This is a genomic window from Gudongella sp. DL1XJH-153 (assembly GCF_049310905.1).
GTDB lineage: Bacteria > Bacillota > Clostridia > Tissierellales > Tissierellaceae > Gudongella.
Genome location: NZ_JBMEMN010000005.1, coordinates 1 through 57,671, shown reverse-complemented (window position 1 = coordinate 57,671; position 57,671 = coordinate 1). Strand labels below are relative to the sequence as shown.

51 protein-coding genes and 1 other annotated feature (1 of these 52 running past the window's edge) are annotated in these 57,671 nt (G+C 40.3%); of the genes, 9 read left to right on the top strand and 42 right to left on the bottom strand.

Features of this window, described 5'->3' with window-relative positions:
* The 18 genes from ACOEN1_RS03880 to ACOEN1_RS03795 all read right to left on the bottom strand — a co-directional run.
* Positions 1 to 33, bottom strand: the start of a protein-coding gene (locus tag ACOEN1_RS03880; protein WP_422485120.1) for a rod shape-determining protein. Its footprint begins 993 nt before the window's first position; 33 of the gene's 1,026 nt are visible here — the first part of the coding sequence; it begins with the start codon at positions 31 to 33; the stop codon falls past the left edge of the window.
* Between the two features lie 105 nt (positions 34 to 138).
* A complete protein-coding gene (gene murA, locus ACOEN1_RS03875) occupies positions 139 to 1,395 on the bottom strand; it encodes a UDP-N-acetylglucosamine 1-carboxyvinyltransferase (RefSeq protein WP_422485119.1) in 1,257 nt (418 codons plus the stop codon).
* 449 nt (positions 1,396 to 1,844) lie between these two features.
* A complete protein-coding gene (gene wecB / locus ACOEN1_RS03870; RefSeq protein WP_422485118.1) occupies positions 1,845 to 2,954 on the bottom strand; it encodes a non-hydrolyzing UDP-N-acetylglucosamine 2-epimerase in 1,110 nt (369 codons plus the stop codon).
* A complete protein-coding gene (locus tag ACOEN1_RS03865) occupies positions 2,951 to 3,997 on the bottom strand; it encodes an MraY family glycosyltransferase (RefSeq protein WP_422485117.1) in 1,047 nt (348 codons plus the stop codon). The genes wecB and ACOEN1_RS03865 overlap by 4 nt, the downstream gene beginning before the upstream one ends.
* Positions 3,998 to 4,133: 136 nt before the next feature.
* A complete protein-coding gene (upp, locus tag ACOEN1_RS03860; RefSeq protein ID WP_422485116.1) occupies positions 4,134 to 4,763 on the bottom strand; it encodes a uracil phosphoribosyltransferase in 630 nt (209 codons plus the stop codon).
* 42 nt (positions 4,764 to 4,805) lie between these two features.
* Positions 4,806 to 5,243 carry a ribose 5-phosphate isomerase B gene (gene rpiB / locus ACOEN1_RS03855; RefSeq protein ID WP_422485115.1) on the bottom strand — a complete coding sequence of 146 codons (438 nt, stop codon included), beginning with the start codon at positions 5,241 to 5,243 and terminating at the stop codon, positions 4,806 to 4,808.
* Positions 5,244 to 5,259: 16 nt separating this feature from the next.
* Positions 5,260 to 5,700 (bottom strand): low molecular weight protein arginine phosphatase, encoded by a 441-nt coding sequence (locus ACOEN1_RS03850; protein WP_422485114.1) that lies wholly within the window; start codon positions 5,698 to 5,700, stop codon positions 5,260 to 5,262.
* An 8-nt stretch (positions 5,701 to 5,708) separates the two neighbouring features.
* On the bottom strand, positions 5,709 to 6,761 hold the full coding sequence (locus ACOEN1_RS03845) for an L-threonylcarbamoyladenylate synthase (RefSeq protein WP_422485113.1): 1,053 nt from the start codon (positions 6,759 to 6,761) through the stop codon (positions 5,709 to 5,711).
* A gap of 50 nt (positions 6,762 to 6,811) precedes the next feature.
* Positions 6,812 to 7,882: a peptide chain release factor 1 gene (gene prfA / locus ACOEN1_RS03840; protein WP_422485112.1), complete on the bottom strand. Its 1,071-nt coding sequence runs from the start codon at positions 7,880 to 7,882 to the stop codon at positions 6,812 to 6,814.
* An 89-nt stretch (positions 7,883 to 7,971) separates the two neighbouring features.
* A complete protein-coding gene (locus ACOEN1_RS03835; protein ID WP_422485111.1) occupies positions 7,972 to 8,523 on the bottom strand; it encodes a chromate transporter in 552 nt (183 codons plus the stop codon).
* Positions 8,524 to 8,534: 11 nt separating this feature from the next.
* The gene (locus tag ACOEN1_RS03830) at positions 8,535 to 9,053 is read right to left on the bottom strand and encodes a chromate transporter (RefSeq protein WP_422485146.1); all 519 of its coding nucleotides are present in this window, start codon (positions 9,051 to 9,053) and stop codon (positions 8,535 to 8,537) included.
* 17 nt (positions 9,054 to 9,070) lie between these two features.
* Complete coding sequence (gene prmC, locus ACOEN1_RS03825; RefSeq protein WP_422485110.1) at positions 9,071 to 9,931, bottom strand: peptide chain release factor N(5)-glutamine methyltransferase; 861 nt, start codon at positions 9,929 to 9,931, stop codon at positions 9,071 to 9,073.
* Positions 9,925 to 10,890 carry a DUF1385 domain-containing protein gene (locus ACOEN1_RS03820; RefSeq protein WP_422485109.1) on the bottom strand — a complete coding sequence of 322 codons (966 nt, stop codon included), beginning with the start codon at positions 10,888 to 10,890 and terminating at the stop codon, positions 9,925 to 9,927. Before ACOEN1_RS03820 ends, prmC begins: the two co-directional genes overlap by 7 nt.
* A gap of 64 nt (positions 10,891 to 10,954) precedes the next feature.
* Positions 10,955 to 11,158 carry a 50S ribosomal protein L31 gene (gene rpmE / locus ACOEN1_RS03815; protein WP_422485108.1) on the bottom strand — a complete coding sequence of 68 codons (204 nt, stop codon included), beginning with the start codon at positions 11,156 to 11,158 and terminating at the stop codon, positions 10,955 to 10,957.
* 133 nt (positions 11,159 to 11,291) lie between these two features.
* A complete protein-coding gene (gene rho, locus ACOEN1_RS03810) occupies positions 11,292 to 12,629 on the bottom strand; it encodes a transcription termination factor Rho (protein ID WP_422485107.1) in 1,338 nt (445 codons plus the stop codon).
* A 222-nt stretch (positions 12,630 to 12,851) separates the two neighbouring features.
* Entirely contained in the window at positions 12,852 to 14,459 is a 1,608-nt protein-coding gene (locus ACOEN1_RS03805; RefSeq protein WP_422485106.1) for a gamma-glutamyltransferase family protein, read from the bottom strand.
* A 67-nt stretch (positions 14,460 to 14,526) separates the two neighbouring features.
* On the bottom strand, positions 14,527 to 15,354 hold the full coding sequence (locus ACOEN1_RS03800) for a 3-keto-5-aminohexanoate cleavage protein (RefSeq protein ID WP_422485105.1): 828 nt from the start codon (positions 15,352 to 15,354) through the stop codon (positions 14,527 to 14,529).
* A gap of 305 nt (positions 15,355 to 15,659) precedes the next feature.
* Positions 15,660 to 16,043, bottom strand: coding sequence for a hotdog fold domain-containing protein (locus tag ACOEN1_RS03795; protein WP_422485104.1), 384 nt, complete (start codon positions 16,041 to 16,043; stop codon positions 15,660 to 15,662).
* Between the two features lie 196 nt (positions 16,044 to 16,239).
* On the opposite strand from ACOEN1_RS03795, the gene ACOEN1_RS03790 reads away from it, so the two are divergent.
* The 4 genes from ACOEN1_RS03790 to ACOEN1_RS03775 all read left to right on the top strand — a co-directional run bounded on the left by ACOEN1_RS03790 (position 16,240) and on the right by ACOEN1_RS03775 (position 21,649).
* A complete protein-coding gene (locus tag ACOEN1_RS03790) occupies positions 16,240 to 17,457 on the top strand; it encodes a 6-phosphofructokinase (RefSeq protein WP_422485103.1) in 1,218 nt (405 codons plus the stop codon).
* A 168-nt stretch (positions 17,458 to 17,625) separates the two neighbouring features.
* Entirely contained in the window at positions 17,626 to 18,291 is a 666-nt protein-coding gene (locus ACOEN1_RS03785; RefSeq protein ID WP_422485102.1) for an ABC transporter ATP-binding protein, read from the top strand.
* Positions 18,292 to 20,334, top strand: coding sequence for a COG1361 S-layer family protein (locus ACOEN1_RS03780; protein WP_422485101.1), 2,043 nt, complete (start codon positions 18,292 to 18,294; stop codon positions 20,332 to 20,334).
* The gene (locus ACOEN1_RS03775; RefSeq protein WP_422485100.1) at positions 20,327 to 21,649 is read left to right on the top strand and encodes an ABC transporter permease; all 1,323 of its coding nucleotides are present in this window, start codon (positions 20,327 to 20,329) and stop codon (positions 21,647 to 21,649) included. The genes ACOEN1_RS03780 and ACOEN1_RS03775 overlap by 8 nt, the downstream gene beginning before the upstream one ends.
* A gap of 25 nt (positions 21,650 to 21,674) precedes the next feature.
* Here ACOEN1_RS03775 and ACOEN1_RS03770 read toward each other — a convergent pair whose 3' ends face one another.
* Positions 21,675 to 23,279: a CTP synthase gene (locus ACOEN1_RS03770; protein ID WP_422485098.1), complete on the bottom strand. Its 1,605-nt coding sequence runs from the start codon at positions 23,277 to 23,279 to the stop codon at positions 21,675 to 21,677.
* Positions 23,280 to 23,436: 157 nt separating this feature from the next.
* On the opposite strand from ACOEN1_RS03770, the gene ACOEN1_RS03765 reads away from it, so the two are divergent.
* Positions 23,437 to 24,063 (top strand): S-layer homology domain-containing protein, encoded by a 627-nt coding sequence (locus ACOEN1_RS03765; protein WP_422485097.1) that lies wholly within the window; start codon positions 23,437 to 23,439, stop codon positions 24,061 to 24,063.
* 508 nt (positions 24,064 to 24,571) lie between these two features.
* Here ACOEN1_RS03765 and ACOEN1_RS03760 read toward each other — a convergent pair.
* The 9 genes from ACOEN1_RS03760 to ACOEN1_RS03720 form a co-directional block, all read right to left on the bottom strand.
* A complete protein-coding gene (locus tag ACOEN1_RS03760; RefSeq protein ID WP_422485096.1) occupies positions 24,572 to 25,762 on the bottom strand; it encodes a MalY/PatB family protein in 1,191 nt (396 codons plus the stop codon).
* A gap of 49 nt (positions 25,763 to 25,811) precedes the next feature.
* Positions 25,812 to 28,151 carry a Lon protease family protein gene (locus ACOEN1_RS03755; RefSeq protein ID WP_422485095.1) on the bottom strand — a complete coding sequence of 780 codons (2,340 nt, stop codon included), beginning with the start codon at positions 28,149 to 28,151 and terminating at the stop codon, positions 25,812 to 25,814.
* Between the two features lie 288 nt (positions 28,152 to 28,439).
* Positions 28,440 to 29,642 (bottom strand): MFS transporter, encoded by a 1,203-nt coding sequence (locus tag ACOEN1_RS03750; protein WP_422485093.1) that lies wholly within the window; start codon positions 29,640 to 29,642, stop codon positions 28,440 to 28,442.
* A gap of 151 nt (positions 29,643 to 29,793) precedes the next feature.
* Positions 29,794 to 31,458, bottom strand: coding sequence for a peptide ABC transporter substrate-binding protein (locus ACOEN1_RS03745; protein ID WP_422485092.1), 1,665 nt, complete (start codon positions 31,456 to 31,458; stop codon positions 29,794 to 29,796).
* Positions 31,459 to 31,597: 139 nt separating this feature from the next.
* A complete protein-coding gene (locus ACOEN1_RS03740) occupies positions 31,598 to 32,578 on the bottom strand; it encodes an ABC transporter ATP-binding protein (RefSeq protein ID WP_422485091.1) in 981 nt (326 codons plus the stop codon).
* The gene (locus ACOEN1_RS03735) at positions 32,579 to 33,598 is read right to left on the bottom strand and encodes an ABC transporter ATP-binding protein (protein WP_422485090.1); all 1,020 of its coding nucleotides are present in this window, start codon (positions 33,596 to 33,598) and stop codon (positions 32,579 to 32,581) included.
* 12 nt (positions 33,599 to 33,610) lie between these two features.
* Positions 33,611 to 34,798, bottom strand: coding sequence for an ABC transporter permease (locus ACOEN1_RS03730; protein WP_422485089.1), 1,188 nt, complete (start codon positions 34,796 to 34,798; stop codon positions 33,611 to 33,613).
* Between the two features lie 3 nt (positions 34,799 to 34,801).
* Complete coding sequence (locus ACOEN1_RS03725) at positions 34,802 to 35,728, bottom strand: ABC transporter permease (RefSeq protein WP_422485088.1); 927 nt, start codon at positions 35,726 to 35,728, stop codon at positions 34,802 to 34,804.
* Positions 35,729 to 36,068: 340 nt separating this feature from the next.
* Positions 36,069 to 38,198, bottom strand: coding sequence for an adenosylcobalamin-dependent ribonucleoside-diphosphate reductase (locus tag ACOEN1_RS03720; RefSeq protein WP_422485087.1), 2,130 nt, complete (start codon positions 38,196 to 38,198; stop codon positions 36,069 to 36,071).
* Positions 38,199 to 38,489: 291 nt separating this feature from the next.
* On the opposite strand from ACOEN1_RS03720, the gene ACOEN1_RS03715 reads away from it, so the two are divergent.
* Positions 38,490 to 39,092, top strand: a complete 603-nt coding sequence (locus tag ACOEN1_RS03715) for a cyclodeaminase/cyclohydrolase family protein (RefSeq protein ID WP_422485086.1) — start codon at positions 38,490 to 38,492, stop codon at positions 39,090 to 39,092.
* A 301-nt stretch (positions 39,093 to 39,393) separates the two neighbouring features.
* On the opposite strand, the gene ACOEN1_RS03710 is transcribed toward ACOEN1_RS03715, so the two are convergent.
* The gene (locus ACOEN1_RS03710; RefSeq protein ID WP_422485084.1) at positions 39,394 to 40,344 is read right to left on the bottom strand and encodes a nucleoside hydrolase; all 951 of its coding nucleotides are present in this window, start codon (positions 40,342 to 40,344) and stop codon (positions 39,394 to 39,396) included.
* Between the two features lie 64 nt (positions 40,345 to 40,408).
* Positions 40,409 to 41,113, bottom strand: coding sequence for a purine-nucleoside phosphorylase (gene deoD / locus ACOEN1_RS03705; RefSeq protein WP_422485083.1), 705 nt, complete (start codon positions 41,111 to 41,113; stop codon positions 40,409 to 40,411).
* Positions 41,114 to 41,360: 247 nt separating this feature from the next.
* Here deoD and ACOEN1_RS03700 point away from each other — a divergent pair, with 247 nt between their 5' ends.
* Positions 41,361 to 41,777 carry a universal stress protein gene (locus ACOEN1_RS03700; RefSeq protein WP_422485081.1) on the top strand — a complete coding sequence of 139 codons (417 nt, stop codon included), beginning with the start codon at positions 41,361 to 41,363 and terminating at the stop codon, positions 41,775 to 41,777.
* 53 nt (positions 41,778 to 41,830) lie between these two features.
* Here the strand turns inward: ACOEN1_RS03700 and ACOEN1_RS03695 are convergent, their stop codons facing one another.
* Entirely contained in the window at positions 41,831 to 42,976 is a 1,146-nt protein-coding gene (locus ACOEN1_RS03695; protein WP_422485080.1) for a M20 family metallopeptidase, read from the bottom strand.
* 189 nt (positions 42,977 to 43,165) lie between these two features.
* On the opposite strand from ACOEN1_RS03695, the gene ACOEN1_RS03690 reads away from it, so the two are divergent.
* Both ACOEN1_RS03690 and nhaC read left to right on the top strand, forming a co-directional pair.
* Positions 43,166 to 43,600, top strand: coding sequence for a universal stress protein (locus ACOEN1_RS03690; protein WP_422485079.1), 435 nt, complete (start codon positions 43,166 to 43,168; stop codon positions 43,598 to 43,600).
* A gap of 156 nt (positions 43,601 to 43,756) precedes the next feature.
* Complete coding sequence (gene nhaC / locus ACOEN1_RS03685; protein ID WP_422485078.1) at positions 43,757 to 45,148, top strand: Na+/H+ antiporter NhaC; 1,392 nt, start codon at positions 43,757 to 43,759, stop codon at positions 45,146 to 45,148.
* 39 nt (positions 45,149 to 45,187) lie between these two features.
* Here nhaC and ACOEN1_RS03680 read toward each other — a convergent pair whose 3' ends face one another.
* The 11 genes from ACOEN1_RS03680 to ACOEN1_RS03630 form a co-directional block, all read right to left on the bottom strand.
* Complete coding sequence (locus ACOEN1_RS03680) at positions 45,188 to 46,162, bottom strand: 2-hydroxyacid dehydrogenase (RefSeq protein ID WP_422485077.1); 975 nt, start codon at positions 46,160 to 46,162, stop codon at positions 45,188 to 45,190.
* 3 nt (positions 46,163 to 46,165) lie between these two features.
* The gene (locus ACOEN1_RS03675) at positions 46,166 to 47,152 is read right to left on the bottom strand and encodes a 2-hydroxyacid dehydrogenase (protein WP_422485076.1); all 987 of its coding nucleotides are present in this window, start codon (positions 47,150 to 47,152) and stop codon (positions 46,166 to 46,168) included.
* A 15-nt stretch (positions 47,153 to 47,167) separates the two neighbouring features.
* On the bottom strand, positions 47,168 to 48,394 hold the full coding sequence (locus ACOEN1_RS03670; RefSeq protein WP_422485075.1) for a DUF401 family protein: 1,227 nt from the start codon (positions 48,392 to 48,394) through the stop codon (positions 47,168 to 47,170).
* 172 nt (positions 48,395 to 48,566) lie between these two features.
* On the bottom strand, positions 48,567 to 49,487 hold the full coding sequence (locus ACOEN1_RS03665) for a branched-chain amino acid transaminase (RefSeq protein ID WP_422485074.1): 921 nt from the start codon (positions 49,485 to 49,487) through the stop codon (positions 48,567 to 48,569).
* Entirely contained in the window at positions 49,488 to 51,191 is a 1,704-nt protein-coding gene (gene ilvB, locus ACOEN1_RS03660; RefSeq protein ID WP_422485073.1) for a biosynthetic-type acetolactate synthase large subunit, read from the bottom strand.
* A 14-nt stretch (positions 51,192 to 51,205) separates the two neighbouring features.
* Positions 51,206 to 52,198 carry a ketol-acid reductoisomerase gene (gene ilvC / locus ACOEN1_RS03655; protein WP_422485145.1) on the bottom strand — a complete coding sequence of 331 codons (993 nt, stop codon included), beginning with the start codon at positions 52,196 to 52,198 and terminating at the stop codon, positions 51,206 to 51,208.
* Positions 52,199 to 52,226: 28 nt separating this feature from the next.
* Entirely contained in the window at positions 52,227 to 52,457 is a 231-nt protein-coding gene (locus ACOEN1_RS03650) for an ACT domain-containing protein (protein WP_422485071.1), read from the bottom strand.
* A 426-nt stretch (positions 52,458 to 52,883) separates the two neighbouring features.
* Entirely contained in the window at positions 52,884 to 53,969 is a 1,086-nt protein-coding gene (leuB, locus tag ACOEN1_RS03645; protein ID WP_422485070.1) for a 3-isopropylmalate dehydrogenase, read from the bottom strand.
* A gap of 1 nt (position 53,970) precedes the next feature.
* Positions 53,971 to 54,465: a 3-isopropylmalate dehydratase small subunit gene (locus tag ACOEN1_RS03640; protein ID WP_422485069.1), complete on the bottom strand. Its 495-nt coding sequence runs from the start codon at positions 54,463 to 54,465 to the stop codon at positions 53,971 to 53,973.
* On the bottom strand, positions 54,466 to 55,734 hold the full coding sequence (gene leuC / locus ACOEN1_RS03635; RefSeq protein WP_422485068.1) for a 3-isopropylmalate dehydratase large subunit: 1,269 nt from the start codon (positions 55,732 to 55,734) through the stop codon (positions 54,466 to 54,468). It abuts the gene before it with no gap.
* Between the two features lie 14 nt (positions 55,735 to 55,748).
* A complete protein-coding gene (locus ACOEN1_RS03630) occupies positions 55,749 to 57,290 on the bottom strand; it encodes a 2-isopropylmalate synthase (protein ID WP_422485067.1) in 1,542 nt (513 codons plus the stop codon).
* A 54-nt stretch (positions 57,291 to 57,344) separates the two neighbouring features.
* Positions 57,345 to 57,580, bottom strand: a binding site (T-box leader).
* Positions 57,581 to 57,671 lie beyond the last annotated feature (91 nt).

Genomic DNA, 57,671 nt, shown 5'->3' with positions numbered 1-57,671 from the left:
GTCAATCCCAACGTCAGATCTTAATGCAAACATACGCTTCCTCCTTTACTATTTTTTCAAACAAAAACAGAGGGTCCCCAAATAACGGTTATATTTTGTCTTCATAGCAACCCACTGTTGTATACTGTTTATTATCATCTAAAAGGTCTTTCTATAGATTATTGCTCCTAGATTACTGAACTTCTCCTCAATTCCATCATATCCTCTATCAATATGATAAATGTTTCCAATTTCAGTTGTACCATCTGCAACCAGCCCTGCCAATACAAGTGCTGCTCCTGCTCTAAGGTCTGAAGCTTCTGCCTTGGCACCTTTTATCTCGTCGACTCCCTGGATTATTGCTGATCTTCCTTCTATTCTTATCTGAGCCCCCATCTTTCTAAGCTCTTCAACATGCATAAATCTGTTTTCAAATACAGTCTCCATTACGGAGCTTGTACCTTCCAAAATTGTCATCAAGGCCATAAATTGAGCCTGCATATCAGTAGGAAATCCTGGATAAGGAAGTGTTTTAATGTCAATTGCTTTCAAGTTATTATTTGCAATCACCCTTATGCTGTCTTCTCCTTCTTCAACTGTGCAGCCTGCTTCCCTAAGTTTTGCTATTACAGGTTTTAAGTGGGAATTTATTACATTGTCAACCAAAACATTTCCACCACTTATTGCAGCAGCTACCATAAATGTACCTGCTTCTATTCTATCAGGGATTATTTGATGATGTGCTCCTCCCAGCTTCTTGACTCCCTTTATTTTTATTGTTGATGTACCCGCACCTTTTATGTCTGCCCCAAGTTTGTTGAGGAAGTTTGAAAGGTCTACGATTTCTGGTTCCATGGCAGCATTATCTATTACTGTTTCACCTTCTGCCATTGTTGCAGCCATCATAATGTTCTCAGTTGCTCCCACTGAAGGGAAATCAAGATATATTATATCTCCAACCAACTTGTCTGCATAAGCTCCAATATCTCCATGGTCAACACTTATCTCTGCTCCGAGGGCCTTGAATCCTTTTAGGTGAAGATCTATTGGTCTCGATCCTATTGCACAACCACCTGGCATGGAATTCTTGGTTTTTCCAAGTCTTGCAAGGAGTGGACCCATTACAAGGAATGATGCCCTCATCTTGCTCATTAGTTCGTATTTGGTTTCATAACTGTTGATATTTGAAGAATTAATCTTAAGTACGTTGTCCTCCAGATACTCAACCTTGCTTCCAAGGGACTCCAGCACTTCACACATAAGCTGTACATCTTTCAAATTTGGAACATCCTCAAGAACAATGTCCTCTGTTCCTAAAAGTGTTGCAGCCAGTATGGGTAATGCTGCATTTTTTGCTCCACTTATTCTTACTGTGCCCTTTAAAGGTGGGCTCTTCTCTACCAATATCTTTTCCAAAAAATCTCCCCCTATACGATGCGAGAATCAACTTCAGTGCTATCTATCTAAATACAAATTTTAAATTGTCTGAATTTACACAATTCCACTAACTTCTACATTATATCATTTATATTAAAAAAATGCATCATAAAACACTCCATTTTCAATGTTTTGGAGTGTTTTATTCTTATTGTCCATTTCCTGGCCTATTTTACTCTGATGTCAAAACTAATGTGACAAAACATCCAATGTTATTATTAAAAGCCGAGCATCTAAAGAAAATCTACTTTAATTATCTGAGAAATCCTCGGAAACGATTTTTATCGGACCGCTCACGGCCGCTTGGCCAGGTAATGTCCTCAAAAATGTTTCCTTCAGCTTTCTTTTAAAACTAATGCTACTAACATCCTAATTAAATCTTTTAATTGTGAATTGTGAATTTAGAACTGTGAACTGTGAACTGTGACTTATCTTACCATTTTCTGCAATACATCCACTATCTTCTCAGACGCTGTACCGTCTCCATAAGGATTGACTGCCTTAGCCATCCTATGGTATTCTTCCTCGTCCTGAAGCAGCTTTAAGAGGTTATTATACACTCCTAGATAGCTTGTTCCCACAAGCTTCGCCGTACCCGCCTCTACTCCTTCAGGTCTTTCTGTTTCCTCCCTGATTACAAGAACGGGTTTGCCCAAGGCAGGAGCCTCTTCCTGAAGTCCTCCTGAGTCTGTTACAACAAGAGCTACCCTTGCCATTAGATTTGTAAAAGGTGCATAATCAAGTGGTTCTGTAAGTGAAACCTTGGGATTGTTTCCAAGGATTCTATCCGCTATTTCCCTTACCTTTGGATTCAGGTGAACTGGAAATACAACATGCACATCATCGAAGCCTTCTATGGCATCTCTTACAGCCGTAAATATGTTTTCCATCGGCTCTCCAAGATTTTCTCTTCTGTGGCTGGTCATAAGTATTACTCTCTTATTTTGGAAATCTATTCTATTCAGTCTCTCATCCTCAAATTCATAGTCATCCTTGACTGCATATTTAAGGGCATCGATAACAGTATTTCCAGTAATAAATATTTTTTCATCAGAGTAGTCTTCCTTTAGAAGATTTTCCCTGTTCTTTTCAGTAGGTGCAAAATGAAAGTCTGCCATTACACCGGTAAGCTTTCTATTTGCCTCTTCGGGGTAGGGCGAGTATAGATTACCACTTCTTAGTCCTGCTTCAACGTGTCCAATTCTTACTTTCTGATAAAATGCAGCAAGCGCTCCTGCAAATACCGTTGTAGTATCACCCTGAACCAAAAGCACATCTGGTTTTTCCTTCTTGATTACATCCTCAAGGCCTTTTAGGGCATTGGTTGTAATATCAGTCAGGGACTGTCCTGGTTTGAATATATTAAGATCGTAATCAGGCTTAATTCCGAACAGGTCAATTACCTGGTCCAGCATTTCCCTATGCTGAGCCGTTATGCAGATCACCTGTTCAACGCCTTCTCTTTTTTCCAAAGCCTTAATTACAGGTGCCATCTTGACACCTTCGGGTCTAGTTCCAAATACTGTCATCACTTTCATCTATCCAAATCCTCCTTACGTGCCTTTGAAGAAAACAATCCAAGTTTTTTTGCAAATATAATTGCGATCACAAACATAACTGCAGACAAATAAACAGCCTGACTACTGTTTGCTTTTGAGACCAGTACTGCGAAAAGCCCAAATACTCCTGATATGCCATAGAGTATCAATACTGTTTTTTTCTGTGAAAAACCTCTTTCAAGAAGTCTGTGGTGAAGATGGCTCTTATCTGCTGCCATGATAGACTGGCCGCTTAAGAGTCTTCTGAATATGGCAAAGGTAGTGTCAAAAATTGGTACTCCAAGAATTATGATAGGTACAAGCATCGCAATTGTTGCAACGCTTTTCATTACACCCTCGATGGATATAATTGCCAGCATAAATCCAAGGAACAAGGCTCCCGTATCACCCATAAATATTTTTGCTGGGTTAAAGTTAAATGGAAGAAAACCTAAGCAAGCTCCTGATACAAGTGCAGCCAGTATTGCTATTTCATTCATTTCCAGCTTTAATGCCACAAATGTAAAGGACAGAGCTGAAATAAGTGCGACTCCTCCTGCAAGTCCATCCAAACCATCTATGAGGTTCAGTGTATTTGTTATGCCTACAATCCAGAACAGGGTAAGAGGTATTCCAATCCAGCTGAGATAAAGAATTGGATTCCCATCTGTGAAGGGATTTGTTATAAAATCAACCTGAACTCCCCCCCATATAACTATTCCTGCTGCCAGCAGCTGATAGAAAAGTTTTTCCTTTGGAGTGGTCCCCTCAATATCATCTTTAAGTCCTGATATCAGAATGATTGTAGCCCCAACAAAAATTGACATAAAATCCTTGGTTTTTGGTAAAAATACAAACATTCCCACAACAATAGCAAGATACATTGCGACTCCGCCGATCAAGGGCATGGGGTCCTTATGTACTCTTCTATCATCCTTGGGAATATCAATCGCTCCTATTTTAGGAGCTAATCTTATTACAAATGGTGTGGCCGCAAATGCTATTACAGCTGCGACCACAAAAGGTATCCATATTGTTTCCATGGTGTAATTCTCCTAATCTGGTATTATCTAGATTCTATCCAACTGTTATATATAAGTCAAACAATAAAGGGTGACAATAGTGTTACAACGATTCTGCAAAAATCAGTAAAAGGCAGTTTAGAACTGCCTTTTCACATTATTTTGTACCAAACAGTCTGTCTCCCGCATCTCCAAGACCGGGAACAATATATGCGTGATCATTAAGCTTCTCATCTAATGAAGCTAGATATATATCAACATCTGGTGCTGATTTTTGAACTGCTTTTACTCCCTCGGGAGCAGCTATAAGACAAACCAGTTTGATATTCTTGGCTCCGCTCTTTTCCAAAAACTTAATTGCAGAAATCGCTGATACTCCCGTTGCAAGCATTGGGTCCAGAACAATAAGATCTCTTTCAGCAACATCCTGTGGAAGCTTGCAGTAATATTCAACAGCCTGAAGTGTTTCAGGGTCTCTATATAATCCTACGTGTCCCACTTTTGCAGCAGGTATCAAGCTCAACATTCCATCAACCATTCCCAGCCCTGCTCTTAGAATTGGAATCAATCCCACTTTCTTTCCTGCAATAATTGGGGACATCATAGTTGTAATTGGCGTTTCAATCTCTATGTCCTGAAGAGGAAAATCCCTCGTTACCTCATATGCCATCAGGGTTGATATTTCAGTTACAAGCTCCCTGAAATCCTTTGACCCCGTATTTTTGTCTCTTAACATTGTCAATTTGTGCTTTATCAATGGGTGATCCATTACCACTACTTTCGACATAACATCGCTCCCTTCATTTTCATCCTAGTAATTATATCACAATCAACCTTCGATTTCAGCAATTTTGTTAACTCTTCTTTCGTGTCTTCCTCCTTGGAATTCACTTTTCAAGTAAGTTAAAAGTATCTCTTTTGCCAAGTCTACTCCAAGAACTCTCCCGCCCATGGCAATAACATTTGCATCGTTGTGCTCTCTGCTCATTCTTGCTGAGAAGACATCTCCACAAAGAGCAGCTCTTACTCCCTTGACCTTGTTCGCTGATATGGATATTCCTATCCCTGTTCCACAGATAACAACTCCCTTGTCGATTTCTCCAGCCGCTACAGCTTCACCAACTGATCTTCCGAAATCAGGGTAATCCACAGATTCTTTATTGTTTGTTCCAAAGTCTCTAACCTCATATCCGTTTTCTTCCATAAACTTTTTCATTTCTTCCTTAAGATCAAATCCAGCATGATCACTTCCAATTCCAATAATCATATTTTAAATCCTCCTATTAATCCATTCTATCCAAAATCTTTTCAATAGCTTCCTCAAGCTGACTTCTTACGACTTCATACACTTCTGCAGGTCCACCAAAGGGGTCATCTACATCAATATCCTCTCCAGAGGCATAATCATATAGAAGATAGACTTTATCATTCATCTGGGGATACCTTGTGAGAAGATTCCTCTTATGTGATCTGGTCATAACCAGAATCAGGTCTGCCCAATCCATCAACTCCTTACTCAAAAATCTGGATTTGTGGTTGGATAATCCTCCTCTGCTTTTCATTGCTTTTCTGGCTTCCTCACTTGCCCTATCTCCATCAATTGCAAATATTCCAGCTGAAGAAACCTCTATATCCTTGTTTTTCTTTTTTGCCTCATCCCTTAGAATCGACTCTGCCATTGGGCTTCGGCAAGTGTTTCCAGTACATACGAATAATACTTTCATAGCTCCTCCTAAAGGTAAATTCTGTTTCCTCCGGCTGCTTTAAAAAGACGGTTCATAATTGCCATTCCAATTTGATCCTCTTCCACTGATTCACAAAGAATTATGTCAACATCCATCTCATCAAGTTTTCTAATTGCATCAAACAGACCATGGGCGATGGTATTTTTATCCATTGATGATCCCATTACCACAATGTTTTTTTCTGGATATCTATGTTGATTCTCCTCTGTTACAAGCAGCCCAACTTTTTTTCCTTCAGCTTCATCTTTTCTTGCTCTTTCAAGAATTTCTCCAACTACCTTGTCTCCATCGCCAGAAAATAAAATCATTAAGGCTTTTGGAGCGTAGTGCCTGTATTTCTGTCCTGGTGACTTGGGAGTGACATGATCCCCGGTTCCTTCGAGCAACCCTGGATCAATTATTACCTGAGGAAGAAACTCTCTTAGATCTTCAAGAGTTACTCCTCCTGGTCTCAGTATCATAGGCACATCCTCTGTAAGGTCCAATACTGTTGACTCAAGCCCTACCCCGGTTTCTCCACCATCAATTATCATGGCTATCTTCCCATCCATATCCTGGATCACATGGGAAGCTCTTGTTGGACTTGGTCGCCCTGATGTATTCGCTGAAGGCGCAGCTATTGGAGTATTTGATTTCTTTATTAGTTCCAGTGCGATTGGATGACTGGGCATCCTTATTGCTACTGTATCCAGTCCTGCAGTTATTATACCCGGTACAATATGAGTCCTCTTAAACAGTATCGTCAAAGGGCCCGGCCAGAATTTGTCCATACAAAGATATGCATCTTTTGGAATTTCAACGATGAGTCTTTTTAGCATCTCCAATGAATCCACATGAAGTATCAGTGGATTATCCTGGGGTCTTCCCTTGGCTTGAAAGATTTTTTTAACTGCCTCTTCGTTAAGGCCGTCAGCTCCCAGACCATAAACTGTTTCTGTTGGAAATGCAACCACTTCCCCTGATCTTATAAGATCCGCTGCATCTTCCATATCGCTGGCCTGACTAATAAGATCCTTTATTTTGATATGTTTTGTCTCCATTACTCTTCCTCATTTCAATAATCTCAAAAATAAAAGAGGGTTTCCCCTCTTTAGCTGATTTCCTGCATTTTTTCTGCCTGGTCTGATGTTATCAAAGCATCTATCATTTCATCCAGATCTCCATCCACAAAATTGTTCAGCTTATACAGAGTCAGATTAATTCTATGATCACTCACTCTTCCCTGAGGGAAGTTGTAAGTTCTGATCCTCTCAGACCTGTCTCCGGTTCCTACCTGTCCCTTCTTCATCTGTGCAAGCTCTGCATTTTGTTCTGACAACTCACGATCATACAGTTTTGTCTTAAGGATTTTAAGTGCCTTGTCCTTATTTTTCAGCTGGCTTTTTTCATCCTGACAGGATACAACTATTCCCGTTGGAATATGTGTCATCCTTACAGCGGAGTCAGTTGTATTAACAGACTGCCCGCCGTTTCCTGAGGATCGGAATACATCAATTTTTAAATCTCCCTGATTTACTTCTATATCAATATCTTCAGCTTCGGGAAGAACTGCCACAGTTACTGTGGATGTGTGAATCCTTCCACTTGACTCTGTCTCTGGAACCCTTTGAACCCTGTGAACACCTGATTCATACTTTAGTCTTGAATAAGCTCCCTTTCCCTTGATCATAAAGATTACTTCCTTGTATCCACCAATTCCAATTTCATTGGTGTTCATTATTTCAACCTTCCAGTTGTTTCTTTCAGCAAATCTCAAATACATTCTAAAGAGAACACCTGCAAACAAGGCAGCCTCATCTCCACCAGCTCCGCCTCTGATTTCTACGATTACATTCTTGTGGTCATTGGGGTCCTTGGGAATAAGCATAATCCTGATATCTTCTTGAATTTTTTCAAGTTTCTCCTCTTGTTCCCAAACTTCTTCCTTAACCATATCTCGCATTTCATCATCCATCTTGTCATGAAGCATGGCTTTCGCTTCTTCAAGCTCTTGCTTTATCTTTACGTACTCTTTGTACTTATTGACAATAGGCTCAATATCAGACTGTTCCTTCATAACCCTTTGCCATTCTTCCCTGTCATTATTGATAAGTTCAGGGTCCATTGTCTTTTGCACCAGTTCCTTATATTTATCTTCCAAAAAATTCAGTTTGTCAAACACATTAAAAACCTCTCTTCATTTTAATCATTTACACATGTATCCATATTACTATTATATAATTATTTTATCCATTTTACAAGTCGGCTACGCTAACGCTCCTTGTTCTCCTCAAAAGGCCAGTATAATCTATGATAAATCACAGAGGACAAGGCTCCGATAACAATAATCCATATTGGATTCAGACCGGTAAATACAACCAGCAATACCGTTGCAATTGATGAAAAAAGCTTTATATAGGTCTTTCTGGAATTGATCCACATCTTATATACTGCCGATAATATCAAAGCTACAATTGCAGGTCTTATTCCCATAAATATGCTGTCCACAAATGCATTGTTTCTAAACCTGAAAAAATATACGGCAATAAGCAAGATAATGATAAAGGAGGGAAGAATTGACCCCAAGGCAGAGGCAACAGCACCACCAAAACCTTTTATCCTGTATCCTACATATATGCTTGTATTAAGTGCTACTGAACCCGGAGATGCCTGTGCAAGGGCTATGGCATCCATGTACTCCTCTTCACTTATAAGCTCCTTTGTCTCGACCAGCTCCCTCTGAATAATTGGAAGCATTGCATATCCTCCCCCAAAGGTAAAGGCGCCGATTTTGAAAAATGTTGCAAATAGATTGAAAAACATGCCTTCACCCCCTAAAACAAAATTGCTCCCAAAGCACCTGCAAGAATAATCCCAAATATTGGGTTGAAATCCCTGAAGGCAACCAGAACAAACAGTAAAATAGCAATAAGTACGGATTTTAGATCAACAAATGTATTCCCACCCACACTAACTGCAGCAGATGCAATAAGTCCAAGTACAACCGGTCTGATCCCTTTGAATATCCAGTTTACATAAGGTGATTTTTTAAATCTCTGTACAAAGACAAATATCAAACTCATTATGATAAATGATGGTAGAACCACTCCTATTGTAGCTACAGCGGATCCAACAAATCCAGCTACCTTGTACCCAAGAAAGGTGGCTGAGTTGATTGCTATTGGTCCTGGTGTCATTTCTGCTATGGCGAGGATATCAATATATTCAGGCGTTGTTATCCAACCGTGAACCTCCACAACCTCCTCTTCAATAAGAGGCAGCATGGCGTATCCACCTCCAAAGCTAAATGCACCGATCTTTATAAACGATATGAATAATTGCAATAAAGTCATCAAACCTAACACATCCTTTATGCCTTGCCAGCCACGACCCTGTTTCTGCTCTCCAGGTCATCCTTGACAATGACATCTCCAAATCCTTCTTTCCTCATTATCTCTGAAACTGCATCTCCCTGATCATGACCAATTTCATAGGCAAGGAGTCCCCTCTTTTTTAAGTATCCTTTGGATTCTTGGGTAATCCTTCTATAGAAGTCAAGACCATCCTTTCCTCCAAAAAGAGCTGTTTCAGGCTCAAATCCCCCAACCTCAGATTGCAGTTCTTTTTTATCCCCCTCAGGGATATATGGTGGATTTGAAACTACAATATTGAAATACTCACTCCAATGCTCACCTTCAAAAGGAGAAAAAAGGTCTCCTTTAAAATAAGTTGCATTATGGAGTCCGAGTCGTTCCATATTTCTTTTGGCAAGTGCAAGAGGCTTGTCGTAAAAATCAACTCCGTACACTTTTGATTTTGGACATAATTTAGCTATGGCAAGGGATATTGCCCCACTGCCGATGCCAATATCAAGAAGCGTGAACTCATCGTCTCCAAAGTTCTCTCTTATATAATCAAGAAGATACTCTACAAGAATTTCCGTATCTCCTCTTGGAATCAATACCCCTTCAGACACTTCCAGTTCCATTCCCATAAACTCCTGGGTTCCAAGAAGGTATTGAAGAGGATACCCAGCAACTCTCTTTTGAATCCAGCTTCTGAACTCCTGGATGATTTGCTCAGAAACCTCTCTATCCCCATAAGCATACAGATAAGACTTATCCACCTCCAGTAATCTGGATAGAATAAGTCTCACCTCTAGCTGTGGGTTTGAATATTGTATATTGCGAAGGTTTTCGATACCTTCATTAAGAAGCTGGTCTATTACCACCTGTCTGCCTCCTTGTCCTCCGGTATAACGGCCAAGAGGGACTGGATTGCAACCTCAATCTGTGATTCATCCGGCTCTTTTACAGTTGCATACTTCTGAATCATAAGGCCAGGATAACTTAATGCATAACACAGTCTTGAATCGCTTCTTCCAATAAATCTATTTATTTCATATGATATCCCAGCTATAACTGGGAACATTAAAACTCTGGTCAAAACTCTCATAACTGGATTTGGCCAGCCAAAGAAAGAAAGGACTACAATACTTACCGCCATAACCATAAAAAGGAAACTTGTACCACATCTTGCGTGAAGAATTGGAAACCTCTTAACATTCTCAACGGTCAGTTCCATTTCATTTTCATAGCAGTGAATGCTTTTATGCTCAGCACCATGGTACTGGAAAACCCTCTTTACATCATCCAGTTTTGAAACCCAGACTACATAAAGCAGGAATATTGATATTCTGATTATACCTTCAATCAGATTCAATACTATCGTATTCTGGATGCTGCCTTTAAGGAAATTGGTAATTATATTTGGCAATACCATAAATATACCAATTGTCAATGTTATTGATAGTACAACTGCCAATGCCATTTCTACATCCTGAGCCTTGTCCTTGAATATCTTCTGGGTGATGGTCTTTTTGGGATTTCCATCCTTGTCCAGAGTCTGTTCGTCCTCGAAAAACTCAGCAGAATACAAAAGAGCACCTGTACCGATCTTTAAAGCTTCAATAAGACCGACCATCCCCCTAATAAAAGGAAGGCCTAATATCTTGTACTTCTTGGCAACTGATTTTATTGGGTTCACCTTAAGCTCAATTTCCTTGTTAGGCTTTCTTACTGCAATGGCAATTTTTTCAGGACCCCTCATCATAACGCCCTCGATTATTGCCTGGCCTCCGATTGAAGTCTTGTGCTTAACATTTATTTGGTCAATTTTTGTCTTTGACATAAGTTCACTTCCTCAAAAAAATAAAGGTTAGGTGCACATGCAACTAACCCAGTTGGTAAAGAAATTAATCCTCGATTTGATATTTCTTCTTGAATTTCTCTACACGTCCACCACGTTCCATGAACTTTTGCTTACCAGTAAAGAATGGATGGCACTCTGAACAGATTTCTACCCTTAGTTCGTCCTTTGTTGAGCCAGTTGTGAATGTGTTTCCACAAGCACAGGTTACTGTCACCTCTTTATATTCTGGATGGATATCTTTTTTCATCTCATTTCACCTCACTTCGATTTCGAGTATCTATAATTTTAGTCACTCTGCGATATAACCACTAAATTATAGCATATGATGATACAAATTTCAACTTTAAAGATTACTTCATTTAAACTTTTTTTGAGTTATCCTATAGCTTGTTTCTCATCTGATCAATAAATTCCATATTGTTTTTTGTCTGTACCAGATTCGCTATGAAAGCCTCTGTTACATCCTGTGTACTGCTGTTGCCAAGTGCTTTTCTCAATGCCCAAACTGTCTCAAGCTCCTTCTGGGTCATTATAAGGTCTTCTCTTCTGGTTCCCGACTTGTAGATATCTATTGCAGGGAAGATCCTCTTCTCTGAAAGTTTTCTGTCCAAATGCACTTCCATATTTCCTGTACCCTTGAATTCCTCAAAAATAACATCATCCATACGGCTGCCTGTCTCCACAAGTGCTGTTGCAAGTATTGTAAGGCTCCCGCCTTCCTCCATCTTTCTGGCTGCACCAAAAAATCTCTTGGGCTTGTGAAGAGCTCCCGGGTCAAGCCCTCCTGAGAGAGTTCTTCCCGTTGCCGGGATTGAAAGGTTATATGCTCTTGCCAGTCTTGTGATACTGTCAAGAAGAATTACAACGTCCTTGCCATGCTCAACAAGTCTCTTGGCTCTTTCAAGTACAATTTCAGCTACTTTTGTATGGTTCTTTGGGAGCTCGTCAAAGGTTGAATACACAACATCTCCTTTGACAGACCTTTTCATGTCAGTAACCTCTTCAGGCCTTTCATCTATTAATAGTATTATTATCTCCACTTCAGGATGATTTTTTGCAATACCGTTTGCAATCATCTTCAACAGGGTTGTCTTTCCTGCCTTGGGGGGTGCAACTATCATACCTCTCTGACCCTTTCCGATTGGAGCTACAAGGTCAATCATCCTTGTTGCATATTCTCTGCCCTCGGTCTCCAGCTGAAGCCTTTCTATTGGATAAATGGGTGTCAGGCTGTCAAAGTCTGGTCTGTTTATTGCAGTTGCAGGAGGCAAATCATTGACTGCCTTTATAAATAGCAAGGCATTGAATTTCTCATTTGATTTTGGAGGTCTGGTAATTCCAGTTACCTTGTCACCTGTCTGAAGCCTGAACCTTCTAATCTGGGAAGGCGATATGTAAATATCATCATCCCCTGAAAGGTAGTTGTCCCTTCTTAAGAAGCCATAGCCATCCATGTGCATCTCGAGGATTCCTTCAGCAATATCCTTTTCGTCCAGGCTTTCCATTTCCTCTGAAGCATTGTCTGAAAGGTCACCAGTAACCGCAATGTCATCCGCAACCAATTCTTTTTCAACATCCTTCGCCTTTTCTGGTTCTTTGTTGCTTATGGCCTGGATCAGTTCATCCTTTTTCATTTTGTAGTATCCCGGGATGCCGTAAGCTTTTGCGATTTCCTTTAATTCTGATAATTTTTTCCCATCAAGTATCTCCTGACTCAAAATTACACCTCACCTCATGATTAATAGTACAACCTTATGTATTATACAATTCAACCACACACAAAACCTTGCTGAACAAGGTTAGCTTGGTTGATATGTTTTTTTAAATAATCTCGGGAATATTTTCTGTAAGTGATTCGAGAAATGATTGTACGAAGATTGTTCAAGAATAATTATATCATATTTTTAGCTAAAACAGAAGAAGTAAAACAAGCATTATAGCTACCATGCTGCAATGGAACTGTCCGCTCTTTTTTCTGTAGCTCCACACAATGGTCCTTTCTGGTCCCTGATAATAATCTGGCCCCTTCCAAAAAAGGATCTATCTTCATCAATCACTATCCTGTGTCCCTTCTTCTCAAGTCCCTCTCTGATGTCCTTAGGAAAGTCCTTCTCAACGTGTACGTCTTTTCCTCCTGTCCACTGCCATCTAGGTGAATCCAAGGCACTTTGTGGGTTCATTCCATGATCAATCATGTTCGTGACAAGTTGCACATGGCCCTGTGGCTGCATATATCCACCCATAAGTCCAAATGGTCCAACCGGTCTTCCATCTCTTGTTATAAAACCAGGGATTATTGTGTTGTATGGTCGTTTTCTTCCCGCCAATACATTTGGGCTGTTTCTGTCCATAGAAAAATCATATCCCCTATTGTTAAGGGATATTCCAGTTCCTGGAACAACAAGTCCTGACCCAAAGCCCCTGTAGTTGCTTTGAATAAATGAAATCATGTTGCCATTCCCATCAGCAGCGGCCAAATATACGGTCCCTCCCTGCCCAGGATTGTGGCATTCCGGCAATCTGGCCACCTTACCTATTCTATCTGCACATTTCTGTCCATAGTTGCCTTCAATAATCTGCTTCCAGTCATCAGTGCAATATCTGGGATCACCTACAAGAGACATTCCATCTTCAAATCCAATTTTCATTGCTTCTATTGTATTGTGTATTGAATCTGTATTGTAGGTTGAATCCGATTTTATGTTCTCAAGTATATCCAAGGCTAAAAGTACCGTTACCCCCTGTCCGTTGGGTGGAAGCTCCCATATATCGTATCCTCCATAGCTTTTGCTCAATGGTTTGACCCATTCCGGACTGAATTCCACCATATCCTCCAAGGTCATTACTCCACCAGCATTTATTATAAATGAAGTGATTTTCTCGGCGAGCGCACCTTTGTAAAAGTCATTTCCATTGGTTTCTGAAATTATTTTTAGTGTATTTGCCAAGTCCTGGTTTTTCGACAGCTCCCCCGGCAAAGGAGCTCTTTCATCTTTTCCGAAGCTTTTAAACCAGTGGGAAAAACAGTCCTCAGTATTTATTTTTTTCTGGAGTTCATACGCCTTTTTCCAGCTCATTGATATCACAGGTTGGATGCAGTGTCCTTCTTCTGCAAGGATAATCGAAGGCTGCAATACCTCCTCAAGGGTAAGATTTCCAAATCGTTCGATGATGGCCTTCCATGAAGCTACAACGCCTGGAACCATTACAGGCAATGGTCCATATTTAGGGACATTTTGTAGTCCAAGATTCTCGATATAATCAATTGTAAGGTCTTTAGGCGAATACCCACTTCCATTTAAGCCATATATCTCTCCATCAGAATATAGTATGGCAAAGGCATCCGAACCTAAACCACAACCAGTTGGTTCAACAACAACAAGAGCGGCAGCTGCTGCAACGGCTGCATCAAAAGCGTTCCCTCCGGATTTCATTATATCCAGACCGGCCTGGGAAGAGTAGGGATTGGTGGTTGCTACCATTCCCCTTCCACTATACACCAAACTTCTCTGGGAATTAGAATTATATTCAAGAGGATCGAATTTCATTTGTGACACTCCCTTTTTCAAATCTGAAAAATAGATACCCAATCGGATACCTATTCTACAGATCTATCTATTTTACCTCAAGTGGCTTAAGTCCAAGAATCTCTCTGGCTTCTGCCGGAGTAGCGATTTCTCTTCCAAGCTCATTTGCGATTCTAACTACTTTTTCTACCATTTCGCCGTTTGATTTTGCAAGAACTCCCTTGGAAATATATGTGTTGTCCTCAAATCCAACTCTTACATTTCCTCCCATTGCTATTGTGATTGCTGCAATTTGAAACTGGTTTCTTCCTATTCCTGCAGCTGTCCATGTTGATCCCTGTGGAATGCTGTCTACCATAAACGCGAGGTCTCTTGCAGTTGCAGCCATCTGAACTCCAAGTACAAAATCAAAGTGCATCGGTGCCTTAATAAAACCTTGCTTGTGGAACTTGATTGCGTAGTCGATCATTCCCTTGTCAAATACTTCGATTTCAGGTTTGATGTCTCTTTCAATCATTAGCTTTCCAAAGTTCTTAATTGTATTTTCAGTGTTGACAAATATTTCATCCCCACCAAAATTAAGTGTTCCACAGTCAAGAGTTGCCATTTCAGGATGCAGCTCTGTTGGTTGAAGTCTTTCTTGATCAGTCATCCCAACAGCTCCACCTGTGGAAGGCTGGATGATAACATCCGGACATCTTCTTCTGACTTCATCCATGCATTCCTTGAATCGTTCCTTGTCTTGAGTTGGAGTTCCATCATCCTCCCTTACATGAAGATGGATTATACTTGCACCAGCCTTGTATGCCGATTCAGCTTCCCTTCCTATTTCTTCCACCGTATATGGTATGTTGGGATTGTGCTCCTTGGTAACCTCCGCTCCGCTTATCGCAGCGGTTATAATAAGTTTTTCCATTCTACTATCGCCCCCCGTTTTAATCAATTCTCAGTTCATACCCCCTCGATGAATTCCAACGAAATCATAGACTCCCAGGAATTCTATCGTCGGGCACTCATGACATCGCCTTTTAGAAAGTCGACGGGAACATTTTTGAAGACATTACCTGGCCAAGGTTTTAGCCGCTTGTGCCCGGCGATAGAAATATCCAAAAATCTTCGATTTTTGTGATATTTCATCGAGGGGGTATGAGCGGTCCGATAAAAATCGTTGCCGAGGCTTTCAATTGTGCATTGTACATCGAGAATTATGAATTGTCATTTCTACTTCCTCTTCTTATCCTTTGTCACTACACATGTTCCTTCAGCTCTTGCCACAACTATCGGCTCATCAAGGAAATCACAGGCTGAATCGTTGATATCCGGTCTAGGAACGATTACTTTTCTGGCTTCAAACTTCATCTTCCTTGATGAATTGCCCACATGGATTATTTCGCCAACCGCCTCTATGTAATCACCTGCATATACTGGTGCAGTGAATTCAACCATATCATACGCAACAAATAATCCCTCGTCTCCATCGTGTCTTATAAGCAGCTCAGTAGCAACATCTCCGAACAATCCAAGCATCCTTGCTCCGTCAACAAGATTTCCACCGTAGTGTGCATCGTGGGCACTCATTCTCATTCTGATCATTACCTTATCCATTGAAAAATCCCCCTTTTACATTGTTTGTCTTAAGTATAACACAATCCTGAGAACTAAACTACTGAAAACGCTCATTTTCAAGAGAGCAGCGTAATATTGAAGAAAAGGGTTGAATCTGTTATTATTGAGGTATATATAAATAGTACATAACATTGAAATTGAGCTAGATTTACTTACAAATAAGGGAGGACTGACTATGAAACTTAAGGGTAATGCATTGGTAGCACAAGGTGGTGGACCGACTGCCGTAATAAATCAATCACTGGTTGGGGTTGTCCTTGAAGCAAGGAAATTCCCACAGGTTGAAAAAATCTACGGTGCACTTCACGGTGTTTCAGGAATTATCAACGAAGAGCTTATTGACCTTACACAGGAAACCACCAATAATTTTGAAAAAATCGCCAGAACGCCTGCAGCTGCTTTGTTCTCTACAAGAGACAAGCCGGATGATGAATACTGCAACAAGATTTTCAAGGTCTTGGAAGCACACAATATCAGATTCTTCTTCTATATTGGTGGAAATGATTCAGCTGATACAGTGAAAATAGTCAACCAAAAAGCCATGGAATCAGGGTATGAGTTAAGGGCGATACATATACCAAAGACAATTGACAACGACCTTTTGGTAAATGATCACTGTCCAGGCTATGGATCTGCTGCCCGCTTTGTAGCGCAGGCATTTATAGGAATCAACCTTGATGTTAGATCATTGGGTGGTGTTTATATTGGAATTGTAATGGGAAGGAATGCAGGTTTCCTTACAGCAGCAGCCTCAATGGCACAGAAATATCCAGATGATGGACCGCATCTGATCTATCTTCCTGAAAGGCCTTTTATAATGGACAGCTTCCTGGCTGATGTAAAGAAGGCCTATGAAGAGCATGGCAGGTGCATAGTAGCGGTTTCAGAGGGAGTTATTGATGAAAATGGAACTCCAATTATTGCAACACTACAGGAAAAAGTCGAAAAAGACAGCCACGGGAACATACAGCTTTCAGGTACAGGAGCATTGGGTGATCTGCTTGCCAATACAATAAAGGATAGACTTGGCATAAAAAGAGTGCGAAGTGATACCTTTGGATATCTACAAAGATCCTTTATAGGCTGCGTTTCCGATGTTGACCAGCAGGAAGCAAGGGAAGTCGGTGAAAAGGCAGCACAGTTTGCACTTTGGAACAATGTGGATGGCTCAGTCACTATCCACAGAACCGGAATATACTCAGTGGACTACCAGCTTTCACCTCTTTCAGAAGTGGCCAAGTTCACAAAATCCATGCCTAATGAATTCATTAATGAGGCAGGAAACCATGTAACTGAAGCGTTCAAGTACTATTTACTGCCACTTCTTGGATCAGACATGCCGCAGGCTCAAAGAATAAGAGCCCCAAAGGTGGAGAAAAAATTAAACAGATAGCTTGTTATTTAAGATTGCAGGAAAGACCTGCAATCTTTTTTTTGTTCCATTTTAAACATTTTGTAACTACTATTTCTCTCCAATGTGGTAGACTTTAATTGTCAAAAGAGGAGGTGTATTAACCTGGATGATTTTATTAGACTAAATAACATAAAAAAAATATATCGAATGGGCGATGAAAAAATAAAAGCCCTTGATGATGTCAGTCTCTCCATAGAAAAAAGGGAATTTATTTGCCTTATTGGAACATCAGGCTCTGGAAAAAGCACTCTCCTAAATATGATGGCAGGATTGGAAAAACCAACAAAGGGAGAAATTATCGTAAACAACCACCATCTGGAGAAGATGAATGAGCGTCAGCTTACAAAATTCAGGCAGCTTAATGTTGGCTTTGTATTCCAATCGTACAACCTTATACCAACCCTTACAGCCCTTGAAAACGTTAGTCTGGTGCTAACCTTCAAAGGAATATCCAAGTCCAGCAGAGAAAGGGCTGCAGCTAAAATGCTAAAAAACGTAGGACTTGGAGACAGACTCCATCATAAACCTTCTGAAATGAGTGGGGGCCAGCAGCAGAGGGTAAGCATCGCCAGAGCATTTGTTGGCAATCCACGTATTGTATTTGCAGATGAGCCTACCGGGAACCTTGATACCAAAACGACCTTTGAGGTTATGGATCTAATTACCGGCATGGCAAAGGATTTTAATCAAACTCTGGTAATAGTAACCCATGATGTTGAAATCTCAGACTACGCCAATAGAATTGTGCATCTTCGGGATGGAAATATCGAAAAAATCGAGACACAAGAAACTCACAAGGAGGAAACAGAATAAATGAAACGGTTATTAAGCAGCTTCTTAGCAATGGTTATGATATTTACAATTCTTCCTGCAACTGTATTTGCAACAGGAGAGGGATTCTTTGACAAGCCTGATCTAATTATGGTCAGTCCCAATACCTTTACCGGAGAGCCAGGAAAAGACCTTGAGCTAGATATAAGAATCAAGAACAGCAATGGATATGAGGATGCAATTGATGTAACTGCGACTCTTTATTCCGATTCCTCTGGTATGGTTCTTGTGGATGGTAAGAGCTACAGAGAAGAAAATGTTATCAAATCAAGCGATACAGAAAATTTCAGCTTTGATGTGGAAATAAACAATAACGCTCCTGACAACACTTACTCAATGGATTTAAGGGTTGTGTATTATGATAATCTTGGAGAAAAGTACACTTTAAGTGAAAGGATAAACATCAGGGTCATTCAGGATGATACCACGCCTGATCTTATTGTCTCAAGAACAGATGTTATGCCAAATGCTACTTTAAATCCTGGAGATCCTGTTGTAGTTGGGTTTGAATTGTCAAACCTGGGCGAAGGACCCGCAAGAAATATTACCATTGGCCTCCCTGGGCTCTCAGAAGAATCACTGATACTTGCAAATGGACTCAGCATCCAGAGAATCCCAGATATCTCAGGAGGAAGAAAAGGCTATCTTTATTTTGAACTGCAGGCATCAAATACAATCAGGTCCGGCAATCACGAGATGATGGTTCAAATTACCTACAGAGATACAGACAACAACATTGTCGAATCCCAGCAATACTTTTCATTCCAGGCTACCAAAAATGATGAAAGAGCTTCAAAGCTTGTCATAGAAAACCTGAAGTACCCAACTGGAGCCCTGGGACAGAACCGAGAGGTTAAAGTGACCTTTGATATAAGAAATCAGGGGCAATCATCCGCTAAGAATGTTGAAGTAAAGGCAACAAGTCAGGATGAAAGCGGTCTTGTTCCTAAATCTCTTGGAATAACCAAGACTCAGGAGATTCAGCCTGGAGAAGTCCAGTCATTTCAGTTTCTCTTTGTTACGACAAGAACCGGTCAAACGAGAAACTACCCGATTGAAGTAACAGTGGACTACACAGATGAATTGGTAGAGCCGGCATCGAGAGAATCCTTGACGCACATGATAGGAGTATTCCTTAACGCTCCAGATGAAAATGCAAACCAGTCCACTCCAAAGCTTATTATAGACAGGTACAGCTTCTCTCCAACACTTGTAAGTGCAGGGAATCAGTTCCAGATGAGCCTTTCGTTCTATAATACAAACAATACAAAGACAGTAAGAAACATAAAGATATATCTTACTGCGGATGAAGAAACTGAATCTGGCTCTGTTTTTACTCCGGTGAACAGTTCAAATACATTCTATATTGACAGCATCCCTCCAAAGGGGAAAATCGAGAAGACAATCAGCATGTACACCGTACCTGATGCAAAGGCAAAGACATATACACTGACTGCGAATTTTGAATACGAAGACAGTCTGGCAAATCCTTATACCGCAGTGGAACTTATTGGAGTCCCTGTTGTACAACAGTCGAAGCTTGATTCAGGGGAAGTTGGATTTTTCCCCGAAAGCTACGTGGGCCAGTCCACACCTATTTCTGTTGAATTCTACAACACCGGTAAGGTTCCTTTGTACAACATGATGGTTAAGCTGGATGGCAATTTCCAGACTGAAAACGGTCAGTATTATGTAGGTAATTTCAATAGTGGCAGCAGTGATTTCTTTGAAGGTTATGTAATCCCAAGCGAAGCGGGGCAGCTTGAAGGTGAAATCGTCTTTACATTTGAGGACTCCACAGGTCAAAAGATAGAAGAGCGAAAACCCTTCAGTCTAAATGTAATGGATATGGAACCAATGCCTGAATTCCCCATGGAACCACCGATGGAAGATCCTGGAGCCGGAGGCTCAATGACCAGATTTATCATTCCTGGACTGGTTCTTTTAGCAATGGTCGGTGGAATTATTCTCTATCGCAGAAAGAAGGCAAAAAAATTCGATGAGGATCTGGAAATAGATGAATAACCTTGACATTGTCTTTATGGGAATTAAAAATCTGTGGAGGAGAAAGCTGAGAACCTTCTTAACAGTCCTTGGTGTAATCATTGGAACAAGCTCCATTATAGTTATGCTAAGCCTTGGCTTTGGACTTTCCCAGGCATTCGAGGATCAGATTTCTCAATGGGGAAGTCTTACCACAATCAATGTTCAGCAGGGATGGTCTGATCCCTCCATGCCAGGAAACGGCGGCAAGGAAGATGTCAGTCTTGACGATGCAGCAGTCGTAAGTTTCAAGGCACTACCTAATGTTATAGCAGTCAGCCCAACGCTTGAAACCTACGGTACAATAATTAACGGAAGATATGTTTCAGGTGTTCCAATAAGAGGAATCGATCCAGATGTCATGGTAGAGTTTGGATTTGAAGCGGGAGAAGGTCGCCTCCTTGCCACCGGTGATGAACTTACTGTACTTTTCGGTAGCGATATGGCTCAAAACTTCTATGATCCAAAATCCCGAGTCTGGAGAGAACCCAAGGTTGATCTTATGAAAGACAGAATGACCATGACTTTGAATCCTAATTATGGTTGGGATGATCCAAATATTCCACCTACGGAAAAAGTCAATTACAAGGAATATAAAATCAAGGTTGCAGGAATTCTTGCAGGAGGAAACTGGGAGCACAGCTACGGGGTTTATATGCCACTTAATGAGGTTCAAAAGCTTGTGAAGGAGAAGGAGAAGGCTGAGAATTCTAGACCAGCTCCTGGGCAGGCCAATACCTCTCAATATATGAGAATAGATGTAAAAGTCGATGACATGAAGAATGTAAAGGATGTTCAGGATACCATCAAAACCATGGGGTATGAAGCATACAGTCTTAATGACCAGTTGGAGTCAATGAAGGAGACAGCAGGGATTATTCAGCTGGTTCTTGGAGGAATTGGAGCCATTTCACTTCTAGTAGCAGCAATTGGCATTACAAATACCATGGTAATGAGCATTTACGAAAGAACCAGGGAAATTGGAATTATGAAGGTCATCGGTGCATCAATCAACGATATCAAAAAGCTTTTCCTGTTTGAGTCAGCCCTAATCGGTCTGCTTGGTGGAATTATCGGCATCGGTGTAAGTTATCTTTTATCCTTCGGAATCAATAGATTTGGAAGCGCCTTTGGAGATATGTTTGGTACTGGTGCAGGTACCAAGATTTCAATAATTCCAATCTGGCTGGTATTTGCCGCCCTTGGTTTCTCAGCCTTGATTGGTATAATATCAGGATACTATCCCGCAAGAAGAGCAATGAATCTATCCGCAATTGAAGCAATAAGAACAGAGTAGAAAAGCTCCCTTAAAGGGAGCTATTTCATTGAGAATTCTTAAGTGTAGCTTCTATAAATGAATCGAACAAGGGGTGCGGTCTTGTGGGTCTTGACTTGAATTCTGGATGATACTGTACCGCTACAAACCAAGGGTGATCTTTCAGCTCCACCACTTCAACAAGACTATTGTCAGGGGAAAGACCAGAAAATATCATTCCTGCTTCCTCCAAAACATTCCTGTATTCATTGTTGAATTCATATCTGTGTCTGTGTCTTTCAGTAATAATATCACTTCCATAGATTTCTCTTGCCCTTGTTCCTTGACCTAATTGACATGGATATGATCCAAGTCTTAATGTACCACCAATGTTCCTTACATTTTTTTGATCTGGCATTATATAAATAACAGGATGGGGTGTGTTCTCATCAAGTTCCGTGCTGTGTGCACCATATAGTCCAGCCTTGTTTCTTGCAAGCTCTACACAGGCTAGTTGCATCCCAAGGCACAATCCCAAGTATGGTATCCTTTTCTCCCTTGCATAGCGTATAGCAGATATCTTTCCTTCAATACCTCTATGACCGAACCCACCAGGAACAAGAATCCCATCAGCCTTTCCAAGAATTATTTCTGCATTCTGGTCATTGAGATTTTCAGCGTTTATCCAATCAATTTGAACATCCGTACCATTTGCAATTCCGCCATGTGTAAGGGCTTCGTACACAGATAGGTAGGAGTCCTTCAGTTCCACGTACTTGCCGACAAGAGCAATCCTTGTAGTCTTGTCAATTTTTCCCATTTTATTGACAAGATTATCCCAACTGGAAAGATCAACTTCTTTGCATTGAAGTCCAAGTTTCCTTTCAACTAGCTTGCCCAGACCTTGTTCCTCCATCATTCTAGGCACATTGTAGATGCTGTCTGAATCCATGTTTTCAATTACTCCATCAATCTCCAGATCACAAAACAGAGCAACCTTTTCCTTTAGCTCTCTTCCAAGAGGTTTTTCGGTTCTGCATATCAATGCATCTGGGTGTATCCCAATGCTCCTTAATTCCTTGACACTGTGCTGAGTTGGCTTTGTCTTAAGTTCTCCAGCCATTGATAGATATGGTATAAGGGTAACATGAATGTACATTACATTTTCCTTGCCCACATCGTGCTTAATCTGTCTGATTGCTTCCATAAACGGCAAAGATTCAATATCACCTACAGTTCCACCTATCTCCGTGATGACAACATCCAGAGGCTGATACCTAGATATGCGTATTATTCTCTCCTTGATTTCATTTGTAATATGAGGTATTACCTGTACAGTTTTTCCCTCATAGTCGCCTTTTCTTTCCTTTGATATAACAGTCCAGTAGACGGAACCCGAAGTTACACTATTGTGTTTTGTAAGATTTTCATCAATAAATCTTTCATAATGACCCAGGTCCAAGTCAGTCTCTGCTCCATCTTCAGTTACAAAAACCTCCCCATGTTGATACGGACTCAAAGTTCCAGGATCGACATTTATATATGGGTCGAACTTCTGGATTGTAACTTTCAGACCACGGCTTTTTAACAACTGTCCAATACTGGCTGCTGTTATTCCCTTTCCTAAAGAAGATACTACTCCTCCCGTTACGAAAATATACTTGGTTACCATAAACTTTCCTCCCGATAGATTCTTGATAGTTCCTAACGTTAATATTTTACACTATTAAAGCGTTGGCTACAATACTTTGTCATGATAACTTAATATCAGCCTTGACTTTTTCATTGTATACTATAAATAGGATTAAAGATGGAAAGGGGAATTCTTAGTGAAAAAAATTGCATTGCTTTTATTGGTATCACTTATATTCATATCCCTTCTTTCCGGTTCAGCAGCATTTGCACAAGATAAAACACCTCCTGAAGTGCTTAAAGAACTCGGAGTTTTAAAAGGAGACAGCGAAGGAAACCTGATGCTTTCCAATTACTTGAAAAGACAGGATATGGTCGTTCTCATTAGTAGATTATACAAAGAAGAAAACAAAGCGACAACTTATCTGCTTCCTGCAGATTTCGATGACCTTGATGAAAACAATACCTACTACCATGGATTCATTCAATGGGCAGTGGATAAGAATCTAATTATAGGAATGAATGACGGAAACTTTGGATTTGGTCGCAATGTTAAGGTAAGAGACTTCCAGGTATTGCTATTGAGAGTACTTGACTATCGTGAAGAATCAGGACTATATGATTCCGTACCTGAAATTTCCAATAAATTGGGACTGATGAAAGGAATTAATGTGAATCCTGATGGTTATCTCCTTAGAAAAACCATGGCAGAAATGACACTTAATGCATTGAAGCTTAATAAGAAGGGAAGTCCACTGACACTTGCGGAAGTGTTGGAACTGGATCTTAAGCCTTATGAAGAAGAGAAGGAAGAAAATGAATAACAGAAAATAGTTAAGATCTAATATCTAAGAGGTAAGAGAAAAATCATAAATAAATACAGGGTCCAGGATCCTTCGTTACGCTCAGGAAGACAAGATAATTGTCACTCTGAGCATGGCGAAGAGTCTTGGACCCTAACTTTTCTCTATCATTATTCTAAATAATCGACTACAAGTCTGAGTTCGGATATCCTCTTAAAGGAACAACTCAAAATCTTAGATTGTTCTAGCTTCTATTGTCGGAAACCCATGAAGATAATCCCACATTACGGGCGAAGCAAGGAAAGTATTAATGAAAAGCGAACATATGGAAAGATCAGCTAGATTTTTCACTCGAAGTGAGAAAATCGTTTTGACTTGCATGTCTGAGCGAAGCGAGTTTGCAAGTCAATTTTCGAAACGAGTGTGATAAATCTCTGAGCTTTAATCCGAGAGTGGTTCATTATACTTTCCGAAGAATCTTCAAACGAGATCCCTCCATTAGAGTCGGGATAACAGGGTATAATTGCTATTAATCAATATACTCCTCTTTTATCGCCTTCGCCACTCTATCCAATCCCTCTTCAAGGAATTTCCTTGGAGCGGCAATATTAAGTCTCATAAATCCATCTCCACCATCGCCGAACCAGGTGCCTCCATCAAGTGCAACTCCACCCTTCTCGACAAGAACCTTCTCCAAAGTTTTCCCATCCTTTTCATATGCTCTAAAGTCAATCCACATAAGGTAGGTTCCCTCTGTTTCAGTAAAATCAATATCAGTAAGTCTTTCTTTAAGATATTTTCTTGTAAAAACAACATTCTCCTGCAGATACTTCAATAACTCCTCCAGCCAAGGCTCTCCATATCGGTATGCTGCCATAACGGCTTCAACACTTAATGGTCCTTGACTGCCAATACTATTCTTCAAGAGGACCTTCTCCACCCTATCCCTTATTTTTTTATTAGGGATTATTATATTTGAAGCATAGAATCCTGCAAGGTTAAAGGTCTTTGTGGTCGATGTGGCAGTAATTGAAGTCTCTTCAAATCTTTTATCCACTGATGCAAACATGGTATGCTTGTTGGTTCCTAGGATCAGGTCATTATGAATTTCATCAGATAAAACGTAGACATTGTTTTCAAGACAGATTTCTCCGACTCTTCTAAGCTCATCCTCTGACCAGACCCTTGAAACTGGGTTGTGGGGACTGCAAAGAATAAACAACTTGTTGTTTGGATCCTTAGCCTTTTCTTCAAAATCCTCAAAATCAATGTAATATCGATTGTCTTTCAAAACAAGAGGTGAATTAACTACTTCTCTTCTGTTTTCCTTGATACTGTTTGAAAATGGATAATAAACAGGCTCGTTTATTATTACACCCTCACCTTCCTCCGTAAGAGCCTGGATTACATAATTGGTACCTGGAACTATTCCTGGTGTAAAAAGCATCCATTCTCTTTCAATGTCCCATCCGAACCTCTTTTTTGTCCAGTCTATAACCAACTGATAGTATTCCGATGGTCTTGCTGTATATCCAAATATTCCATGCTCAACTCTTTTGCCTAGAGCGTCCAGAATCTCCGGAGCAGCCTTAAATTCCATATCGGCAACCCAGTAGGGAAGTAGTCCGGATTCTCCAAAGAGCTCCTCCTGAACATCCTTATCCCACTTTGCCGAATAGGTTCCGCTTCTATCAATAATTTCATCAAAATTATATGTCATATTCATCCTCCTGTTTTTTCATTATTGTTTTCGATTTAAATCAACTAGTTTAGTTGCTTATTTCATCAAGTTTCCTGTTGATGATTTCATCCAGCTCTTCAATTGTTTTATCCGTCAAGATCTGAATTCCTTCTTCAACATTATCAATGGCATAGATATGAAAATCTCCTTTTTCTACTGCTTCAATCACATCTTCCTTCAGTACAAGATTTTTTACGTTAGTCCTTGGTATCACAACACCCTGTTTTCCAGTAAGACCAATCAATTTGCATACCTGGTAGAAGCCTTCTATTTTTTCATTGACTCCCCCTATGGGTTGAACCTCTCCTTTCTGATTTACAGATCCAGTAACAGCAAGATATTGCTTGATGGGTACATCCGCCATTGATGAAAGGATTGCATAAAGTTCTGTGCTGGAAGCACTATCTCCATCAATCATTGAATAACTCTGCTCAAATCCAAGTCCTATGCTTATTCCAAGCGGTCGCTTTCTTGCATATCGTTGGCCAAGATAGCCACTTAGAATAAGAACTCCCTTGTCATGCATACGACCACTTTGTTTTGCTTCCCTTTCAATGTTAATTACTCCTTCTTCTCCACTGTATACCGTAGCAGTTATTCTACTTGGTTTACCGAAGCTGTATTCACCGGTTCCCATAACTGCAAGTCCGTTAATCTGTCCAACTTCCTCACCGTCTATGTCAATAAGGAGTATCCCTTCAAGGAACATTTCATTTAGCTTCTGTTCGTACTTGTTGGAACGGTAAACTTTTTCTTCTATAGCCTTTTTAACATGCTTCTCATACACGAGGTCAGACCCTTCTTCTGCTGCCCAGAAGTCAGCCTCGTACAGGATCTCAATTATCTGATTGAATTGGGTACTTAGTTTATCCTGGTGTCCAGCCAGCCTTGTACTATATTCAACTACTCTTGCTACTGCCATTTTCTCAAAGTTCTTTATATTGCTTTCCTTACAATGGTTGGCAATGAACTCGCCCATTCTTTTCAAGTTTTCGCTACTTTTATCCATTTCAATATCAAAGTCAGCCATTACCTTGAACAACTTCCTGAAGTCATCGTCATAGTTGTAGAGAATACTGTAGGTGTAGTCATCACCTATTATTATTACCTTAACATTCAGAGGTATTGGCTCTGGTTTTAGTGTTGCAGTTACTGCCATTCCCATTAGTCTGTTATAGTTTTCAATATTTATTTCGTTTGTTTTCAACGATCTTTTTAACATTTCCCATGATATGGGATTATTGAGGATTTCCTTCATCTGAAAGATTATATATCCTCCGTTGGCCTGATGAAGTGAACCTGACTTTATTTGTGTAAAATCAGTAGTTAATACACCCATCTGGCTTTTGTATTCTATGTGACCCATTAAATTATTATAAATTGGATTTGACTCATTGATAATAGGTGCATTTTCAAGCTGACTGTTATCTACAAATAAATTCACCTTGTACCTAATAAAGAAGTTCTCGTCATTTCCTGTAGGCATTTCAAACAATGAGATGTTTTTAGGGGCATTTTTATTCTTGAACTTGCCCAGGTTCTCAAGAATATCTTTTTCAAGTTCATTAAGATATATTGCAGTTGCAGCTCTATCGCCGTACTTATCCATTAGCTTCTTAATATCATATCTGATTATTTCCATTACCACATTCTTATCAAGCTGATCTAAGTTGTCAGCCAGTTCCTCATCCAGAAGTCTAAGGTCATTGAACTCCTCAACAGTTGCTATTCTGAGCTCCTCATACTTCTCCATCATCTCTTCCCTCTCATCTATTGAAAGATCCGCATATTCCTCTTCATTGATGGGTTTCCCATCCTTCATGGGAATTGAAACAAGTCCCTGTTCACTTGGAGTATACACAAACCCAAACTCAGCCGACTTCTCATTTAGCTTTTTAAGAACATCTCCTTTTTTCTGATTGAAAATTCTAAGGACATCATTCTTTCTGGTTTCATATTCTATCCCCGCAAATGTCTCTGGTATGGTTTTTCTTAAATGTTCAATAAATTCTTCCAGCTCTTTTTTGAACTCTTTACCGTGTCCAGGTTTGAACGAAAGTGCTTTAGGGGACTCTTTTCTATTGAAGTTATACACATAAACCCAGTCCAGTGGAACAGGCTCCTGTTTTGAATATCCTTCTGCAATGGAATAGGTAAATGTACTTCTACCTGTCCCACTTAAACCTGAAACATAGATATTGTAGCCTTTTTTCTTGATTTTAAGTCCAAATCCAAGTGCTTGAGTTCCTCTGTCCTGGCCGATGATCCCTTTAAGTGTATTCATATTTTCAGTCGTTTCAAATTCCAGATCTTCCTGCCTGCAAATACTTGTAAGCTCCTCTGGCTCTAGTCTAAACTTGTCCTTCATTGTCATCCCTCCCACATTGAGTATCACTTACATTGCTTATACCCAGGAAATCTTCCAATACCGATAATTTAGAAGAGCTTTTAAATTTTTTCGGGCAGAAAAAAACCAGACACGAGGTCTGGTTCACATATCTTATTCTTTTTTAATCAATTAAATGTAGTACAAGGCATTTAAAAGCAATGGCGCAATCATTGCAAATGCAATGACTATTACTATTATCATCGTAATTTTCTTCTTGTCTCGAATATGCATATTATCTTCCTCCAATATTTTACCTTTGTCTTCATTCTATATGTTTTTACTCTCCCTTGCAAGTCTCTTGTCCTTGTTTCTTGGCATTAATTGTATTAATCCTAGAATGAGCGCGATTAAAAGGGCTGCTGCAGATAATAGAAATGGTACCTTGCTGCCTAATCCGTAAGCAAATCCAGCAATTATAGCTCCAGACATCTCACCCAATGCCTTGATTGCATTAAAGATACCGGACATAAATCCTGCTCCGTGATGCGAATCCTCAACTGCAAAGTTTTGAAGCAATGGAAATAATATGGTATGGAAGGTAAAATACAAGAGACTCCAAAGCATAAATGGATATGTTGAATCCTTAAGATATATCATTGTTGCTGCCATAAGAGCCAAGCCCAGCAAGACTCTCAGAGAAGTCTTGAGTTCAGTCTTCCTTACTATCCAAACGTTGATGGTTAAATTGGCAACAAGACCTATTATACCGGTTGTAGCTTTCCAGATGCCATTAACTATTGGTTCAAAGTTTAATTCATCTCTTAAATAATAGTTGAAGGCATTATTATTGCTTGAATATGCTATGAATGCGAAAAATGTTATCCCTAAAAATGATAGAATCCAAGGAGTAAAAACTGCTTCCCGCTTTTCTTTATCACCAAGAATATTCCAGATAAACTGAGGCTTTGATCCTTTTCTCAAAGGCTTGTTTGACTCATCCATAAATATATATATTCCAATACCGATTAAAATCATAACAGCTCCCTGGATAAAAAACACATACCTTATTGGTAAATAACCAAGAGCACCTCCTGTAAGGAAGCCCACAGCCATGGACACACTCATTAGGGCTGAGTAGGTTGCAATCCTTTCTCCTCTTTTTTCTTCTGTGCTTACATCAACAACCATTGCCATCAGTCCTACCATAAATCCTCCGGTGAAGAGACCAGCAATTCCTCGCATAATTAAAATCTGCCAAATATTATTCGCCATTCCGTAGAGAAGTTGTGAAGTTCCATAAAGAATAGTTGAATATACTAGTGTCATCTTACGGCTTTTATTATCCCCCCAGCTTCCCCACAAAGGTGAAGTCAGAAAAGATGCAAATACCATCACGGCAAAGGATGTACCAAAGACATGACTTGGTAAATCAAGCATTGTAAAATAAGTTGGATTAACAGGATGATGAAAGTTTGCTGTAATAAAAATTAGTGATGAAAAAATCATTACCTTTTTGAATTGACTGTTCAATTTACCCCTTCTTTCAAAAACACGCATTTAGATGATTTTATCATAATTCAGAAAGATTAACAATTAATTACTGACTCGAAATAATTTCCTGAAAAATCCAGACTAAAAAACCGCTGACCAAAAGGTCAGCGGTTCTTAATCTACTTTCTGATTAGTTTACCAATTCAGCAGTTGAGAAGTCGATAGTTCCAAGAACTGATCTGTCCCATCCTACTAGGTCTGGAGAAACTAGCATAACGTCTGTATAGTAGTAGATTGGCATAACTGGAAGTTCTGTCATAAGAATTTCCTGTGCTTCATAAAGTGCCTCAAAGTGCTCTGCTCCTCTTGTCTTAGCAGCAGTTGAAAGAAGCTCGTCATATCTAGCGTTACTATAGTTAGGATCGTTGTATGCATTTTCTGTTGTGAATATTGCAAGTAGTCCCATTGGGTCCATAAAGTCTGTCAACCATCCACCTCTAGCCATCTCGTAGTCGCCTTCTTTTCTTGTATCCTGGAATACTGCCCACTCTTGGTTCTCAAGTTGAGTCTCGATACCAAGGTTAGTCTTAAGCATTTCCTGAACAAGTTCAGCTACTTGCTGATGTCCTTCTGAAGTGTTGTACATGATTGTAAACTCTGGGAAACCTTCTCCGTCTGGATATCCAGCTTCAGCCAACAATGCTTTTGCTTCTTCTATTTGACTGTCATCTGTTGGTATTCCGTAAGTTCCGGATTTCTCAGCAAAGTCTTCTCCTTCATGATCAAGGAATCCTACTGGAACGAATCCAGCTGCTGGAATCTGACCTGAAGCCATAGTCTCTGTTATTAGTGATCTGTCTACTGCAAGGTTCAACGCTTTTCTTACTCTTACATCTTGGAATAACTCAAGATCCATGTTGTAGTTGTAGTAGTAAGTTCCCAGTAGTGGGAATACGAAGAAGTTTGGATCTTCTGCCATCAATCTTGGTATTTCTGCTGGAGGTACATCAGGTAGGAAGTGTAGCTCTCCACTCTGATATGCTTGGAAAGCTGTTGATTGCTCATCGATAAATTTACCTTCGATTCTGTCAATCTTAACTTCTTCAGCGTTCCAGTATTCGTCATTCTTTACTAATGTAAGTCCGCCACCGATTTCGTAGCTTGTAAGTTTGAAAGGTCCGTTTGATATTGCGTTCTCAGGATCTTTCGCCCATGCTCCATCCGCTCCAGCTTCAACTGCTTCTTGCTTGGTTGGCAGGAAGTGGTAGAATGAAAGCAAACTTACGATATAGTCTGTTGGAGTTTCAAGTTTAACTTCTAGAGTAAGATCATCTACTGCAGTTACTCCAACATCGTCAAGCGATCCTCCGTTTACTGCGTCAAATGCTCCAACTACGTTTGTATATTCCCAAATCCATGCATACTCTGATGCTGTTGCAGGATCCATTCCTCTTTTCCAGGAATAAACGAAGTCATTTGCTGTTAGTGGTGTGCCGTCAGACCAGTTTGACTCTCTCAAATTGAAAGTTACAGTCATACCATCTTCTGATACATCCCAGGTCTCAGCAATACCAGGGTAAATTTCTCCACTTTTCTCTCTTACTAATCCTTCAAATGTCTGGTTGATTACGTCTCCACCGTCACTTGCTCCGTTAAGAACAGGGTCGATAGTCTTAGGGTCAGCACCTACGTTCCATAGGAAAACCGACTCATCGCCTGCAGGTTCTTCTGCTGGCTGCTCTCCTGGCTGCTCAGCTGGTTCTTCTGCGGGTTCTTCTGCTGGTTGACTACAACCTGCCAACACTGTTATTGACATTGCCAAAACCAACAATAATGCTAATAGTTTCTTATTCATCTTTTCCCCTCCTTAATGATGTATGTTGCCTTTATTTAAACCGGGGCGTTACCCTGGATTAAATACTCTTTAAATTTACTACACAAATGTGGTAAATAATGAGAATTTTTTTAATATACTCTATTATACCACAAATTCCTTATTTGACAAGATGGCAGGCTACAAAATGGCCAGGCTCAACTTCTCTAAGCTCTGGAGTTACTTCTGTACAGATGTCCATGCAGTATCTGCATCTTGAACTGAATCTGCATCCTTCAGGTGGATTTATAGGGCTTTTTACATCACCCTGTAGTATAATCCTCTTGTCCATCTTGTTTGATTTTGGATCTGGTATGGGAATTGCTGATAGCAAGGCCTGTGTATAAGGATGAAGAGGATTCTTGTAAAGTTCCTTGCTGGATGTAATCTCCATCATTTTTCCCAGATACATTACACCAATACGGTCTGATATATGCTTAACCATTGATAGGTCATGGGCTATGAACAAGTATGTCAGTCCCATATCGTTCTGCAGATCTTCGAGCATGTTTACAACCTGTGCCTGGATTGATACGTCAAGAGCTGAAATCGGCTCATCACAAACTATAAGATCTGGTTCAACTGCAAGAGATCTAGCAATGCCAATACGCTGCCTCTGTCCACCAGAGAACTCGTGTGGATATCTGCTGGCGTGCTCACGCTTAAGGCCAACAGTCTGCAAGAGGTTGTATATTTTTTCCAGTTTTTCCTTGCCTGAATACAGATTATGTGTTTCTATACCCTCTCCAATAATCTCTGAAACAGTCAATCGAGTATTTAGAGATGCATATGGATCCTGAAAAATCATCTGCAGTCTTTTTCTATATTTCATCATATCATGCTGGGAAAGGTTTGTTATGTCCTCTCCGTCGTAAAGTATCTTGCCGCCTGTTGGTTCGTAAAGCCTTACAACGCTTCTTCCAAGTGTTGACTTTCCACAGCCTGACTCGCCTACAAGTCCAAAAGTCTCGCCCTTGTATATGTCAAATGTAACATCGTCCACTGCTGTAAGATAAGCTTTTTCTCTCTTAAAGAAACCTGTGCTAACATCAAAGTATTTCTTTAGGTTCTGTAATTGTAGAAGTGGCTTTCTCTCCTCCATTTATAAAGCCCCCTTTCTATAACCTTCAACCTCTGGTGCATCTTCGTGCATTAACCAGCAAGCTGAAGTATGATTCTCCCCGACGCTGAACATGGGAGCCATCACTTCTGTACAAATCTGCATAGCATTTGGACATCTAGGGGAGAATGGACATCCCGTTGGAGGTGACAACAGGTCCGGTGGTGAGCCGGCAATTGGATTCAATCTGCCCTTTTCCTCTGTATCCATTCTAGGAACTGACTTTAACAGTCCCCTTGTGTATGGATGCTGAGGGCTTTCAAAAACATCCTCAACTGTTCCTTTTTCCATTGGCATTCCACCATACATAACTACAAGGTCCTTGCAGGTTTCTGCAATTACACCAAGGTCATGCGTGATAAGAATAATCGCAGTATCCAGCTTTGTTGAAATATCTTTCATTATATCAAGTATCTGTGCCTGAATCGTAACATCAAGCGCAGTAGTTGGCTCATCTGCAATCAGCAGTTTTGGATTGCATGACAATGCCATTCCAATCATTACCCTCTGTCTCATACCACCTGAGAACTCATGTGGGTATGACCTGATTCTCTCTGAAGGCTCTGGTATCCCAACAAGATGAAGCATCTCTTCTGCCTTCTTTTTTGCTTCTTTTCTGCTTAATTTCTGGTGTCTCTGAATAACCTCAACCATCTGGTTTTCAATTCTAAAGACAGGATTCAAAGATGTCATTGGATCCTGGAATATCATTGCCATTTCATTTCCTCTGATATTTGACATCTTAGAATCGCTAAATTTAGTGATGTCTACCCCGTCAAATATAACGCTGCCTTCCTTAATCACTCCTGGGTGCTCAATCAGTCTCATAATTGAACGGGCAGTAACGCTTTTTCCACTACCCGACTCTCCTACTATTCCCAGCACATCTCCTTTTTTCAGTTTAAAGTCGATGCCACGAACAGCCTGCACCTCTCCTCCGTGGGTGTAAAAGGATGTTTTTAATCCATTAACCTCTAATATATATTCCTTATTATTTTCCATATCTCAATCTCCCTATCCTTTTCTAAGTCTTGGGTCCAACGCATCTCTCAGTCCATCACCGATAAAGTTGAATGCAAGCATTGTAAATGCAATTGCCAATGCAGGGAAGAACAACTGGTACGGATATGTTGTAAGACCTGATAAAGCATTGTTTGCCAGCGTACCCCACGATGCCATCGGTGCTGATACTCCAAGTCCTATAAAGCTTAGGAATGACTCAGTAAATACAGCTGAAGGGATCATCATGGCTATGGAAACTATTATTGGTCCCATTGCATTTGGTATAAGGTGTCTAAATATTATCTTTGATTTTGACACTCCCATTACTCTTGCGGCAAGTACAAATTCCTGTTCTTTCAAGGACAGCATCTGTCCCCTTACAAGTCTTGCCATTGATACCCAGTAAACACTACTCAGAGCGATTATTATGTTTGTAAGTCCTCCACCCCTAAACCATACCATCAAGAGGATTACATACAATACAAGGGGTATGGAGTTGATGATGTCTACTATCCTCATCATTATGTTGTCTACCCTTCCACCTTCATATCCTGCGATGCTTCCGTATACAACACCGATAAACAGGTTTACCATTGTTGCAACAAATGCAACAAGAAGCGAAATCCTTGCTCCGTACATTACTCTTGTAAGAAGGTCTCTTCCAAGTGCATCCGTTCCGAAAGGGTTCAACTTGTTCAATTTTGTCATTGCTGGATACTGTGCAACTTCTCCATCCAACTCAAGAGTAAAGTCATAGTCATAACCCATCTTGTTTGGAAGAAGGTTATATGAGAAATCAAGAATAACTTCTTCTTGGCCTAATTCATAAGTGTATACCTTGTTGATCATATCTCTTTTTAAAGGATCGAGATTAAGCCTTTCAATCAGCGTTCCATCTTCTGCAACCAGAAACACATTATAGTCGTTTGAAACGTGGAAATATCTTCCGTCAAGTTCATACATCTTAAGTGTAGGTGGTAGATTCTTATATTCATTTATTTGATCTGAATATGAAAATTCCGTGAAGCTCGGTCCTACTGTACCGAATAATATTATTAGGATTACAACAACAATGCCCGCCATGGACAGCTTGTTTTTCTTAAGCCTTCTCCATGCATCCTGCCAATAAGTTAGACTGGGTCTGATTGCTTCGGTGTCTTCTCCTGACTGTTCAATAAAAACAAATTTATCCTTTGACATAGTCTACTTATCCTCCTTCAGCTTGATACGTGGATCTATAAATGCATAAGCCACATCCACCAAGAATATCATTACCAGGTAGAACACAGCATAAAATACTGTGATACCCATTATGGTAGTATAGTCACGGTTAGAAACACTCTCTACAAAGTGTCTTCCGATTCCAGGAATTGCAAATATCTTCTCAATTACAAATGATCCTGTAAGAATAGCTGCAATCATCGGTCCAATATATGTTACTACAGGGATAAGTGCATTTCTCACCGCATGCTTCATGATTACTGTGAATTCCTTCAACCCGTTTGCTCTTGCAGTCGTTATGTAATCCTGTCTCAAAACCTCAAGCATGCTTGATCTTGTAAGTCTTGTTACAAAAGACAATGAGTAACCTGCCAGTGCTATTACCGGACCTACGTAGCTTGCAGGAGTGTCCAATCCGAAGCTTGGAATCCACCCTAGCTTTCCTGCAAAGAAATATATTATAACAGTTGCTATTACAAAACTCGGTACTGTAATTCCAATTGTTGCAAGAAACATTACAAAATAGTCCAGCGGACTGTTCTGTTTAAGTGCCGAGATAACCCCCAGTGGTATTCCCACGACGACTATTAGCGCAGATGCTATCAATCCAATTTTTGCCGATGCTGGAAAACCTGACTCTATTAGATCATTGACTGATGTACCAATCTTTGAATATGACGGTCCAAGATCAAAAGTAACCAATCCTTTCATATAGTTCAAATACTGAATTGGTAGTGGATCATCCAGATTGTACTTGGCATTCAATGCTCTCATGATTTCATCGGGTACAGGTCTTTCCCGTGTAAAGGGACCTCCTGGTATTGAGTGCATCATTGTAAAGGTCAATGTGGTTATTAAAATAATAGTTATCAACATTGATACAATGCGTTTTAAGTAATAAGATTTCAAATTATTTACTCCTTTCTATGTATTCTTGCGTTACAAATACTATACACCATTCTACCATCTTTCCATGATTTTTCAAAATACTTTTTCAACTCAAGCCTAGTGGGAAAGCGCTTTTCACTATTGCAATGGTAGTGCTTCGATGCGATGTTTCATTATAAAATATTTGATGATACAAACATTTTTAATACTTGTGCAAGGGATTGCACACATCATTATAGTGCTATATATACCCTAATATTTTTATATTTTAATAATTATTCATGGTTTTTGTATGAAAAAAGAAAAAGCATATTGGTGTAATCCTTAATACACCAATATGCACTATTACATTTTCATACTATTAAATTGAACAGGGGCTGTATCCGCAGTCCTGACACTCAGAACATCCTCCAGCGTGATTCAGCTTTCCTCCGCACATTGGACATGTGTCTGGATCTTCTTTTAACTGAACCTCGGCGAGTTTCATTATCTCTTCCTGTAGTGCTTCAATCTTGTCAATATGGCTCTTATTATTGTTTGTTATAAGAATTCCACTTCTGGCACAACCATCTCTGTAGATTGTAATACCTTTAAGTCCTCTCTCCCATGCATGAAGATACAGTTCCTCTACCTGCTCCACAGTAAACTCGTTTGGTACATTTACAGTTGATGAAATACTTGCATCAATATACTGCTGCCAAGTTGCCTGAACTTCAATTCTTTCCTTGTAATCAAGGCTTGATGTGGTCACAAAAAAATCAGGAAGTTCTTCTTCGTATGAAAGATTGTTTTCCTCCATATATTCCTTGACTATTGGAGTGAATACCTTGTAATATGTGTCCTCATGGTGAAGCGACTCTGACTTTCTGGTATAGGATACCTGGAAGATTGGTTCAACTCCATTGCTGCATCCAACCAGGGTTGCAATGCTTCCTGTTGGAGGTATTGTTAGAAGCTGGGAATTTCTAAGTCCGTATTCCTTTATCAGTTCCTTTATTTCATCGTCTGCGTTTTCCTGAAGGAATGGTGACTCCAATACTGCCTCCAGATTAAATCTAGGGAAAGGACCATCCTTTTCGGCCAACAGGGCTGATTGTCTTAATGCTTCATTTACCATTATCCTTCCGATCTGATGGATCAGGGAAATTGATTCACTGCTTCCATAGCTTACTCCCATTTTGATAAACATATCTGCAAGTCCCATAATTCCAAGACCAATTTGTCTTAAGTCCCTGGACATTTCTCTTTGTTGCTCCAATGGATGAAGATTCATGTTTTCATCAAGTACTTCATTTAGATAGATGACGCCGTTTCTTACCATCTCTCCGAATTTCTCGAATTCAAATCTTGCGTATTTTGTAAATGGATGTTTTACATACTCGCTAAGATTTATGGAAGATAGATTGCAGCTTCCAAAGGCAGGAAGTGTTTCCTCAGCACATGGGTTCACACCTGCAAATTCAAATGTCGGATCATGACTCATCAGATGCCATGAATCGATTCTTCCCTTGTATAGAATTCCCGGCTCCGCCATGTTCCAGTTGTTGATGGCAAGTTTCTTGTATAGATCTCTTGCCCTTATTACCTTACTGATTTCTTCATCAGTTGACTCAACCTTAAAGTACAGCTCATAGTCCGTGTCATCTTTTACAGCTTTCATAAATTCATCATCAACGTTTACTGAAATATTGGCATAGGTAACCTTGTCAAGATCGTTTTTAACATTTATAAAATCTTCAATATCGGGATGATTGCAATCAAGATTGAGCATTAGCGCCCCTCGTCGTCCCCTCATGCCAATAAGTCCTGTAACCATTGAATATAAGTCCATAAAGCTTACCGCACCTGTTGTTGTGCTTGCAGCATTGTTTACCTTCGAACCCTTTGGTCTAAGCTTTGATAGAGTCAGTCCAACTCCTCCACCATAGGAGTATGTTCTTGCAAGATATTTTGCTGTATCAAATATTGATTCTATATTGTCTTCAACCTTTGGCATAACATAGCAATTACTCAAGGTTATTTTTCTTCCAAGCTTATCCAACCCACGTCCAGCAAGAATTCTGCCTGCTGGCATAAACTTCTTGTCCTTGATGGCTTTTTTTACGGGATGGTTATCTCCACTGACTCTTGTCAGGAAATCATCAAAAGTTTCTGCATCATATCTGTATTTCTTTTCGTAAATATCTCTTTGAAGATCTGTCATGTTCCAGCCTTGCTCACGAAGTCTGGCTCTCTCCTCACGATAGATGATATACTTTCTTGCTACCTCAGGTCTGCTTTTCATCAATTCGACCTCGACGTAGTCTTGAATTTCCTCTATATTTACTGATTCCTTGCCACTGAAAGCGTCTACTGCATTTTCTCCGATGGATTTTGCCAACTCCTCGTCGATTCCCTTTTCAGTTTCATTCATGGCTTTTTTCACAGCTATTGAGATTTTTTCAGCCTCAAAATCCACAACCTGTCCGTTCCGCTTCTCAACTTTCAACATGCCCCTGCCCCCTTTTTAATACTTGTTACATTTAGTCAAACAACTATATATTGTGTATGAGTTGTATGTCATATACAACATATATAAAATCTACCACAATTTCTATTAAATTACAAGATGGGTTTTGTAGAAAAAAAGGTAAGTTTTTGTAACAACTCTCAGAAGGATTACATACGCTGAATTAAAGAGGATATGAATTATTTCTTTACATATGATAAAATATGATCAGGACTAATAATACCATAACTATTTGTGTTTGTCTTTATGCTAATTTGGAAATGGAGGTGCTTTATGAGCTACACAGCGATACTAGACAAGATACTCGATTCAAAGGATACAACAGTTGGTGGAGATGCTGCATCCGCCTTGGCCGGAGCCATGGCGTGCGGACTCTTGGGCATGGTTGCAAGACTTTCCCTAATGGGTGAATACGGACTTGATGATCATCAGTACATCAAGCTGGCTGAAGAACTGGACGGGATAAGCTTCAGACTTCTTCGAGGCACACAGGAGGATGTGAAAGCGTACGCCAGTGTATGTGATGCATTCAAGCTACCAAAAAATACCGAAGAGGAAAAGGATGATCGTATTCATATGATTGAGGAATCAGGAGAAAAGGCCGCAGAAATAGCCAAAAACAATGGCTACTTGTGCAAGAGGGTCCACAAGATAGGCCTTATACTAAGAAGCAATTCCAGCTCAAGTGCAGCTGCAGACCTTGAAGTGGGATTATCATTGGCACAGGTTGGAATAGATGGCGCAGTGAGAAGTATAAAAGCAAGTCTACATCTTATAAAGGATGATGAGCTTAAGAATTCCCTAAAGAATGATATTGAAGAATTAATCAAGGTAGAGAATTATTATGAGAACTTGTATGACAGAAGTCATCATTAAAAAACAAGGTAATATCTAAGAAGTAAGAAGCAAGAAAATAATGAACAGCGAATAGTGAACAATTAAATAATTTTGAGACACTAAAAGGGTCCAAGATTCTTCGTTGCACTCAGGTAGGCAATTAGATTCTGAGCATAACAAGTAGTCTTGGACCCTTTTTCATCTCTTCATTTTTTGACTCTTAACTCTTAGATATTAGTTGATTGAAAGAACCCTCTGCTACGGTCGGAATGACCTTTCATAGTTCATTTTTCATTGTTCAATGTTCATTTTTCATTGTTCAATGTTCATTTTTCATTGCTCACTGTTTCATTGACTTATCCAACTCTTTCAGAGCATGGAAGAATGTCTTCATAAATTCTTCTCTGTCCACTTCCATAAGTACAAATGCATTGGAAGGATCGTGTTTCATCAACTCTCCTGTATCTGCTGCAGTTCTTCCTCTGTAAACTCCCATTGAAGTATCAATCTCAATTCGATAATCCCTGCCTTCAAAGATCTCGGGTTTTATCAGATACATAATGCTGACAACATCATGCAAGGGATAAGCATGAAATCCTTTGCTCCTATGAAAATTCGTATACGAATTCAAGAGTGATCCACTCATTTTCGAGACTATCCCTCCTGAAGCCAAGAGCTCGTCAATTTCCTCATCATCTATTGTAGCCTTGTTTGTAACTTCAAGACCACTCATTACAATCGGAATCCCTGAATCAAAAACGATTTTGGCTGCCTCAGGATCTGCATAGATGTTAAACTCAGCAAAAGGAGTTCTGTTGCCTGAGAAGATCGAACCACCCATTAGGGAAATCAGTTCAATTTTCTCCTTGGTTTCAGGAAATACCGAAAACAACAACCCAATATTTGTTAATGGACCAGTTGGAACAAGGGTCACCTTACCCTTTGACTCCATAATCTTGTCTTTTAGGAAAACTATCCCATTGTCAGATTCCAACTGGAATACAGGCTCAGGAAAATCCCAGCCATCCATACCACTTTCACCGTGTATTTCTCCTCCATGAAGAGGTTCCTTGATTATTGGTTTTGATGCACCACAGGCTGTTGGTATTTCGGCTCGTAGAAATGTCCAAAGTTTTCTTATGTTTTTTGTCACCTTTGCCAATGTCTGATTTCCAGATACAGTTGTCACTCCTAGAATATTTAGCTTGTCCTGGTTAGCCAAGGCCAAAAGAAGTGCCATAACATCATCTACTCCAGGATCACAATCAATCAATACATTTCTCTTTTCCATTCCGAACCTCCCTTGAAAAATACAGGACCCTCCAGCTGGAAGGTCCATTATGTTTATAATTGTCTTATTCTGCTAGTTCCAGTGCAATTTCCATCATTTGGGTAAAACTCTTTTCTCTTTCCTCTGGTGTAGTCTCTTCCTTGTTAACTATGGAGTCGCTAACTGTAAGAATCGCAAGTGCGTTTACGCCTGCATAAGCGGCATTGCTATATAATGCATAAGCTTCCATTTCAACAGCGAGTATATTCATGTCAATCCACTTGCTTCCAGCCTCATCGTCAACAGTGTAGAATACATCACTGGTTAGAATGTTTCCAACATGATAAGGTATTCCTTTTTCATCTGCTATATCTGTAGCCTTCTTAAGCAAGTCCCATGATGCTATAGCTGAGTAAGTACCTGGCAGTTTGTACTGCTCTGCATAGCTTGAATTTGTGCTGGCTCCCATACCGAAAATTACATCATAGAGTTTCAGATTCTTTTGATACGCTCCACATGAGCCAACCCTTATAAGATTCTTGACTCCATAGAAATGAATCAATTCATAGGAATAGATTCCAATTGAAGGAACCCCCATTCCTGTTCCCATTACTGATATTTTCTTTCCCTTGTATGTTCCTGTGTATCCGAACATATTTCTAACACCGTTAAACTGAATTGGATCCTCAAGAAAAGTTTCTGCAATAAACTTTGCTCTCAGTGGATCTCCCGGTAGTAATATGGTTTCCGCTATTTCTCCTTTTTTTGCACCAATGTGAGGTGTAGACATATTATCACTCCTTGTAATCATGTTATTTTTATAGCATTCACAATTTATAATACCCCTCATTTCCAATGACAAACCAAATTCCACCCTTCATTGCAGCCATGTTAAATTATTATCGCAATATTTCGTTAATTAATTACTTAACATGCATTTAAAGTGCTTCCTAGTGGGTATATGTTAGGTAACATAGATAACATATAATATGAAGTCCCGATGGTTTGAAAAAAAGATTTATAAGGAGGCGTAAAGAATGACCAAGAAAATTCTTGTTCCCATTGATGGTTCTGAATGTTCCATGAAAGCACTGAAACGAGCCGAAGAATTAGGTAGATTCTACGAAGCTGAGCTAACATTGGTTACTGTTATCGATAGCGGGAGATTTATCTCAGTAGACTTCAAACAGGATATGATCAACTCAAGTATTGAGGCAGGACAGGAGGTGCTTCAAAAGGCAACTGAGGCTCTTGTAGATTACCCATTTGGAGTCAAGTCTACATACAGATTAGGCGATATTGCCAATGAAATTATTACAATTTCTGAAGAAAATAATTTTGATCTTATTGTTATGGGAAGCAGAGGACTTGGAGCCCTTACTCGGGTATTGCTTGGAGGAGTTTCCCTCAAGGTTGTTTGTCACGCATCTTGTTCTGTACATGTTGTCAAGTAAAAGTACTTATGAAACCCCTCTTCAGAGGGGTTTCTCATTTCTAGACTAACATTCTATTCTTTTCTTCTTTTAAACTCTTCCTCTATTTCCTCCAGAACACCTGGGGTATTGTATATATCAAGTACAAACTTGGAAATAATCTCTCCTCCCAGAGCTATGGACCTGTGGGTCCTTCTGTTTTTCATGGCCTGGGCAAATTCCACAGTGTGTGCATTAAGGTCCTTGCCAATATCCAGATATGGATGGAAGGCCGGGCATACGCTGCTCACATTGCCAATATCAGATGACCCGCCTGTCTCATTGCTTGTATCAACAAGTTGAAGTCCCGTGTTCTTGTAAATATCTTCCAGAACTGCTTCTCCTCTTATATTCCTGATAAGTCCATCGTATTTTTCCCCGATTTCCTCAACTGACCAGGATGTCCTTGTTGCAAGTGCTGATGCCTGTGCACAATCCATCACCCACTTGCTGATTTCATCCAGATAAGGTCTTTTTGAAGCCCTGACAAGAACCTCAGCCTCGGTATAGTGTGGGACAATATTGGATGCATCTCCTCCCTTGACAATATACCCATGAAGTCTTACATCATCCTTTAAGTGTTGTCTCATCATATCCATGGCATCAAAAAAAAGTCTCATTGAGTTAAGAGCATTTCTTCCTTCCCAAGGAATACTTGAAGCATGAGCAGGTTTTCCCTCAAAAGTGAATTTGTATGCATCAAGGGCTAGAAACTTTGAGAAAAGAGCATTTTTGTTGCTCATATGAATCATAACTGCAAAATCCATCTCATTAAATACTCCCCTTTTTACCATGGGAACCTTTCCGCCTCTCATTTCTTCATCAGGAGTTCCGATAATATGAATTTCTGCTGGGATTTGGTCTTTAAGCTCATTAAGAACGAGTGCAGACAAAATACTTGCTGAACCACTGGCACAGTGACCACAGGCATGACCCAATCCCCTGAGTGCGTCGTATTCAACAAGAATCGCCGCCTTTCTACTCTTCCCTTTGTTTATTACTCCTCTGAAAGCCGTATCCATTCCAGAAAATGGATATTCAACTGGTATTCCATTCTTTTCGAGCAGCTCCACTATTTTTTTTGAAGACAGATATTCCTCACCACCGATTTCTGGATTATCAGCCATAAAATCGTTTATAGCTATTACTTGGTCATGGTATTTTTCAATTAACTTTTTCATTTGGGCCTCCTTCTTTAGGACAATGTGACAATTCAATGATTTATAACATCATAGCAAATATAGTCCGGAAGGTATAGTCCAGAGATTGACTTTTGTTTGAAAACCAATTATTTGCAACATTTAGACATTGATTTGTATATTATTGGGGTATATATTCATGGAATATCAAATTTTTTTGGAGGTGTGACAATGAAACAAATTCTTGTACCAATTGACGGATCCGATTGCTCAAAAAAAGCTCTGCTTAAGGCAAGAGAGCTTGGTGAGGCTTTTAATTCCCACATAACAATACTTACGATTATTGACAGCATCCGATACCTTGATATGGATTTTAAGTTTGATGCTGTTAGGGATGGGATAGACCTTAGCAAGCAACTCCTTGCAAGTGCAGAGGAGGACTTCAAGGGTTACCCTGGTGAGATTGAGACAATTTATAAAACTGGGGATGTAGCTGAAGAAATAATCGATACCGCTGAAGAAGGAAATTATGACCTAATAGTAATGGGCAGCAGGGGACTTGGAGTTTTTTCAAGGACTATTCTTGGCAGCGTTTCTCACAAAGTCATACAGCATTCAAAATCAACCGTAATGGTTGTAAAGGACTGCGGCATCAGGGGCGAGTAATCTAGTTGTTTTCTTTGAATACCCTTTTTTGTTTCATCTGAATAATCAGAAAATGATTGAAATTTATACTAAAATAGTGTAATCTATAATAAATCTGTAGGTTTTTCACAAAGGGTGTGAAAACGTGTTCAGATATTAATTTTTAGGGGGGTTTATATGAAAGCAAAGAAGCAAGCAACAATCGGTCATGCATTAATACCTATCTTAGTCCTAATAGTATCTTTGTTTAGTGGTATCGTCTATCTCGGTACCGATGCACACATCCCGATACTAATAGCAATTATTGTTGCAGCATTAGTAGGAATAGTAAGCCTTGGTTTTACCTGGGGCGAAATTGAGAAAGGAGCAATTGAGACTATCCAGATGGCAATGCAGGCCATACTGATACTTATGATTATCGGTACTGTAGTTGGATCATGGATTCTTAGTGGAACTGTACCGGCAATGATCTATTACGGTCTACAGATTCTTTCTCCTGGAATATTCCTTATTGCAACAGCTGTAATCTGTGCCATAGTTTCATTGGCAACAGGTAGTTCCTGGACAACAGCAGGTACAGTAGGTATCGCTCTTATGGGAGTAGGTCAGGGACTTGGAATGCCAGCAGCCATAGTAGCAGGTGCAGTTGTATCCGGAGCATATTTCGGAGACAAGATATCACCTCTATCAGACACTACAAACCTTGCTCCTGCAATGGCAGGTTCAACACTGTTCGAGCATATCAAGTACATGTTTTGGACAACTATTCCCAGCTTTACAATAGCTCTAATTCTTTATGGAATAATCGGAGCTAGATATGCGGGAAGTCAGCTTGATACATCAAACATCAACGTAATACTTGATGGAATCGCAGCTAACTTCTACATATCACCAGTTCTATTGCTTCCGCCGATTATAGTAATCGCACTTGTAGTAATGAAGGTTCCTGCACTTCCAGGACTTATGGCAGGTACGGTAGTAGGTGGACTTTTCGCAGCAGTATTCCAAGGCTCAGGTCTTGGAGAAATAATCAACACTGCACACTATGGATTTGAAATCGACAGTGGCGTAGCTATGGTAGATGATCTTCTTAACCGTGGTGGACTAGACGGCATGATGTGGACTGTATCACTAATTCTTCTTGCCATGACCTTCGGAGGTATCATGGAGAGAACTGGAATGCTTGGAGCAATAGCAGCAGCTATACTGAAGCTTGCTCACAACACCGGTTCACTTGTAGCTGCAACAATACTTACTAGTATCGCAATAAATATTCTGGCAGCAGATCAGTATCTTGCAATTGTAATACCTGGTAGAATGTACAAAAATGCTTACGATGAGATGGGACTTGAGCCAAGACTTCTTTCAAGAACATTGGAGGACGGAGGTACACTTACCTCAGCACTAATCCCATGGAATACCTGTGGAGCTTACATGGCAAGTGTACTTCTAGTATCACCACTTGCATACGCACCTTACGCATTCCTGAACCTGATTAACCCGATAGTAGCAATTATCTACGGTTTCACAGGATTCAGCATCAAGAAAGTAGAGCCAAAAGTAGAGTAGTAAAAAGCCCTGACATTTGAAATGTCAGGGCTTTTTTAATTATCCTCTCATTTCAGGAATTACATTCACAGGTTCCTTCCCTTCCAGAATCCTAACCATACACTTGGCGGCATTCCAGGCCAGGTCATCGTATGTCCGTTGAGTTCCCGCTGCAATATGAGGAGAAAGAACAACGTTGTCCATTTGGAGCAATGGATTATCAGGGTCTATTGGCTCCTTCTCATAAACATCAAGTCCTGCCCCTGCAATCCATTCTTTTTGAAGAGCGTTTATCAAAGCCTTTTCATCAACCACCGGACCTCGTGATGCATTAACTAGAATTGCATTCTTTTTCATCATGGAGAATTCCTCATCCCCCATAAGATGATGGGTCTCATCTGTTAGTGGTGTAAGGAGAACCACAAAGTCACTATCTTTAAGTAGTTCCTTCATCGGCTTGTATGAAATTCCATACTCCTTTTCTGCCTCTTCTTTTCTGGATCTGTTGTAATATGAAACATCCATCTTAAATCCTAGACTGCACCTTCTGGCAACCTCTTCTCCAATTCTTCCCATACCAATAATTCCAACTTTAGTACCGGATATATCATTTCCCATAAGGTGGTTGTTCTCAATTTTCTTCCAATTACCCTCTTTTACAAAGGAATTAAGCTCTGTAATCCTTCTGGCTGTTGAGATCAACAGCCCCATTACAAAATCCGCAACTGTATCATCAAGGATTCCAGGTGAATGGGTTCCAACCACACCAGCTTTCTTCATTGCTTCAATGTTGAAATTGTTGTATCCCACTGTAATATTGCTTACCACCTTCAGCTTTTTTGCCTTGTCAAGAAGCTTTTCATCAATCGGAGTAATAAGAACAACCGCTCCTTCAACCTCATCTATAAGCTCGTAAATATCATCATAGGTAATGGGTTTTGAATAGTCCATCTCGACCAGATCGCAATGCTCCCTTACATAGTCCTGGATTTCCTCCTTAATTGGATATCCAATCAATACTTTAGGTTTTCGCATTCCTTAGTCCTCCTTCTTTTCATTTCTTAATTCAGGAACAATATATTCGCTGTCACCTGTCTGAAGAACCTCAACGAGTGCCTTGGCTGCAACAACTCCCATTTCATCTCTTGTCTTTTTAGTTCCTGAGCCGATATGTGGTAATGTCACAACATTCTTCATGCTTAAAAGAGGGTTTTTCTTGTCAATAGGCTCCTTTTCGTATACATCAAGACCAGCTCCTGCAATCCATTCTTCCTGCAAAGCTTTTATAAGGGCCTTTTCATCCACCACCGGGCCTCTTGAGGCATTAATAAGGAAAGCATCCTTTTTCATAAGCTGAAGCTCCCTTTCTCCTATCAGATGATGGGTCTCATCATTAAGAGGTGTCATGACTACAAGAAAGTCTGCATTTTGGATTACCTTATCCATTTCCATATACTCAGCCTTGAATTTCTCTTCTGCATGTGGTTTTCTGTTCCTGTTGTAGTAGATAATATCCATGTCAAAGCCTAAAGCCCTCTTTGCAACAGCTTCGCCGATTCTACCCATGCCAATTATTCCAAGGGTTGAATGATGGACGTCTTTTCCGAAAAACTTGTCCATCTGGCCTTTTTCCCAGTTTCCAGCCTTAGTGTCTGCATCAGACTCTACGATTCTTCTTGCGGAAGAAATTATCAGACCGAAGATAATATCGGCAACAGTATTGTCCAAAACACCTGGAGTGTTTGTACCAAGTACACCCATTTCCTTCATATCTTCAATATTGAAATTATTGTATCCAACGGATATATTACTTGCAACCTTAAGCTTTGGTGCATGCTTTAATAGCTCATGGTCAATTTTCATACCTACCTCAAGGATTCCATCCACATCCTTTATTTGTTGCACTATCTCCTGAAAAGTCTTCTTCTTTGTGAAATCCCACATTATATAATCACAATGTTCTCCAATATATTCTTCTGCTTCCCTGGGAATTTCATTTGCAATAAATACCTTTGGTTTATCCATATTATCATCCTTTCATTAAGCAAATATCGCCATTAATGTTAAAGTTGTTGCAAACACGAGTAGTATCTGTAAAGCAAAATAAGGTCCATATTCCTTGTACAGTTCAACAGTTGTAACTTTCATTTCATTCAAAGTCAATGCCTGACACAGATGAAGTGGTGAATAGAAGTATCCCACAAAGGAAACCGCCAAGAGGAAGAATGTGTATATGTGAAGTGCATTGTTTCCAAGATCCATCATTGAAAGCAATGGCAATGTTACTGCCAGGGCAGATGTAGGATAACCTGTTATATAGCCAAAAAAGAAGGATACCAGTGTAAATATCAACATAATCCTTATTTCTCCCTGACTTCTCATAAGAAGATTGTTGATCAGCTCAAGCATATCGTCCATCTGAAGAATGATATCCTTAAGAATCAATATTGCCATTACCAGAATTATTGTATTGTAATTAATTGAATTGACCGCTCTGTGAAGGAAATCCTTCTTGTCACTTAGAAAATATACTATGACAATACTTCCAGCCATGGAAATAAAGAATGGCAATCCTGTAATTACATTTATAACGACCGACATGTATATGGGTGAAGTTATTACCACCAGTTCAAGAATCTTCTTGAAGGTAACGTCTCTTTCCCGCTTCTCTCCATTTCCCCTGCCTCTCATAAACAGCATATAACCGATAATCACTGTTCCTGCAACAAATGGCAAGCCAAATGCAATAACCTTATATATATTCAGCACCGGTATTGCAGCCTTCACAAACATCATCACCGAAACAAATGGAAACAGGAACATGGCAATATGTCTGTATATTAGGTTTATTGCTGCTCTTCTGGCAGGTATTATATCCAGTTCTTCTCCTATACTATTGATGAATGGAGCTGACAGAACCGCTCCTCCAGGGACCGACATAATTCCAATCATGGATGGAATTATCATCATAATCAGCTTTTTGCTTGTGATCAAACCAAGCAAGGAATCAACTATTCTTTGTAGAATTCCATATTTTTTAAGGAGATTCCCAAGAATCCCTATCATTGCAACTGTAAGGATCGTATCTCTTGAATATTTGTCCAGCACAACACCAAGAGCAGTTTCTCCCAGGATAGTAATTCCAAGCCCGGAAAATATACTGATGGATAGGGTTACTGCGAGTATTGCGTGACTAAGCTTAAATCTTTTACTGATAAGTAATGGAATTAGTCCGAATGATGCAAGTGTAACAAGTAATTGTGTCATATTTCCGCTCCTCTATATATATTTCGTTAATCTAATAATATCATATAAGTAAACCCTTTTTCCATATGTTAAAAAGTTAACTTTTGTCCTTTTAATGAAATAAAAACTCCCCTTGAGGATTGCAGCATATTGGAGCTGTCTTCCACTTGGGGAGTAATAATCTCTTCATTTGTTATTTGTCATAAACTGGTGTCAAATAATCCTTGTACTTTTCATTTCCACCTGTGGTAATGCCAAAGAACATATCCTTAAGCCTCTTGCAAACAGGTCCCTCATGTCCATCTCCAACCTTTCTGTTGTCAACCTCAACAACAGCAGTAACCTCCATTGCAGTACCACTGAAAAACACCTCCTGGGCATTGTAGAGCTCTGTTCTGGATACGCTTCTTTCAACGACCTCCATACCCAGCTCTTCTTCTGCAAGTTTCATAACAGTATCCCTTGTAATTCCTTCGAGTATATCGTCTGAAAGAGGTGGTGTAACCAATTTACCCTTCTTGACAAGAAATATGTTTTCTCCCGGTCCCTCGCATACCTTTCCGTCATTGGTCAGGAAGATTGCCTCATCATAACCGTTCTGAAGAACTTCAAGTGAAGCCAGTGCTGAATTCAAATATGCTCCTGTAGATTTTGTTCTTGGAGGTATCATTGTATCAGTGATCCTTCTCCAGCTTGAAACAGCAACCCTCAATTCAGTTTTTCCGGAATAGTTGCCCATTGGCTGACAATACATTAGAAGTCTGTTGTCATCGTCAAAAAGAGTGGGAGTAAGTGACTCAGATCCCTTGTAAACTACCGGCCTGATGTATGTAGTAGTCTTGAATTCATTTTTCTTCAACAGCTCAACAGTGATATCGCAAAGCTCCTGAGCTGTATATGGAATATCCATATAGAGTGCCTTTGCAGATTCCAGTAGTCTTTCGTAGTGTTCCATTAATCTGAAACCGTACAGCTGTTGATTTTCTTCATCCCAGTATGCCCTTATTCCCTCAAAGCACCCCAAGCCGTAGTTGAACACCTTGGATCTGATACTAATGCTTACTTCCTTTTCCTCCACAATCTCTCCATTGAAAAATACATAACTCTCTGTCATTTATACTTCTCCTCCTTCATATAGCATCTCATTTATTGCCTTGCCTGCAGGAACTATTGGATACACCCACTGATTATTTGAAAATGTGCATTCAATAATATATGCCCTCTTCTTCTCATCTACCCTTTGAAGAGCCTCTTTAAGCTCATCCTCATTATTTACTCTTTCACCTTCAATTCCAAATGCAACTGCCAGCTTGATGAAGTCCACTTCGTTTCCAAGATCAGTCTCTGAATACCTTTTATCAAAGAACATTCCCTGCCACTGTCTGACCATTCCGAGAGAATTGTTATTGAACAATAGAATCAGAATTGGCAGGTCATATTTTGCAACTGTCCCAAGTTCGTTGAAGTTCATCCTGAAACTTCCATCACCGGTTACAAGAATTACCCTCTCCTTTGGATTGGCAATCTGTGCTCCAATGGCAGCTCCAAGACCATATCCCATGGTTCCCAGTCCTCCCGATGAAAGAAAGGTCCTTGGCTTTTTAAATATCCAGTGTTGAGCTGTCCACATCTGGTGTTGACCTACATCAGTCGCAACTATTGCATCAGGAAAGCTCCTGTTTGCAGCCTTCAATGCAGCTACTCCACTCCACTGACCTTCATAGTGATCCTCTTCCCTATTATTATGTATAAAGTGCATCCAATCCTTTCGACTGGTCTTATTAATACTGTCTTCAAGCACCTGGAGAATTCTTTTCATTTGCCCTCTCAGGTGTCCATCAACAGCCTTGTTTTTACCAATTTCAACTGCATCAATATCAATCTGGATTATCTTGGCCTTTGGCCCGAACTCTTCAACTTTCCCAATTACCCTGTCGCTGAATCTTGATCCAACGGCAATAATAAGGTCACTGTGACATACTGCAAGATTGTTTTCCTTAAATCCATGCATTCCAACAAGTCCAAGTGATAATCTGTGGTCCCTGGGAAATCCCCCAAGACCCATAAGACTTGATACTACGGGAATGTCACCCTTCTCCGCAAAACCAATCAATTCAGCAGTGGTACCTGATGATATCACGCCACCTCCGGCATAAATAATCGGTCTTTCTGACTGGTCTATCATCTGGACAAGTCTGTCCAAATCAGCCAATCCACCATTACTCTCATCTTTCGGTTCCTCTTCTTTTTGTTTTGGTTCATAATCAGCCTGAGTCATAAGAATATCCTTGGGAATATCAACAAGAACAGGTCCCTTTCTCCCTGAACCGGCAATCCGGAAAGCTTCCCTCATGGTCTTGTCAATATCATCCACTGAGTTCACAAGAAAGTTATGCTTTGTTATGGTCATTGTGATTGATGTAATATCAACCTCCTGAAAGGAATCCCTTCCCAGCAGTGACGAAGCAACCTGTCCTGTTACTATTACCATTGGCACGGAATCTGAAAATGCTGTCGCTATTCCCGTTACCGTATTTGTTGCCCCGGGGCCAGATGTTGCAATGCAAACACCAGTCTTTCCCGTTGATCTTGCATATCCGTCAGCGCCATGGGATGCTCCTTGTTCATGGCTTGTAAGTACATGCTTGAAATTCGTCCTGTATCTTGTCAACGAATCATAAAGTGGAATAACAGTACCTCCGGGATATCCGAATATTGTGTCCACGCCTTCCCTATGAAGGCATTCCATCACTATGTCTGCACCTGTCAACCTCATTTGTCTCACCTCGATATATTCTTGTCCCTTAACCTTTGTCAAATGTATTTAATTCTCTACTTTTTCAGCCAGCTCATCATCTTTCTCAAGTCCCTTCCCACAACCTCCATTTGATGCTCCTGCTCCAGTCTTCTCTTTGCATTGAATGAAGGTCTATTTGCCTTGTTTTCTAGAATCCAGTTTTTGGCAAAGGTTCCGTCCTGGACTTCAGCCAGAACTTTTCTCATTTCATTTCTGGTATCCTCAGTGATGATTCTCTTACCAACAGAATAGTCACCGTATTCAGCAGTATCACTTACAGAGTATCTCATATAGCTAAGTCCACCCTGATTGATCAGGTCAATTATTAGCTTCATTTCATGGAGACATTCAAAATATGCACTTTCTGGCTCATATCCCGCTTCAACCAATACTTCAAATCCAGCTTTCATAAGTTCCGTTACTCCTCCGCAAAGGACGGCCTGCTCTCCGAAAAGGTCTGTTTCTGTTTCTTCCTTGAAGGTGGTCTTGAGAACGCCTGCTCTTGCTCCACCAATTCCAGCTGCATATGCCAATGCAACATCCATCGTATCACCTGTTGGATCTTGATGGGTGGTCACCAGGCAAGGTACACCTTTTCCTTCCTGAAACTGGCTTCTTACAGTATGTCCTGGGCCTTTTGGCGCTACCATAAATACATTTACGCCCTCTGGTGGAACAATTTGTCCGTAATGAATATTGAATCCATGGGCAAATGCCAGATACATCCCAGGTGTAAGGTTGTCTTTCAAACTGCTTTCATACAGGTCCACCTGTTTTTCATCGTTTACCAGAAGCATCATCACATCGGCCCATTTTGCTGCCTCGCTGGAAGTCATTACTTCAAGTCCGGCTTCTTCGGCTCTTGCCCAGGACTTGCTTCCTTCGTAAAGCCCAACTCTTACATTTACTCCTGATTCCTTAAGATTCAATGCGTGTGCATGGCCCTGGCTTCCATAACCTACAACAGCCACCTTCCTTGTTTTCAATACGTTTAAATCACAGTCATTTTCGTAGAACATCTTTGCCATATTATCCATCTCTCCCTTATTATGTAATTTATTCAGTAACTTCGTAAACATCCTGGAATCGTCTCATCTGGAGAACCATATTATCCATCAGGTCCTCACTGGGAGCTCCAACTGTCAATGTAAGCTTTGATAAAGCATCTTCAAGCCCAACTTCATATACAATACCTTGAAGTTCACACCCTCTTTTTCTCACTAGCCCTGTGATTCTCATTAAAGTCTCCGGTCCGTTTTTTACCATTGCATTCAAAGTTTTATTCATTTTCATTTCCTCCCTTTCTTTGTTTTAAGTTTACATAAAAAAATCTCGCCACTGAAATACTTATACGTATTTCAGGGACGAGATAACATTCGCGGTACCACCCTGGTTTACAATTTGCTCACGCAAACTGACTCTTCAGGTCCAAAGCAAAGCTTTTAACCATAGCCATGTAACGGTGGCGCATCTTTCAATAGAAAGACTCCCGGTCTCGGCTACTTTTTTCATTTCGCCTTGACAGCTCCGGAGTGATCATAGCTGCATCCTCTGATCCTGACTCTCACCTTCCATCAGTTCTCTGTTATCAGACTCTCAACAGTTTTGTCTCCGTCTTTGCTCTTTGTATAAACTAAATTAAGCCTATTCTATATCTAATTATTTATAGTGTCAACACCTTTTTTTAAATAATTTGAACTATTTAGAATATTTTCAATTGGTACCCTTTTCAATGTTCATTGCTATAAGCCTTGTGATTTCCTTTGTTCCAACCAACTTTCCGTCTTCCATGAAAACGTCTTCAGTGTGGTACTTTTCTTCAAAAACTTTTTTTATTGCATATTCGATTGACCTTGCAGCTTCAATTTCTCCAAATGAGTGCTCCAACATCATTCCAGCTGAAAGTATTGTCCCTATTGGATTGACCCTATCCTTCCCAGCCAAGTCAGGTGCCGAACCGTGAATTGGCTCATAAATTCCTTTTTTGCCATCTCCCATGCTTGCAGATGGCAGCAATCCTATTGATCCTGTCAGCATGCTTATTTCGTCAGAAAGGATGTCGCCGAAGATATTTGACGTAAGTATCACATCAAATTGGGATGGGTCCCGTACAACCTGCATGCAGGCATTGTCTATATACATATGTTCAAGGTCAACCTCTGGATATTCCCCGTGAACCTCTTGCACAACCTTCCTCCAAAGTCTGGAGGTATGGAGCACATTTGCCTTGTCAACACTGGTGACTTTCCTGCGTCTTAACTGAGCCAACTGGAATGCCTTTCTTGCAATCCTTTCGATTTCACTCCGACTATACCCTTCAACATCCTCGGCCATCTCTCCTGATTCCCCCTCCCATGTTCTCTTCCTGCCAAAATATATCCCTCCGACAAGCTCCCTTACAACACAGATATCAAAACCCTTTTCGACTATGTGATTTTTTAGAGGAGATGCATCCTTTAGCTGAGGATAAAGAATTCCAGGTCTTAAGTTGGAATAGGCATCCAGGGTTTTTCTAAGTCCCAATATGGCTTTTTCAGGTCTGGATTCATGCGGTAGATTATCCCATTTAGACCCACCTACCGCCCCGAACAAGACACTGTCGGAGTCTTTCACCATATCCAGGGTTTCTTTTGGTAGTGGAGTTCCCATCCTGTCATAGGCAGCTCCTCCAACAAGGACCTCTCTGTATTCGATTTCAAATTCAAAAACACTTGAGACCTTATCAAGAACCGACATTGCACTATCAACAACCTCAGGACCAACACCGTCTCCCTTTGCAACAGCTACTTTGTATGTCATATTATTCTGCCCCTCCCGATTTTACGTATCCAACAAGTCCGCCACTTTCGATTATTTTCCTGATAAACGGTGGATATGCTTCTCCCTTGTACCTTTTGCCAGTGGTATTATTCTCAATTTCACCAGTTTCATAGTCTATTGTTATTTCATCTCCATCTTTTATATCCTCTGAAGCTTCTGCGCTTTCAATTATTGGCAGGCCGATATTGAAGGCATTTCTGTAAAAAATCCTGGCAAAGTTCTCTGCAATGACACAACTTACGCCGGCTCCCTTTATTGCGATTGGAGCGTGCTCCCTGGATGATCCACATCCGAAGTTCTTGCCGGCGACAAAGATATCACCCTGCTCGGTTCTTTTGCTTATTTCTGGATCCAAGTCCTCCATCAGATGGTGTGCAAGCTGCTTTGGGTCTGCAGTTGAAAGATATCTTGCAGCAATAATAAGATCTGTGTCGATGTTGTCTCCAAATTTTATGACTTTCCCATGTGAGTTCATCTATATCACCTCCAGGTTTTCAGGGGTATCGATATATCCACTTACTGCTGATGCTGCTGCCACAGCAGGACTTGCAAGATATATCTCAGATGTATGGTGACCCATCCTGCCAACAAAGTTTCTATTTGTTGTGGATACGGCCTTTTCTCCCTCTGCCAGTATGCCCATATGCCCCCCAAGACAGGGTCCGCAGGTTGGAGTACTGACAATGGCACCCGATTCAATAAATATTTCGATCAGCCCTTCCTTGATTGCCTGAAGGTAGATGCTTTGAGTTGCAGGGAATATTATTGTCCTAATTCCCTTGGCAACCTTTCGACCCTTTAGAACTCTTGCAGCCATCCTCATGTCTTCAATTCTACCGTTTGTACAGGATCCAATCACAACCTGGTCAATTGAGATTTTTGGTATGTCATCAATTTTGTATGTATTGTCTGGACTATGTGGAAAAGAGACTGTTGGTCGTATTTGAGAAAGATCAATTTCAATGATCTTGTCATAATCTGCATCCTCATCTGGAGTATATGAGCTCCACTTCCTCTTTCCATGCTCCCTTAGATACTCTTCAGTCAAATGATCCACGGGGAATATTCCATTCTTCGCTCCTGCTTCTATGGCCATGTTTGCCATTGTGAATCTGTCATCCATGGAAAGATACGCCACTCCCTCGCCGGAATACTCCATCGACCTGTATCTTGCACCATCCACTCCAATCATTCCAATAATGTGAAGAATTATATCCTTTCCAGTTACCCACTCCTGAGGTTTGTTGCAGAGTACAAAGGAAATTGCGGAAGGTACCTTGAACCATGCTTTCCCGGTAACCATTCCTGCAGCCATATCAGTGCTTCCCACCCCCGTTGAAAATGCGCCAAGCGCTCCATATGTGCATGTATGTGAATCAGCGCCGATTATGACATCTCCAGCAACTACTATTCCCTTCTCTGGCAAAAGTGCATGCTCAATTCCCATTTCTCCTATTTCAAAGTAATTGGTTATATTCTGTCCGTAGGCAAATTCTCTCATGATCTTACACTGCTGGGCAGATTTGATGTCCTTGTTTGGTGCAAAATGATCGGGCACAAGTGCTACCTTGTCCTTATGGAAGACATTTCTTCCGCCCATTTTTTTAAACTCACTTATTGCAGGTGGTGCAGTTATGTCATTGCCAAGTACCATATCAAGATTTGCCTCTATAAAATCCCCGGCAGTCACACTCTCTTTGCCAACATGTGCTGCCATTATCTTCTGTGTCATTGTCATCCCCATCTTAACCACCCCTTCTAGACTGCAATAGACTCTGATTCCGCTTCCTTGTCATCCTCTCTCATCAACTTGTTTATGGCATTTATATAGGCATTGATGCTGGCCTCCACAACATTTATGCTTGCATCCCTGCCAACAAAATGTCTGTCCTTGTATCTAAGCTTAACAACTGCATAGCCCAGGGCATCAGCACCTTCTGTTATTGATTGCAATGAATAATCTTCAAGAAAAATCTTTCTGTCAATGCATTGTTCAATTGCTTTGAATGCAGCATCTACGGGTCCTTGAGCAAAGGATATTCCTTCCTTTTTATTCTGTGGGGTATCCAGTACCACAGATGCAGTTGTCGTAATTGTGTTTCCACTGTTTATCACAAATCTCTCCAGCTTGTAGTAATCCCTGCTTTCCTTTATTCCCTTTGTCAGCAGTATTTCAATATCTCTGTCAAATATCTGCTTCTTCTTGTCCGCAAGAGACTTGAATTCAGCAAAGACAATATTCAACTGCTCATCATCTATTTCATATCCAAGTGAAACGACCTTGTCCCTGAATGCATGTCTTCCAGAGTGCTTTCCAAGAACCAGACTGTTGTTGCCAAGACCTACTGATTCAGGTGTCATAATTTCATAAGTTTCTCTGTTGCTTAAAACCCCATGCTGATGAATACCCGACTCATGAGCAAATGCATTAGCTCCAACGATTGCCTTGTTAGGCTGTACATTAACACCTGTTATACTGCTTAACAGATTGCTCGTTTTGGTAATCTCCTGGGTGACTATTCCACTCCTGGCATCGTAGGTATCTCCCCGTACTGCAAGGATCATTGCCAGCTCCTCAAGGGCAGCATTTCCCGCTCTTTCTCCAATTCCATTGACTGTACACTCTATCTGTGTCGCGCCAGCCCTTATTGCCGCAAGGCTGTTTGCAACTCCCAGGCCCAGATCGTTGTGACAGTGAACTGATATCTCAACATCATTCAGATATTTCGACTTACTTTTAATCTCAGTAATAAAAGCGTAGAATTCATCAGGGGTTGTATATCCAACAGTATCTGGTATATTTATGATGCTTGCCCCGGCCTGGATGACCCTGTCAAATATTTCCGAAAGAAAATCGGTATTGCTCCTTGTTGCATCTTCAGCAGAAAACTCAACCTCAGAACATAGACTCCTTGCATAGGCAACCATTTCCTCTGCCCTGTCAGCAACTTCCTCCGGGGACATTTTCAGCTTGTATTCCATATGTATCCCTGATGTGGCTATAAATGTGTGAATTCTAGGTTTTTTTGCTCCCTTTACCGCCTCCCATGCCTTGTCTATATCGCCTTTGACGGTTCTTGCAAGAACCGCCACTGTGGAATTTGTTATTCCTTCTGCTATGGTCTTTACAGATTTGAAATCCCCTGGAGATGCTGCTGCAAATCCAGCTTCAATTACATCTACACCCAGCTTTTCAAGCTGCTTTGCCATCATAAGCTTCTCTCTGTGGTTCATGCTGCATCCAGGGGATTGTTCCCCGTCCCTTAGTGTTGTATCAAAAAACCTGATCCTTTTTGTCATTTTAACCCTCCTTGCAAAAAAATAAAAAGTCCCCCGTCCCTATAGATATTATTCTATAGGGACGAAGGACTAATCTCCGTGTTACCACCCTAGTTCGCAGCAAGCTGCCTCTTCCCGGACAATCATCCGGTATCCATATAACGGTGGCACCGTCACAGCCTATTTGCATCTTGCTTTCAGCCATGCTGCTTTGAAGCTAGTATTTCATACCAGGTTACTGCTGATTCACACCAACCATCAGCTCTCTTAAAGTAATCTATGGGTATCTTTCTCTTCATCATAGCATTTATTAATATTGAAACTTATTATATATTCAGGTGGATTTAAAAGTCAACACTTTTTTTTAACAATTTGAATTATTTAGAATATTTCCATGTTGAA

Excerpts from the sequence above, each read along its gene's own strand:
- wecB (WP_422485118.1), bottom strand. The coding sequence starts at position 2,954 with ATGAAAGTGATGACAGTATTTGGAACTAGACCCGAAGGTGTCAAGATG.
- ACOEN1_RS03865 (WP_422485117.1), bottom strand. The coding sequence starts at position 3,997 with ATGGAAACAATATGGATACCTTTTGTGGTCGCAGCTGTAATAGCATTT.
- upp (WP_422485116.1), bottom strand. The coding sequence starts at position 4,763 with ATGTCGAAAGTAGTGGTAATGGATCACCCATTGATAAAGCACAAATTG.
- rpiB (WP_422485115.1), bottom strand. The coding sequence starts at position 5,243 with ATGATTATTGGAATTGGAAGTGATCATGCTGGATTTGATCTTAAGGAA.
- ACOEN1_RS03850 (WP_422485114.1), bottom strand. The coding sequence starts at position 5,700 with ATGAAAGTATTATTCGTATGTACTGGAAACACTTGCCGAAGCCCAATG.
- ACOEN1_RS03845 (WP_422485113.1), bottom strand. The coding sequence starts at position 6,761 with ATGGAGACAAAACATATCAAAATAAAGGATCTTATTAGTCAGGCCAGC.
- ACOEN1_RS03835 (WP_422485111.1), bottom strand. The coding sequence starts at position 8,523 with ATGTTTTTCAATCTATTTGCAACATTTTTCAAAATCGGCGCCTTTACC.
- ACOEN1_RS03830 (WP_422485146.1), bottom strand. The coding sequence starts at position 9,053 with ATGACTTTATTGCAATTATTCATATCGTTTATAAAGATCGGTGCATTT.
- ACOEN1_RS03820 (WP_422485109.1), bottom strand. The coding sequence starts at position 10,890 with ATGTCAAAGACAAAAATTGACCAAATAAATGTTAAGCACAAGACTTCA.
- rpmE (WP_422485108.1), bottom strand. The coding sequence starts at position 11,158 with ATGAAAAAAGATATCCATCCAGAATATAAAGAGGTGACAGTAACCTGT.
- ACOEN1_RS03805 (WP_422485106.1), bottom strand. The coding sequence starts at position 14,459 with ATGAAATTCGATCCTCTTGAATATAATTCTAATTCCCAGAGAAGTTTG.
- ACOEN1_RS03800 (WP_422485105.1), bottom strand. The coding sequence starts at position 15,354 with ATGGAAAAACTTATTATAACCGCTGCGATAAGCGGAGCGGAGGTTACC.
- ACOEN1_RS03795 (WP_422485104.1), bottom strand. The coding sequence starts at position 16,043 with ATGGATAAGGTAATGATCAGAATGAGAATGAGTGCCCACGATGCACAC.
- ACOEN1_RS03790 (WP_422485103.1), top strand. The coding sequence starts at position 16,240 with ATGAAACTTAAGGGTAATGCATTGGTAGCACAAGGTGGTGGACCGACT.
- ACOEN1_RS03785 (WP_422485102.1), top strand. The coding sequence starts at position 17,626 with ATGGGCGATGAAAAAATAAAAGCCCTTGATGATGTCAGTCTCTCCATA.
- ACOEN1_RS03780 (WP_422485101.1), top strand. The coding sequence starts at position 18,292 with ATGAAACGGTTATTAAGCAGCTTCTTAGCAATGGTTATGATATTTACA.
- ACOEN1_RS03775 (WP_422485100.1), top strand. The coding sequence starts at position 20,327 with ATGAATAACCTTGACATTGTCTTTATGGGAATTAAAAATCTGTGGAGG.
- ACOEN1_RS03770 (WP_422485098.1), bottom strand. The coding sequence starts at position 23,279 with ATGGTAACCAAGTATATTTTCGTAACGGGAGGAGTAGTATCTTCTTTA.
- ACOEN1_RS03760 (WP_422485096.1), bottom strand. The coding sequence starts at position 25,762 with ATGACATATAATTTTGATGAAATTATTGATAGAAGCGGAACCTATTCG.
- ACOEN1_RS03755 (WP_422485095.1), bottom strand. The coding sequence starts at position 28,151 with ATGAAGGACAAGTTTAGACTAGAGCCAGAGGAGCTTACAAGTATTTGC.
- ACOEN1_RS03745 (WP_422485092.1), bottom strand. The coding sequence starts at position 31,458 with ATGAATAAGAAACTATTAGCATTATTGTTGGTTTTGGCAATGTCAATA.
- ACOEN1_RS03740 (WP_422485091.1), bottom strand. The coding sequence starts at position 32,578 with ATGGAGGAGAGAAAGCCACTTCTACAATTACAGAACCTAAAGAAATAC.
- ACOEN1_RS03735 (WP_422485090.1), bottom strand. The coding sequence starts at position 33,598 with ATGGAAAATAATAAGGAATATATATTAGAGGTTAATGGATTAAAAACA.
- ACOEN1_RS03730 (WP_422485089.1), bottom strand. The coding sequence starts at position 34,798 with ATGTCAAAGGATAAATTTGTTTTTATTGAACAGTCAGGAGAAGACACC.
- ACOEN1_RS03720 (WP_422485087.1), bottom strand. The coding sequence starts at position 38,198 with ATGTTGAAAGTTGAGAAGCGGAACGGACAGGTTGTGGATTTTGAGGCT.
- ACOEN1_RS03715 (WP_422485086.1), top strand. The coding sequence starts at position 38,490 with ATGAGCTACACAGCGATACTAGACAAGATACTCGATTCAAAGGATACA.
- ACOEN1_RS03710 (WP_422485084.1), bottom strand. The coding sequence starts at position 40,344 with ATGGAAAAGAGAAATGTATTGATTGATTGTGATCCTGGAGTAGATGAT.
- deoD (WP_422485083.1), bottom strand. The coding sequence starts at position 41,113 with ATGTCTACACCTCACATTGGTGCAAAAAAAGGAGAAATAGCGGAAACC.
- ACOEN1_RS03700 (WP_422485081.1), top strand. The coding sequence starts at position 41,361 with ATGACCAAGAAAATTCTTGTTCCCATTGATGGTTCTGAATGTTCCATG.
- ACOEN1_RS03695 (WP_422485080.1), bottom strand. The coding sequence starts at position 42,976 with ATGAAAAAGTTAATTGAAAAATACCATGACCAAGTAATAGCTATAAAC.
- ACOEN1_RS03690 (WP_422485079.1), top strand. The coding sequence starts at position 43,166 with ATGAAACAAATTCTTGTACCAATTGACGGATCCGATTGCTCAAAAAAA.
- nhaC (WP_422485078.1), top strand. The coding sequence starts at position 43,757 with ATGAAAGCAAAGAAGCAAGCAACAATCGGTCATGCATTAATACCTATC.
- ACOEN1_RS03680 (WP_422485077.1), bottom strand. The coding sequence starts at position 46,162 with ATGCGAAAACCTAAAGTATTGATTGGATATCCAATTAAGGAGGAAATC.
- ACOEN1_RS03675 (WP_422485076.1), bottom strand. The coding sequence starts at position 47,152 with ATGGATAAACCAAAGGTATTTATTGCAAATGAAATTCCCAGGGAAGCA.
- ACOEN1_RS03670 (WP_422485075.1), bottom strand. The coding sequence starts at position 48,394 with ATGACACAATTACTTGTTACACTTGCATCATTCGGACTAATTCCATTA.
- ACOEN1_RS03665 (WP_422485074.1), bottom strand. The coding sequence starts at position 49,487 with ATGACAGAGAGTTATGTATTTTTCAATGGAGAGATTGTGGAGGAAAAG.
- ilvC (WP_422485145.1), bottom strand. The coding sequence starts at position 52,198 with ATGGCAAAGATGTTCTACGAAAATGACTGTGATTTAAACGTATTGAAA.
- ACOEN1_RS03650 (WP_422485071.1), bottom strand. The coding sequence starts at position 52,457 with ATGAATAAAACTTTGAATGCAATGGTAAAAAACGGACCGGAGACTTTA.
- leuB (WP_422485070.1), bottom strand. The coding sequence starts at position 53,969 with ATGACATACAAAGTAGCTGTTGCAAAGGGAGACGGTGTTGGTCCTGAG.
- ACOEN1_RS03640 (WP_422485069.1), bottom strand. The coding sequence starts at position 54,465 with ATGAACTCACATGGGAAAGTCATAAAATTTGGAGACAACATCGACACA.
- leuC (WP_422485068.1), bottom strand. The coding sequence starts at position 55,734 with ATGGGGATGACAATGACACAGAAGATAATGGCAGCACATGTTGGCAAA.
- ACOEN1_RS03630 (WP_422485067.1), bottom strand. The coding sequence starts at position 57,290 with ATGACAAAAAGGATCAGGTTTTTTGATACAACACTAAGGGACGGGGAA.